This window comes from Luteimonas sp. 100069 (assembly GCF_003813845.1).
Lineage (GTDB): Bacteria > Pseudomonadota > Gammaproteobacteria > Xanthomonadales > Xanthomonadaceae > Luteimonas > Luteimonas chenhongjianii.
In genome coordinates this window covers 1,085,892-1,142,052 of sequence record NZ_RPFN01000001.1, presented here as the reverse complement: position 1 = coordinate 1,142,052, position 56,161 = coordinate 1,085,892, and the positions used below count along the sequence as shown (strand labels likewise).

General features: G+C 68.7%; 54 protein-coding genes and 1 riboswitch (1 of these 55 running past the window's edge). Of the genes, 21 read left to right on the top strand and 33 right to left on the bottom strand.

The genetic code is table 11. From position 1 onward, the window contains the following. The first annotated feature begins 346 nt into the window (after positions 1 to 346). Together EGK76_RS05075 and EGK76_RS05070 are read left to right on the top strand one after the other, a co-directional pair. Positions 347 to 757 (top strand): MliC family protein, encoded by a 411-nt coding sequence (locus EGK76_RS05075; protein WP_123831845.1) that lies wholly within the window; start codon positions 347 to 349, stop codon positions 755 to 757. Between the two features lie 97 nt (positions 758 to 854). Beyond that, positions 855 to 1,256 (top strand): MliC family protein, encoded by a 402-nt coding sequence (locus EGK76_RS05070; RefSeq protein ID WP_123831844.1) that lies wholly within the window; start codon positions 855 to 857, stop codon positions 1,254 to 1,256. Between the two features lie 139 nt (positions 1,257 to 1,395). Here the strand turns inward: EGK76_RS05070 and EGK76_RS05065 are convergent, their stop codons facing one another. The 6 genes from EGK76_RS05065 to EGK76_RS05045 all read right to left on the bottom strand — a co-directional run bounded on the left by EGK76_RS05065 (position 1,396) and on the right by EGK76_RS05045 (position 4,003). Beyond that, entirely contained in the window at positions 1,396 to 1,689 is a 294-nt protein-coding gene (locus EGK76_RS05065; protein ID WP_123831843.1) for an amidohydrolase family protein, read from the bottom strand. Positions 1,690 to 1,771: 82 nt separating this feature from the next. Continuing rightward, positions 1,772 to 1,942: a hypothetical protein gene (locus tag EGK76_RS15365; protein ID WP_158613450.1), complete on the bottom strand. Its 171-nt coding sequence runs from the start codon at positions 1,940 to 1,942 to the stop codon at positions 1,772 to 1,774. A 216-nt stretch (positions 1,943 to 2,158) separates the two neighbouring features. Continuing rightward, positions 2,159 to 2,560, bottom strand: coding sequence for a hypothetical protein (locus EGK76_RS05060; RefSeq protein ID WP_123831842.1), 402 nt, complete (start codon positions 2,558 to 2,560; stop codon positions 2,159 to 2,161). Positions 2,561 to 2,679: 119 nt separating this feature from the next. Further along, entirely contained in the window at positions 2,680 to 2,925 is a 246-nt protein-coding gene (locus EGK76_RS05055; RefSeq protein ID WP_123831841.1) for a DUF2789 domain-containing protein, read from the bottom strand. A 138-nt stretch (positions 2,926 to 3,063) separates the two neighbouring features. Beyond that, entirely contained in the window at positions 3,064 to 3,240 is a 177-nt protein-coding gene (locus EGK76_RS05050; protein WP_096298608.1) for a DUF1328 family protein, read from the bottom strand. 85 nt (positions 3,241 to 3,325) lie between these two features. Further along, entirely contained in the window at positions 3,326 to 4,003 is a 678-nt protein-coding gene (locus tag EGK76_RS05045) for a DUF998 domain-containing protein (protein ID WP_158613449.1), read from the bottom strand. Positions 4,004 to 4,059: 56 nt separating this feature from the next. Here EGK76_RS05045 and EGK76_RS05040 point away from each other — a divergent pair, with 56 nt between their 5' ends. From EGK76_RS05040 to EGK76_RS05020, 5 genes are all read left to right on the top strand, one after another. Beyond that, a complete protein-coding gene (locus EGK76_RS05040; protein ID WP_123831839.1) occupies positions 4,060 to 5,106 on the top strand; it encodes an ROK family protein in 1,047 nt (348 codons plus the stop codon). 550 nt (positions 5,107 to 5,656) lie between these two features. After that, on the top strand, positions 5,657 to 5,962 hold the full coding sequence (locus tag EGK76_RS05035) for a YkgJ family cysteine cluster protein (protein ID WP_096298614.1): 306 nt from the start codon (positions 5,657 to 5,659) through the stop codon (positions 5,960 to 5,962). 13 nt (positions 5,963 to 5,975) lie between these two features. Next, positions 5,976 to 6,254: a hypothetical protein gene (locus EGK76_RS05030; protein ID WP_233580159.1), complete on the top strand. Its 279-nt coding sequence runs from the start codon at positions 5,976 to 5,978 to the stop codon at positions 6,252 to 6,254. A 74-nt stretch (positions 6,255 to 6,328) separates the two neighbouring features. Beyond that, positions 6,329 to 7,129 (top strand): SDR family oxidoreductase, encoded by an 801-nt coding sequence (locus EGK76_RS05025; RefSeq protein ID WP_123831838.1) that lies wholly within the window; start codon positions 6,329 to 6,331, stop codon positions 7,127 to 7,129. Between the two features lie 124 nt (positions 7,130 to 7,253). Further along, positions 7,254 to 7,619 carry a glycine zipper 2TM domain-containing protein gene (locus EGK76_RS05020; protein WP_179948169.1) on the top strand — a complete coding sequence of 122 codons (366 nt, stop codon included), beginning with the start codon at positions 7,254 to 7,256 and terminating at the stop codon, positions 7,617 to 7,619. A gap of 69 nt (positions 7,620 to 7,688) precedes the next feature. Here EGK76_RS05020 and EGK76_RS05015 read toward each other — a convergent pair whose 3' ends face one another. Then, a complete protein-coding gene (locus EGK76_RS05015) occupies positions 7,689 to 8,225 on the bottom strand; it encodes a DUF2058 domain-containing protein (RefSeq protein WP_123831837.1) in 537 nt (178 codons plus the stop codon). 263 nt (positions 8,226 to 8,488) lie between these two features. On the opposite strand from EGK76_RS05015, the gene EGK76_RS05010 reads away from it, so the two are divergent. The 3 genes from EGK76_RS05010 (at position 8,489) to EGK76_RS15745 (ending at position 11,298) form a co-directional block, all read left to right on the top strand. Then, on the top strand, positions 8,489 to 9,088 hold the full coding sequence (locus EGK76_RS05010) for a nitroreductase family protein (protein ID WP_123831836.1): 600 nt from the start codon (positions 8,489 to 8,491) through the stop codon (positions 9,086 to 9,088). A 71-nt stretch (positions 9,089 to 9,159) separates the two neighbouring features. Further along, positions 9,160 to 10,980 (top strand): DUF885 domain-containing protein, encoded by a 1,821-nt coding sequence (locus EGK76_RS05005; RefSeq protein WP_123831835.1) that lies wholly within the window; start codon positions 9,160 to 9,162, stop codon positions 10,978 to 10,980. A gap of 195 nt (positions 10,981 to 11,175) precedes the next feature. Then, positions 11,176 to 11,298 (top strand): hypothetical protein, encoded by a 123-nt coding sequence (locus tag EGK76_RS15745; protein ID WP_305029685.1) that lies wholly within the window; start codon positions 11,176 to 11,178, stop codon positions 11,296 to 11,298. 348 nt (positions 11,299 to 11,646) lie between these two features. On the opposite strand, the gene EGK76_RS04995 is transcribed toward EGK76_RS15745, so the two are convergent. The 3 genes from EGK76_RS04995 to EGK76_RS04985 form a co-directional block, all read right to left on the bottom strand. Continuing rightward, positions 11,647 to 13,779 (bottom strand): M13-type metalloendopeptidase, encoded by a 2,133-nt coding sequence (locus EGK76_RS04995; protein WP_233580158.1) that lies wholly within the window; start codon positions 13,777 to 13,779, stop codon positions 11,647 to 11,649. Positions 13,780 to 13,939: 160 nt separating this feature from the next. Continuing rightward, positions 13,940 to 14,944 carry a D-hexose-6-phosphate mutarotase gene (locus tag EGK76_RS04990; protein ID WP_123831834.1) on the bottom strand — a complete coding sequence of 335 codons (1,005 nt, stop codon included), beginning with the start codon at positions 14,942 to 14,944 and terminating at the stop codon, positions 13,940 to 13,942. A gap of 170 nt (positions 14,945 to 15,114) precedes the next feature. Next, on the bottom strand, positions 15,115 to 16,029 hold the full coding sequence (locus tag EGK76_RS04985; protein ID WP_096298628.1) for a LysR family transcriptional regulator: 915 nt from the start codon (positions 16,027 to 16,029) through the stop codon (positions 15,115 to 15,117). 98 nt (positions 16,030 to 16,127) lie between these two features. On the opposite strand from EGK76_RS04985, the gene EGK76_RS04980 reads away from it, so the two are divergent. Together EGK76_RS04980 and EGK76_RS04975 are read left to right on the top strand one after the other, a co-directional pair. Continuing rightward, entirely contained in the window at positions 16,128 to 16,829 is a 702-nt protein-coding gene (locus tag EGK76_RS04980) for a pirin family protein (protein ID WP_096298630.1), read from the top strand. 227 nt (positions 16,830 to 17,056) lie between these two features. After that, positions 17,057 to 18,418: a glycoside hydrolase family 16 protein gene (locus EGK76_RS04975; RefSeq protein ID WP_123831833.1), complete on the top strand. Its 1,362-nt coding sequence runs from the start codon at positions 17,057 to 17,059 to the stop codon at positions 18,416 to 18,418. Positions 18,419 to 18,450: 32 nt separating this feature from the next. On the opposite strand, the gene EGK76_RS04970 is transcribed toward EGK76_RS04975, so the two are convergent. After that, positions 18,451 to 19,410: a glutaminase gene (locus EGK76_RS04970; protein WP_096298634.1), complete on the bottom strand. Its 960-nt coding sequence runs from the start codon at positions 19,408 to 19,410 to the stop codon at positions 18,451 to 18,453. A gap of 153 nt (positions 19,411 to 19,563) precedes the next feature. Between EGK76_RS04970 and EGK76_RS04965 the strand changes: the two genes are divergently transcribed. Next, positions 19,564 to 20,535: a glutathione S-transferase family protein gene (locus EGK76_RS04965; RefSeq protein WP_123831832.1), complete on the top strand. Its 972-nt coding sequence runs from the start codon at positions 19,564 to 19,566 to the stop codon at positions 20,533 to 20,535. On the opposite strand, the gene EGK76_RS04960 is transcribed toward EGK76_RS04965, so the two are convergent. From EGK76_RS04960 to EGK76_RS04945, 4 genes are all read right to left on the bottom strand, one after another. Beyond that, complete coding sequence (locus tag EGK76_RS04960) at positions 20,532 to 21,092, bottom strand: DUF6151 family protein (RefSeq protein WP_123831831.1); 561 nt, start codon at positions 21,090 to 21,092, stop codon at positions 20,532 to 20,534. The two genes, EGK76_RS04965 and EGK76_RS04960, sit on opposite strands and share 4 nt — an antisense overlap. Positions 21,093 to 21,545: 453 nt before the next feature. Next, on the bottom strand, positions 21,546 to 22,448 hold the full coding sequence (locus tag EGK76_RS04955; RefSeq protein WP_123831830.1) for a dienelactone hydrolase family protein: 903 nt from the start codon (positions 22,446 to 22,448) through the stop codon (positions 21,546 to 21,548). Positions 22,449 to 22,642: 194 nt separating this feature from the next. Further along, positions 22,643 to 23,563: a M14 family metallocarboxypeptidase gene (locus tag EGK76_RS04950; protein WP_123831829.1), complete on the bottom strand. Its 921-nt coding sequence runs from the start codon at positions 23,561 to 23,563 to the stop codon at positions 22,643 to 22,645. A 57-nt stretch (positions 23,564 to 23,620) separates the two neighbouring features. Further along, positions 23,621 to 26,455 carry an EAL domain-containing protein gene (locus EGK76_RS04945; RefSeq protein WP_233580157.1) on the bottom strand — a complete coding sequence of 945 codons (2,835 nt, stop codon included), beginning with the start codon at positions 26,453 to 26,455 and terminating at the stop codon, positions 23,621 to 23,623. Positions 26,456 to 26,656: 201 nt separating this feature from the next. Here EGK76_RS04945 and EGK76_RS04940 point away from each other — a divergent pair, with 201 nt between their 5' ends. From EGK76_RS04940 to EGK76_RS04920, 4 genes are read left to right on the top strand one after another with little or no spacing between them, the layout of a single operon-like run. Then, positions 26,657 to 27,205, top strand: coding sequence for an RNA polymerase subunit sigma (locus tag EGK76_RS04940; protein ID WP_123831828.1), 549 nt, complete (start codon positions 26,657 to 26,659; stop codon positions 27,203 to 27,205). After that, positions 27,202 to 28,098 (top strand): hypothetical protein, encoded by an 897-nt coding sequence (locus tag EGK76_RS15360; protein WP_158613448.1) that lies wholly within the window; start codon positions 27,202 to 27,204, stop codon positions 28,096 to 28,098. Before EGK76_RS04940 ends, EGK76_RS15360 begins: the two co-directional genes overlap by 4 nt. Continuing rightward, positions 28,098 to 28,688, top strand: a complete 591-nt coding sequence (locus tag EGK76_RS04925) for a YigZ family protein (RefSeq protein ID WP_123831825.1) — start codon at positions 28,098 to 28,100, stop codon at positions 28,686 to 28,688. The genes EGK76_RS15360 and EGK76_RS04925 overlap by 1 nt, the downstream gene beginning before the upstream one ends. Continuing rightward, complete coding sequence (locus EGK76_RS04920; protein ID WP_123831824.1) at positions 28,688 to 30,466, top strand: ABC transporter transmembrane domain-containing protein; 1,779 nt, start codon at positions 28,688 to 28,690, stop codon at positions 30,464 to 30,466. Before EGK76_RS04925 ends, EGK76_RS04920 begins: the two co-directional genes overlap by 1 nt. Before the next feature lie 141 nt (positions 30,467 to 30,607). Here EGK76_RS04920 and EGK76_RS04915 read toward each other — a convergent pair whose 3' ends face one another. The 4 genes from EGK76_RS04915 to bioD form a co-directional block, all read right to left on the bottom strand. After that, positions 30,608 to 31,867, bottom strand: coding sequence for an NAD(P)/FAD-dependent oxidoreductase (locus EGK76_RS04915; protein ID WP_123831823.1), 1,260 nt, complete (start codon positions 31,865 to 31,867; stop codon positions 30,608 to 30,610). A gap of 109 nt (positions 31,868 to 31,976) precedes the next feature. Next, positions 31,977 to 35,174, bottom strand: coding sequence for a multidrug efflux RND transporter permease subunit (locus EGK76_RS04910; protein ID WP_123831822.1), 3,198 nt, complete (start codon positions 35,172 to 35,174; stop codon positions 31,977 to 31,979). 6 nt (positions 35,175 to 35,180) lie between these two features. After that, entirely contained in the window at positions 35,181 to 36,428 is a 1,248-nt protein-coding gene (locus EGK76_RS04905; RefSeq protein ID WP_096298656.1) for an efflux RND transporter periplasmic adaptor subunit, read from the bottom strand. Positions 36,429 to 36,763: 335 nt separating this feature from the next. After that, on the bottom strand, positions 36,764 to 37,459 hold the full coding sequence (bioD, locus tag EGK76_RS04900) for a dethiobiotin synthase (RefSeq protein WP_123831821.1): 696 nt from the start codon (positions 37,457 to 37,459) through the stop codon (positions 36,764 to 36,766). 159 nt (positions 37,460 to 37,618) lie between these two features. Here bioD and EGK76_RS04895 point away from each other — a divergent pair, with 159 nt between their 5' ends. From EGK76_RS04895 to EGK76_RS04885, 3 genes are all read left to right on the top strand, one after another. Further along, on the top strand, positions 37,619 to 38,116 hold the full coding sequence (locus EGK76_RS04895; RefSeq protein ID WP_096298660.1) for a GAF domain-containing protein: 498 nt from the start codon (positions 37,619 to 37,621) through the stop codon (positions 38,114 to 38,116). Beyond that, complete coding sequence (locus EGK76_RS04890; RefSeq protein WP_096298661.1) at positions 38,113 to 38,466, top strand: TfoX/Sxy family protein; 354 nt, start codon at positions 38,113 to 38,115, stop codon at positions 38,464 to 38,466. Before EGK76_RS04895 ends, EGK76_RS04890 begins: the two co-directional genes overlap by 4 nt. 33 nt (positions 38,467 to 38,499) lie before the next feature. Further along, a riboswitch (cobalamin riboswitch) is annotated at positions 38,500 to 38,720 on the top strand. 131 nt (positions 38,721 to 38,851) lie between these two features. After that, complete coding sequence (locus tag EGK76_RS04885) at positions 38,852 to 40,735, top strand: TonB-dependent receptor (protein ID WP_123831820.1); 1,884 nt, start codon at positions 38,852 to 38,854, stop codon at positions 40,733 to 40,735. Positions 40,736 to 40,875: 140 nt separating this feature from the next. Here EGK76_RS04885 and EGK76_RS04880 read toward each other — a convergent pair whose 3' ends face one another. From EGK76_RS04880 to EGK76_RS04850, 7 genes are all read right to left on the bottom strand, one after another. Continuing rightward, positions 40,876 to 41,631, bottom strand: coding sequence for an S-methyl-5'-thioinosine phosphorylase (locus EGK76_RS04880; RefSeq protein WP_123831819.1), 756 nt, complete (start codon positions 41,629 to 41,631; stop codon positions 40,876 to 40,878). 188 nt (positions 41,632 to 41,819) lie between these two features. Next, entirely contained in the window at positions 41,820 to 42,380 is a 561-nt protein-coding gene (locus EGK76_RS04875; RefSeq protein WP_096298665.1) for a hypoxanthine-guanine phosphoribosyltransferase, read from the bottom strand. Next, complete coding sequence (gene nagZ, locus EGK76_RS04870; protein ID WP_096300571.1) at positions 42,377 to 43,360, bottom strand: beta-N-acetylhexosaminidase; 984 nt, start codon at positions 43,358 to 43,360, stop codon at positions 42,377 to 42,379. Before nagZ ends, EGK76_RS04875 begins: the two co-directional genes overlap by 4 nt. A 188-nt stretch (positions 43,361 to 43,548) precedes the next feature. Further along, on the bottom strand, positions 43,549 to 44,052 hold the full coding sequence (locus tag EGK76_RS04865; RefSeq protein ID WP_123831818.1) for a CYTH domain-containing protein: 504 nt from the start codon (positions 44,050 to 44,052) through the stop codon (positions 43,549 to 43,551). A 4-nt stretch (positions 44,053 to 44,056) separates the two neighbouring features. Then, on the bottom strand, positions 44,057 to 45,397 hold the full coding sequence (gene rlmD, locus EGK76_RS04860) for a 23S rRNA (uracil(1939)-C(5))-methyltransferase RlmD (protein WP_187346086.1): 1,341 nt from the start codon (positions 45,395 to 45,397) through the stop codon (positions 44,057 to 44,059). A gap of 300 nt (positions 45,398 to 45,697) precedes the next feature. After that, the gene (locus EGK76_RS04855) at positions 45,698 to 46,279 is read right to left on the bottom strand and encodes a YdbL family protein (RefSeq protein ID WP_123831817.1); all 582 of its coding nucleotides are present in this window, start codon (positions 46,277 to 46,279) and stop codon (positions 45,698 to 45,700) included. A 32-nt stretch (positions 46,280 to 46,311) separates the two neighbouring features. Beyond that, a complete protein-coding gene (locus tag EGK76_RS04850; protein WP_123831816.1) occupies positions 46,312 to 48,321 on the bottom strand; it encodes a hypothetical protein in 2,010 nt (669 codons plus the stop codon). A 50-nt stretch (positions 48,322 to 48,371) separates the two neighbouring features. On the opposite strand from EGK76_RS04850, the gene EGK76_RS04845 reads away from it, so the two are divergent. Continuing rightward, entirely contained in the window at positions 48,372 to 49,109 is a 738-nt protein-coding gene (locus EGK76_RS04845) for a response regulator (RefSeq protein ID WP_123831815.1), read from the top strand. 3 nt (positions 49,110 to 49,112) lie between these two features. Here EGK76_RS04845 and recO read toward each other — a convergent pair whose 3' ends face one another. From recO to EGK76_RS04810, 7 genes are all read right to left on the bottom strand, one after another. After that, complete coding sequence (gene recO / locus EGK76_RS04840; protein WP_096298676.1) at positions 49,113 to 49,829, bottom strand: DNA repair protein RecO; 717 nt, start codon at positions 49,827 to 49,829, stop codon at positions 49,113 to 49,115. A gap of 128 nt (positions 49,830 to 49,957) precedes the next feature. Further along, a complete protein-coding gene (era, locus tag EGK76_RS04835) occupies positions 49,958 to 50,863 on the bottom strand; it encodes a GTPase Era (RefSeq protein WP_096298678.1) in 906 nt (301 codons plus the stop codon). A gap of 44 nt (positions 50,864 to 50,907) precedes the next feature. Continuing rightward, positions 50,908 to 51,591, bottom strand: a complete 684-nt coding sequence (rnc, locus tag EGK76_RS04830; protein WP_233580156.1) for a ribonuclease III — start codon at positions 51,589 to 51,591, stop codon at positions 50,908 to 50,910. Beyond that, positions 51,575 to 51,955, bottom strand: coding sequence for a DUF4845 domain-containing protein (locus EGK76_RS04825; RefSeq protein ID WP_096298682.1), 381 nt, complete (start codon positions 51,953 to 51,955; stop codon positions 51,575 to 51,577). Before EGK76_RS04825 ends, rnc begins: the two co-directional genes overlap by 17 nt. Positions 51,956 to 51,980: 25 nt before the next feature. Then, positions 51,981 to 52,775, bottom strand: a complete 795-nt coding sequence (gene lepB / locus EGK76_RS04820; RefSeq protein WP_096298684.1) for a signal peptidase I — start codon at positions 52,773 to 52,775, stop codon at positions 51,981 to 51,983. 60 nt (positions 52,776 to 52,835) lie between these two features. Continuing rightward, complete coding sequence (gene lepA / locus EGK76_RS04815; protein ID WP_199730873.1) at positions 52,836 to 54,632, bottom strand: translation elongation factor 4; 1,797 nt, start codon at positions 54,630 to 54,632, stop codon at positions 52,836 to 52,838. A 184-nt stretch (positions 54,633 to 54,816) separates the two neighbouring features. Further along, positions 54,817 to 56,161, bottom strand: partial view of a Do family serine endopeptidase gene (locus EGK76_RS04810; protein WP_233580197.1) — the 3' portion only. It continues 122 nt past the right edge of the window; 1,345 of the gene's 1,467 nt are visible here — the last part of the coding sequence; its start codon lies beyond the right edge, outside the window; the stop codon is at positions 54,817 to 54,819.

Genomic DNA, 56,161 nt, shown 5'->3' with positions numbered 1-56,161 from the left:
GCAGCCGCCGGCTGCCCCGCTACGATGTCGAGCATTGGGGCCGCGACTTCCTGGATGCGGTGGCCGCAGCGGGAAGCGGCGCCGACCGGCACCGCTATGCGATGCGCGGTCTCGCTGCCTGAGCCGGGACCAGCTTCTCCGGCAGCGGGAAGCGGCGGTCCAGAGTGTCCGGCCAGCCGTCGCACGCGCCGTCGCCAGCCGTGTCGTCCATTTGCACGGCAGCGACGTGGTCAAGCCGGCTGCGCCGGCGCGGGTTCGCGTTGTGGCGATCGTGCGCCGGCTGCGACCCGCTGTTCACGAGCGCCTGCCTAGCCTGCTGCCCGCCCCGCGATCACGAGGATTCCGTATGCGTACCGCACCCGCCGTTCTGCTGCTCGCGCTCACTCTTGTCGCGTGCAGTACCGAATCGGACACGGCGACCGCCGAACTCACGCCAGTGCCCTCGCCCCCCGCTGCCTCGGAAGACGCAGCACCCACGGGCTCGCTGGCCGCGCGCGAGGCCCAGACCACACCGTCGAACACGGTCGAATACGACTGCGAGGGCCTGCGGATCACCCTCGCCGTGGAAGGCGAGGCTGAGGACGCACGTGCCAGGTTCGTCGTCGACGGCGCCACCCTGGAACTGCCCGCAAGCGACGCCTCACAGGGCGATCGTTTCGCCGATGCGGACGGAAACGCCTTCTGGCGCCACGGCGACGACGAGGCCCGCCTGCGCCTGCATGACCAGCACGAGCGCAATTGCGCGCGCGTCTACTGACCAGGCGATTCACTCGGCACGCCGGCACAGGTAAGCTGACCCGGCTCCCCCACTCCCCCCGCGTCGATCCGGTCCATTGAAGGCAAGGAGACGACCCATGCGTGTGTTGTGCCCCGTATTGACCGCGAGCCTGTTCCTCGCGCTCGCAGGCTGTTCCCCGTCGCAGGACGATGCCAGCGCGGCCGACACCGCCGACGCCGGCAGTACGACCCCGCCCGCCTCAGCACCCCCTCCGGCCGAGACCGGACCTTCGCCGCGGATCATGCATTACGACTGCGAGGGCACGCTGGTCGACGCCTCGTTCGATGGCCAGGGCCAGGTCAGCATCGCGGTGGACGGCTCGACGTTCCTCCTGCGCACCGAAGACGGCGCCCAGGGCACGAAGTACGTGGACGAGACCGGGAACCAACTGTGGACACGCAGCCGGGACAGCGCGCTGCTGATGCGGCCCGATCACCCGGATCGCACCTGCGCCGGCAACGAAGCAGCGCCGGCCTGACCGGACCGCGGTGGAACGTCTGCCGCCGCGGAACGCCGCCTGTTCCTGAATCGCCGCGGCCGCCTCGCATCCGACCGACGGTTCGCTGCCGCATCCGTGCCCGGCCATCGCACCATGCGCGATGGCCGGGTGACGTCCCTCATTGCGCTTGACGCGCCTCGATTTCGGCGAGGCGTGCGTCGAGCGCCGCCCGTGGCCACCAGCGCCCGCGGACCATCACACCGAGCGGCCGCTGCGCATGCGCAATGTCCGCGCGCGAATCGGCGGCCAGCAGCGCGAGGTCGGCGCGTCGGCCGACGGCCACGGTGCCGAACGTCTCGGGCGTACCGGGGGCCCGGGCCGCGTTGCGCGTGCCGGTGACCAGCCCTTCGTGGGGCGTCAGGTCGGCCTGCCGCATCGGGTCCTTTTCGCGATGGACCGAGAAGCCGGGCACGTCGAAGAATTGCGCATCGGAGCCGAGTAGATCGGCGCGCCCCCCTCAAGCCGAGCCTTGAGCAGGCTCCGTCGCAGGCCGATCAGGGCCTGCGCCGCTTCGGCTGGAAGGTCTCACGCCTGGCGTAGTCGCGCTTGGCGCGGCGCCCGCGCTCGCGTTCGGTGGCAGGCATGTAACGTATCTCCGGCCAGCGGATCATCGCCTCGGCCGACTCTGGCGAGGCCAAGTGCTCGACCAGGCGCAATGTCGGCACGTGCCGCACCACCCCGCCTCGCGGCCAACGCTCTGGTCTTCAACCGGCACCAGGAATTCGCCGTAGCGATCGAGATGATCGATCGACGCCTGCCCCGCCTCCAGCGCGTCCTCGAGGGTGACGCCTTCCGGGACGTGGCGGCGAACGGGAAGCCAAGCGCATCGGCGGTCAGCGCCATGGCCGGATAGGCGTCGGCCGCGATACTGCCGAGCTTGATCAGGTCGAAGCCGGCCGCGTGATACGCGCGCACCTCGTCGGCGACGGCTGTTGCATCGCGAGCGCGCAACCAAAGGCTGGCAAGTACGAGGGTCGGGCCGTCGAGCTCGCCGGCCTCGATGCGCGCCGGCAGCGCCGATGCGAGGGGTCGCCCGGCATGTTGCGCACGAGGGAGAACCCATTGGCCAGATACAGCGCCAGCGCGTCCTCGACATAGGCCGGGTCGTCATCGCCCGACACGTGGCCGTGCATTTCCACCAGGCCCGGCACCCGCACACGGCCGGCGCCGTCGATCAGCGTCGCATCAGCGGGAACCTCCACGCTGTCCACATCGCCCAACGCCGTGATCCTGCCGTCCTCGACCCGCACGGTCTGGCACTGCAGCCGGACGTCGCGATCCATCGGCAGTACATCGACACCGATGAAGGCGACCGGCGCAGCACCGCGCGGGGCCTACGCGTTCGCCTGCAACCTTGCGCACGCCAGCAGCGCGGCGACGCACGCGCGCCGTGCACGCCGGGTCACGACTGCGGCGTCGCGTGCATCGCGACGTTGAGCTGGTCGATCACCACGATCCAGTCGGCGTCTTCCAGACGCTCCTCACGCAGCAGCTGTGCCTGCGCCGGCGTCCAGAATGGCGCCTCTTCCAGACGCATTCCCTCCGGCAGTGGCGCGTGGGTGGCGATGAAACTGCGGATGGAGGCTTCGTCCTCAGCCAAGCCGAGCTGGGCGAAGAGTTCGGAGAAGGGGTGTACGGGCTGCTCCATGAGTGTCCTTGCATGTGATGGCGGGCGGCCCGAGCGTAGCGCGTGTCGCGCCGGCCCTGGCCCGGCCCACAGGGCGCCACAAATGCGGACCGCCCGACAAGGCGGGCGGTCCGGTAGCGCGGCATGCTCTGCTTGCGGCTATCTGACGACTTTCTTCGCGACCGTCATGCCCAGTACGAACAGCACGATCGCGATGATGATCGCGGCCCAGAACAGGAACTTCGCGATACCCATCGCGCCGCCGGCGATGCCGCCGAAACCGAGAGCACCGGCAATGAGACCAATGACGGCAAAAATGATGGCCCACTTGATCATGTTGCGTTCTCCTTCGAAGCGACGCGCTCGTGCGTCGCCAGTGGCCGGAGTCTCGGATGCCTGTAGTGCGGAAGACGTGAATGGGTCAGTGCAGGCGGCGTCCGCGTCCGCGCCATGAGCGCCCGGGTGGCGCCTGCCAACCAGCCGAGGAGCAAAAGGACCACCGACTTCTGGGCAAGCCCACGCGGGGCATCCCGCCAGAGCGCCAGGATCGAGATCGATGTAAAGCACAGCAGCGCCCACGGAATGGCCCAGCGCGCAGCGCATCGCCACGCCGGATCGTGCAGGAACCCAATGACTGCAGCAGCATTCCCGTCCTGGCGAACAGGAATGCGGCCTGCGCGAAGACGCCGTGGACCAGTCCTTCCAGTGATCGGTCGATACCGGGCAGATCCATCCATGCGGAAGCGGTGACTGACAGCGAGACGCCCGAACGCACGAGCATCAGAAATGCCGCGCTGCTGCGCACCTGCTGCATATGCGCCGCCCGCCGGCCCCAGCCGAACGCGGCCGTGCCCGGCCCCAGCCCGACATACGCCACCTGCAGCAGCGCACCCCGGTCGCCGATCAGATACAGGCTCATCTGGCTCGCGACCGGATCCAGATCCGGGCGCACCCGGTGCAACGCGAGCGCACGCGCGACAAAACCCAGCAGGCCCGCAGCCGCGACGACGGCCGCCAGGCGCTGACATGCGCGGGTGGGAAATGGGGGGTATCCGGGCTGCGCGTGCTGGAACGGCCGCCATGCCAGCGAAACCCTCACGCCCCGCCACGCGTGTAGCACCGACGATGCGCGCGCCACCCTCTCACAGTGCGGTCATGCCACGCGACCCCCGCAACCGCCATGCTGCGCTGCGCCTGCCCGGACTGCGCATCGACAGCAGCAACCTCGCCCTCGGCGATCCCGACGGGGACGGCTTTCTTGGCGACCGGGCCAGCCAGACGGCATTCCGTCGCTATCTCGATGCGCGGCGACGTTACCACTTCACCGGCAAACGGGATCCGTTCGGGCGCACGCCCACCGACGCGATCAGCAAGGCCGACATCGATCTGGTGCTGGTCGGGGGCAACGCCGACGCCGCGCATCTGGTGCACGCGGCGGTCGAAGACCATGCGCATCAGCTCGCGGGCGTCGTGCGCGCCTTCCTCGTCACTGACGAATGGCGCGGCGTGCGCCGGATCGTCATCGGCGGTGGTTTTCCCGGCTGCCGCGCCGGCGCGCTGTCGGTGCGGCGGGCGGCACGCCTGCTCAAGCTCCAGCGCGCCGGAGTCGAGCTCTCGATGCTCCAGCATGATGGTGACGACGCCGGCCTGCTCGGCTGGGTGCCGCTGGCGCCCGCGGCCACCCACAGGTACGAGGCCTTCCTCGCCGTCGACATCGGCGGCACCAACATCCGGTGCGGCATCGTCTCGCCACAGCTCGACATTCGTGCCGATGGCAGCAAGGCGCGGGTGCTCGAACGCAGCCAGTGGCGGCACGCTGTCGAGAGCCCGGATCGCGACGAGGCGGTGACCCGGATGGCGGCGATGCTCAACGGCCTGCTCGCACACGCCCGCACGCTGGGCCTGCGGCTGGCTCCGTTCGTCGGTATCGCGTGCCCGGGGGAGATCGCTGCGGACGGACGCATCCTGCACGGTGCCCAGAACCTGCCCGGCGACTGGCAGGCCGACGGGTTCGACCTTGCCACCGAGGTGCGGCAATGCCTGGACCGTGTCGGCAGGCAGATTCCGCGCGTCCTGCTGCACAACGATGCCGTGGTCCAGGGGCTCAGCGAGGCTGCACGCATGGCCGGTGTGGAACGCTGGGGCGTCCTGACCATCGGGACCGGGCTCGGCAACGCCAGCTATACCAACCTGCCCAGCTGAACCGCGCCACGGCGGCGCCGGAGCCGCGGGGCCGCCGGATGCTATGCTCGCCTATCGGGCCCGCGCCCGTTTCGTGCGCTCCGCGCGACCTGAGCCGTCGCCCGCCTCGCTTCCTCTCCCGCGTGACCGCCCCGCCCGGGGCTCCGCTCACAGGAAGCATCGTGCCCGGTTATTCCCCACGTGTCGTAACCGTCGAAGTCGGTGGCCCTGCCGACCGGCCTCGCGTGCTCGGCGATCTGCAGCAGTGCGGGTACGCCGATGCCCACGGCCATGGTCCTGGGCCACAGCTGGCGATCCCGTCGCTGCGCTGGTCCTTGTCCAGCCGCCCCTGGCCGTCCCGTCGCCTGCCCGCGCTGGCGATGGAACAGGTGCAGGTGGCAGGCAGACGCCTATTGGGCGTCTTGACCTGCGATCCTTGTCGCCGCCCCCCGGCGGACCGCCTATCGGTCGCACAGGAGTTGCACGGATCGCGCGAAGGCATTGAGATCGACACCTCGGCGCTGCCACCCGGCCGCGCGCCGCATTCTCGCCGCGCACTCGGGCGGCTGCAGTGAGTGGCGGTCCCAGCGACTGCAACCGCTGCGACGCAGTCTGCTGCCGCCTGACGGTGGTCCTGCAGTCCGGTGACGACGTCCCCGCGCGCTTCACCGACGTCACCGAGGCCGGGCTGTCGGTCATGGCCCGCGATGACGAAGGCTGGTGTGTGGCAATCGATGCCGGCCGCATGTGTTGTTCGATCTACGAGAGCCGTCCCGACGTCTGCCGACGTTTTGCCATGGACGGTCCCTATTGCCGCGAGATCCGCGCCGATTACCTCGACCGTGGTGGTCGTGGAATTCCGCTGGTCATGTATTGAAGGAGACCACGGGATGACCCGTGCCAAGAACCCACCCGCCCCATCCGCGCCCCAGGCGTCCCAGCCCCCGCCTTCGCAGTCCAACACGCGCCATCTGTTCGCCGGCGGCCGCAAGCCCAACGAGCGTGGCGCGTCGATGACCAGCGAGCGCATCGCCAGCGATCTCGCCCAGTTCCGCAAATCCGGCGGGCGGATCGAAGTGCTCGGCACCACGCGCACCCTGACCAAGGTCGACGCCCCACCTGCGCCGCCAGCGCCGGAAGCGGCACCGCGGAAGCGCCGCTCCAGCTGAGCCGCGTCCGGCGTTGACCGCAGGTCGATGCCGGTATTGCCAGACTCGATGCCGTCTTTTCCGAAGGCATCGAGATGAGCCTGCTTCCTCCGATCGAACCCTGCGATCCCGCCCCGTTGCGCGACCGCGTGGTGCTGGTCACCGGCGGTGCGCAGGGCATCGGCCGCGGCATTGCCCAGGCGGTGCTGGGCGCCGGTGGGCGCCTGGTGATCGGAGACCTCGACCGCGACGCAGGCCGCGCCTGTCTCAGCGAGTGGGCCGTGGGCGAGCGTGCCCGCTTCCTGCCGCTGGATGTCGCCCGCGAGCCCTCGGTCCGCGGCTTCGTGGCCAGGGCGTTGATCGCATTCGGGCGCATCGACGGCCTCGTCAACAACGCCGGCCCCGCCTCGCCGGAGATCGCCACGCTGTCCGAGCTGCCGCTCGCCGACTGGCGGCGTTTTATCGACGGCCACCTGACGGGCACGTTCCTGTGCAGCAAGCACGCCCTGCCGGAACTTCGAAAGGCAGGCGGCGCGATCATCAACATCGCCTCGAGCCGGGTGCTGCAGTCCGAGCCGCACACCGAGGCCTACGCCGCCGCCAAGGGCGGCATCGTGGCGTTCACCCATGCGCTGGCAGTCAGCGAAGGTCCGGACGTCCGCGTCAATGCGATCAGCCCGGGCTGGATCGCGACCGAAGGCTGGCGGAAACCTACTGCGCGCAGGGCGCCGAAGCTCTCGCGCCGGGACCATGCGCAGCATCCGGCAGGACGCGTGGGCCAGCCGCCGGACATCGGCGCGCTTGCGGTCTTCCTGCTGTCGGACGCGGCCGGCTTCATCACCGGGCAGAACATCGTCGTCGATGGCGGAATGACGCGGAAGATGCAGTACGTATGACGTGGGCGCGGAGCCCTCGCTTTCGATCCCCTGGCTGAACCACAGCCGCGACCGGTCGCGCATTTCACCTGCCGCAAAGAAGCGCCCTGCAAGCATCGGCCCGGTCATTTGCCCGGAGAACCCCATGAAATCCATCCGCATGCTTGCCGCCATCGGTGCCCTGGCGCTGGCCGGTACCACCCTGGCCCACGCGCAGAATTACGGACCCGAGGATGAAGGCCGCCGTTTCAACGACGGCAGCCGCGTGGTCTGCGAAGACGTGGAGGTGCGGCGCAGCACCTCGGATCCCAATCGCGTGGGCGGTACCGCGGCCGGCGCCGTGATCGGCGGCCTGGTCGGTAACCAGATCGGCAGCGGCAACGGTCGCAAGCTCGCAACCGTGGGCGGCGCTGTCGCCGGTGGCGCGATCGGCCGCAACGTCCAGGGCAACCGCCAAGAAGCCAGCGGCGACCGTGTCATCGAGACCCGTTGTCAGCGCGTCCAGCGCTGACCGCTGCACTCCAAGCGACACCGACGGGCCGGCCTTGCGCCGGCCCGTTTGCGCCGGCAAGCCGCAGGACTACCAGACGAGGTCGTCGGGCACCGCGAATCTGGGATCCTCGTAGTCATCGGTGCCGGGAGGGGCAGCCGGAGAGCCGCCATGATCGACGACGATGGACCCGGGATCGCGTTCGCGCACCCGTTGCGCCAGCGCCCGCGGCAACAGCACGTGGCCCGCGTCGAGACGGGCGATGACCAGCATCCCGCTCCCCAGTTCGCGCGCCTGCGCATCGTCCACCAGCAGCGTCCGGATTGCCCCGTCCGCTTCGAACCGGTACGCGCGCTCGCCACGTGCTGCAATCTGGCCGTCCGCGATCAACTGGCGCGCCTGCACGCGCAGTTCGCGCTGACGCGCTTCGGCATTGCGTGACTGCGCAAGCTCCCGATCGCGCTCCGCCTTTTCCTGGCGGCCGCGTTCGGCGTCCCGTTGCGACTCGGTGGGCTTGGCCGGCTGCTTCCCATGCCGGGCGCGGGTCTGCTCGCGCGCCACTTCCGCCAGCTTGCCCTTCTTGACCAGGCCTGCCTTCAACAGCTGTTCCTGCAGCGGATTGCGCATGCATCTCTCTTCCACGGTGTCCGGGGTCGATGATACCGGCTGGGACCCGCGTGCCTCGGGTACAGGCTGAACATCCGCCGCGAGGGCTCGGCTCTTGCCACCGCTCGGAAGTCCGAGGTGACCTGGGCGGAGCTTGGATTCGATAATGTCGATTAACGCAACGATGCTTCCTGATCTACCAGGTCGTTCTATTTTCGTGCGTGGTTCACCATGCGGCTCTGTCGCCCCCCTGGCGCCATTCCCTTCCGCACCGAGACGTCCCCATGTCCAATGCCTTCCTCGACGCTGCGACACGCCGCCGCACCCAGTACAGCCTGGCATCGGAGCTGCCGATCCCGCAGGCCGATGTCACCGCCCTGATCAAGGAGGCCGTGCGCCAGAGCCCCTCGTCGTTCAATTCCCAGAGCTCGCGTGCGGTGATCCTGTTCGGTGCCGAGAGCCGCAAGTTCTGGGACCTGGTCAAGGACGCTCTCCGTCCGCTCGTACCGGCGGATGGATTCGGCGCCACGGAGGCGAAGATCGACAGCTTCGCGGCCGGCGCCGGCACAGTGCTGTTCTACGAGGACAGCGCGCCGATCCGCGCCCTGCAGGAGCAGTTCCCGCTCTATGCCGACAACTTCCCGGTGTGGTCCGAACATTCCACCGGCATCGCCCAGTACGCGGTATGGACGGCGCTGGCCGAGGCGGGAATCGGCGCGAGCCTGCAGCACTACAACCCGCTCGTCGATGCCGCCGCCGCCGCGCAGTGGGACATCCCGTCGAGCTGGACACTGCGGGCGCAGATGCCCTTCGGCGCGCATGCCGGGCCGATCGGCGAGAAGACCTTCATCGACGACGCGCTCCGGTTCCGCGTACACGGCTGATCGCATCGGGCTTCGGGCGCAGTCGGGGTCGTGCGTAGAATCGCAGGCTCTTTATCCGCTCGAGGTGCTCCATGCGCGTAGTCCGCCGTCCCGTCCCGCTTGCGCTCGCCCTGGCCTGCGCGAGCCTGCTCGGCGCGTGCGCCTCCCCGTCCGGTACTGCGCCGATGCAGGCGGTACAGGCACCGGTGGCGCACGACGACAGCGCGGCGGCGCAGTTCTTCGCACGCTTCACCGACGAGTGGATGCGGCGCCAGCCGTCGGCATCCACCGCCAGCCGCTACTTCGACGATGCCGAACAGGCGCGCATGGATCGCGAGCTCACGCCGCAGACGGAGGCCTATCGCGCCGAGACGCTCGCCCTGGCCCGACGCGGGCTCGCCGAGCTGGCGACGCTGGACCGGTCCACGATGACCGACACCGATCGCGTCTCGGCCGAACTGATGGACTGGCAGCTGCGCCAGATCATCGAAGGCGACCGTTTCGACGATTTCAGTTTCCCGCTGCAGCAGTTCGGCGGCGCGAACGTCTCGCTGCCCAACCTGATGACCGTCGTGCATCCGGTGCGCAGCGCGGCCGATGCCGACAGCTATCTCGCCCGGCTCGCGCAGTTCGAGACGCGCATGGACGAGGCCACTGCGCGCGCATCGGCACTGGCCGCGCGGGGCGTCCTGCCGCCGCGCTTCATCGTCGAGGCCACGATCGCGCAGATGCGCCGTTTCATCAGCGATGCGCCGGCGCGCAATCCGCTGGTGGCGACGCTCGATACCCGCCTGCAGGCGGTCGAGGCGATCGACAGCAAGGCCCGGGCTGCGATCCTGGCCGAGGCCACGCGACTGGTCGAGACCGGCGTCTACCCGGCCTGGTCGCGCGCGATCGCGGAACTGGAAGCCCAGCTGCCGCGGACCACGGCCGACGCCGGCCTGTGGCGCCTGCCGGGCGGCGACGAGGCCTACGCCTATCAGCTGCGCCGTTTCACTTCGACCTCGCTCGGCGCCGAGGAGATCCATGCCATCGGCCTGCGCGAAGTCGCGCGCATCGAAGCGGAGATGGACAGCATCCTGCGTGGGCTGGGGCGCACCGACGGCAGCGTCGAAGCGCGCGTGCGCCAGCTGCGCCAGGATCTCGCGTACTCCAACGACGAGGCCGGTCGCGCCGCGATCATGGCCGACATCGACACGATGATGCGCGACGCCGAACGGCGCAGCGATGCGCTGTTCGACATCCGCCCGCGTTCGCAGGTGATCGCCCAGCCCTACCCCGAGTACCGCTGGGAGAGTGCTGCCGCCAGCTACACGGCGCCGCCGCTCGACGGCTCGCGGCCTGGCGTCTACCAGATGCCCCTGCGGCAGGACCGGCTGACCAACTTCGGCCTGCGCACGCTCGTCTATCACGAGACCGTGCCGGGGCATCACTTCCAGGTCGCGTTGTCGGTCGAGAACGCCGCGCTGCCGAAGTTCCGCCAGGTGCGCGCACTGGGCGGCATCTCAGCCTTCAGCGAAGGCTGGGCGCTCTACGCCGAACGCGTGGCGGCCGAGGAAGGCTGGTACGAGGGCGATCCTGAAGGTCGTCTGGGTCAGCTCGACGCCGAGCTGTTCCGCGCCCGCCGCCTGGTGGTCGACACCGGCCTGCATGCGATGCGTTGGACCCGCGAGCAGGCGATCGACTACGGCATTCCGGCCTCGGAAGTGGAGCGTTACGTGGTCATGCCCGGCCAGGCCACGTCCTACATGATCGGCCAGCTCGAGATCATCCGCCTGCGCGACAAGGCCCGCGATGCGCTCGGCGACCGTTTCGATCCTCGCGCCTTCCACAACCGCGTGCTGCTGACCGGCGTGGTGCCACTGGAACTGCTGGAGCGGGAGGTCGACGCGTTCATTGCCGCGGCCGCGTGACAGGCCGCCGGTCCCGGCACCTCGCCGGTGCCGCGATCGCGCAGCTCGGCGCGATCGCGGCAGGGATCCCGGCAGGCCTCCGATCCGACGGCGGACGCGCTGCCGGCGACGGAGATCGACCGCATCCGGCAGACGTTCTCCCCCCCGATGCCGGCACCTGAGGCCGGGACAGGAAGCGAGGCCGATCCATGGCGGATGTCGCGCCAAGACGTGGCCGCGCGGTACACATCGGCGGCGGACGCGGGAGACTTCGCGCCGATGCTGATGCTGGTCGGCTACAGCCCCGAGGTCATCCAGGTCGGCCTACCGCATCGGTGATTCGGTGACTAACCTGATCACGCCGATGATGAGTTACTTCGGCCTGATCCTGGCATTTGCCGCGCGTTATCAAGGCGATATCGGCGTGGGCACGCTGATCGCGATGATGCTGCCCTATACGGTGGTGTTCTTCATCGGCTGGACGATGCTGTTCTTCGTCTGGTGTTCGGCCTGGGGCTGCCGGTGGGACCGGGCGCGCCCACGTACGACCCCGCGGGCTGATCGCGCGCGCTGCCTGCGGTTCGGTCACCATGATCGCCTCGCCCGGCGCCTGGGCCCGTACACCCGCTGTGACGTGAAAAGAAAAAGGCCGGGGCATGCCCGGCCTTTTCCATACAGCGTCCCGGATCACCAGATCCTGACGCGGTCCTCCGGGGCGATCCACAGCGCGTCCTGCGCGGTGACGTTGAACGCGTCATACCAGGCATCGACATTGCGCAGCGGCGCGAACGCGCGGATATGTCCGGGCGAATGCGTGCCGTTGACCAGCTGCTGGCGCAGCGCATCGTCGCGCCACAGCGTGCGCCAGACCTGCGCCCAGCCCATGAACAGACGCTGCTCGCCGCTGAAGCCGTCGAGCACCGGCGCAGGCTTGCCGTCGAGCGAGCGGCGGTAAGCCTCGAGCGCGATGGTGATGCCGCCGAGATCGCCGATGTTCTCGCCCATCGCGACCTTGCCGTTGATGTGCATGCCCGGCAGCTGCGGGAACGCGTAGGCCTCGTACTGGGCGCCCAGCTTGGCCGCCTGCGCCTCGAACTTCGCCGCGTCGTCGGCCGTCCACCAGTCGCGCAGCACGCCCTCACCGTCGGACTTGCGGCCCTGGTCGTCGAAGCCGTGGATGATCTCGTGGCCGATCACGCCGCCGATGGCGCCGTAGTTCACCGCCGGATCGGCATCGGGATCGAAGAACGGCGGCTGCAGGATCGCGGCCGGGAACACGATCTCGTTCTTGACCGAGTTGTAGTAGGCGTTGACGGTCTGCGGGGTCATGCCCCACTCGGCCTTGTCGACCTGCTTGCCGATGCGGTTGCGGCGGTAATCCCACTCGAAGGCCATCGAACGCGCGGCGTTGCCGAACACGTCGCCGCGGGCAATCTGCAGGCCGCTGTAGTCGCGCCAGGTGTCGGGATGACCGATCTTCAGCCCGAAGCCTTCGAGCTTCTTGCGCGCCTCGGCCTTGGTCTCGGCGCCCATCCAGTCGAGCTGGTCGAGACGCGCGCCCATCGCGACCTTCACGTTGGCGACGAGCTCGTCCATCTTGGCCTTCGCATCGGCCGGGAAGTAGAGCTGCACGTAGTCGCGGCCGATCGCCTCGCCCATCGTGTTCTCCGCGAACGACACGCCCCGCTTCCAGCGCTCCTGCTGCTCGGGCTGGCCCGACAGGAACTTGTTGCGGAACTCGAAGTGCGCATCGGCGAAGGCCTTCGACAGCAGCGGCGCTGCGGCGTCGGTGGTGCTGAAGGCCTGCCAGGCCTGCAGCGTGGCGACATCGGTGTCGGCGAAGATCGCGGCGATCTTCGGGATCGCGGTGTCCTGGCGCACGACCGCGCGCGGCGCCTGGGTCACGCCAGCGGCGTGGAAATACGCCTCCCAGTCGAAGCCCGGCGCGGTGGTCGCGAATGCCGACAGCTCGACCGGGTTGTAGGTCTTGTTGCGGTCACGGCTTTCGGCGCGGGTCCAGTGCGCGTCGGCAATGCGGGTTTCCATCGCCAGGATGGCTTCCGCGTTCTGCTGCGGGTTGTCCCAGCCGGCGAGCTCCAGCATCTGCGCGATATAGGCCTGGTAGCGCTCGCGCTGCGGCGCGAAATTCTCGCGCAGGTACATTTCGCGGTCGCCCAGTCCCAGCCCCGACTGGCTCATGTACAGCGTGTAGCGGTCCGGATCGCGCTGGTCGTCGGAGACGCCCAGGCCGAAGAAGCTGCGGCCGAAGTCGCCCTGCTGCGCGCCCATCAGCGTGGCGAGCTTGGACTTGTCGTTCGCGGCGCGGATGGCGGCGAGCTTCGGCGCGAGCGGCTTGGCGCCCAGTGCCTCGACGGCGGCCTCATCCATGAATCCCGCGTACAGGGCCGCGACCTTGGCCTGGTCGCCATCGGTCGCCGGATTCCCGGCGGGATAGCCTTCCACCAGCTGGCGCACGCGCGCCTCCGACAGGTCACGCAGCACCAGGAAGGCGCCATAGCTCGACTTGTCCGACGGGATCTGGGTGTTCTGCGCCCAGGTGCCGCTCACGTAACGGAAGAAATCCTCGCCCGGTCGCACACCGGATTCCATGCCGGCCGTGTCGATGCCCCAGGTGCCCATGCGCTTGGCCTCGACAGTGGCTTCCGCGCTTCCGCCCGCTGCGCCTGATTCGGCCTGGAACAGGGTTTGCAGCTGGCACAGCGTGTCCAGGCAGGCGTGGTCGTGGTCTTGGGCGGCAGCGGTCGAGGCCGCCATCGTCAGTGCGAGCGCCGTGGCCGCGGACAGCAGGGTCTTCTTCAAAAGGTATCTCCAGATGGCAATTCGGGCCGGCTCACGGTTGCGCGCGTAACCGGTCCCCCAGCATACCGGGACGCGCGCGCCTGCTGTCCCGGTTGCCGACCCAACCAATGGCACTCGCGCGCAGGCGCGGAGCCGCGGGGATCGAACGGACCGGGCATGCTTACCGTGCGGCAAGGCCTCCGTCCCGGGCGAGCACCCGCACGCGCTGGGTCAGCGCGTGACTTTCACCCGGCGCGAGCTGCACGACATCCGGGCCGGCATTGGCCGCCTCGATGCAGAGGAAGCCGCGCCATGCGCCCTGGTCCATGTCCTGGCTGCGTTCGGCGGCAGCCTCGCCGGGATTCCAGACGACCACCGAGCGACTGCCCGTCGTGGTGAGTTCGATGCGTCGGCCCAGGCCCGGGTCGTCCAGCCGGTAGCGACCCCCTGCCTCGGCGTAGATGTAATCGCTGCGGCCCGGGTCGCGGGCATCGTCGAGCACCCAGTCGCCGGTCTGGGTGTGGCGCGCGTACTCGTCGTTCTTGTCGAGGAATTCCAGCCCGTCCAGACCCTCGACCCGCACCGCGGCGACATCGGACACGCGGAAATAGCTGTGCAGCGCCTGGGTGAACGCAATGGCGGTCTCGCCGGTATTGGTTGTCTCGAGCGTCTGCTCCAGCGCAGGGCCGATCCTGACGTGCATGCGCAGTGCCAGGCCGAGATCGGCGTGCTGCGGCGGCGCCAGGGTCAGCGACACCGTTCCGTCCTCGTCGCGAACGACAGACGTCACGCGCCACTGCACCGTGCGGGCGAACCCGTGCGACGGCACGTCGCCGGCCTGCCCCTGGCGACCGAAATACGGCCAGATGACCGGCACCCCGCCACGGATCGCCGCAGGCAACTGCGCCTGGCGGGGCGACATCCACAACACGTCCTGCTGTCCGCTCGGCACGTAGGACAGCAGATGCCCACCGTGCAGCGCGATCGCGGCCTGTGCATGCGGCGTCTCGATCAGCACGGCCGGGTAGCCTGCGAACAGTCCGGCCCGCACGCCCGGCACATCGAAATCCGCCAGCTCGTCCGCGTCGACCGCCCCGGCCCGGGCCGCGTTGGCGACCTGCGCAGCGAAATCACGGGGCACGGCAAAACGCGTTTCGACGGACGGCGCGGCGGGGGCGACGTGCATGGGGGCTCCGGATTCAGTGGGAAGAACGGATCGCGCGCCTGGCGCGCAGGCCAACAGGGCGGGCAGGCACACGGACAGCAGCGTTGCGCGCATGGACATCGTGTTCGCGAAAAGGTCGGCCAGTCTACGATCCGCCCCGCACATCGGGGCGCACGCCACGCGAGCATCGCTCAGGCTTCGGCCGCCCAGGGCGCCTGCGCCAGGCGGCGGGCGAGATGGTCGATCAGTGCCTGGACCCGCGCCGGGCGCCCGCGCCCCGGCGGCATGACGACATGCACGGCGATCTCCGGCGGCTGCCAGCCCGGAAGCGCGACTTCCAGTGCGCCGCGACGCAGTTCCCGCCAGACCAGGAACTCGGGTTGCAACGCCAACCCCATGCCCGCGAGCAGCGCCGGGGTCAACGCTTCGGCATTGTTTGCGCGCAGTACCGAGGGCACCCCGACCGAGTAGTCGCCCTGCCGCGGATGATGGAAACGCCAGGCCGCGCCCGGTTTCGCGTAGGCATAGGTCAGGCCGCGGTGCGTGGCCAGCTCGCGCGGATGCTTCGGCCTGCCCATGCGCTCGAAATACGCAGGTGCGCCGACCAGCAGGATGCGCACGCCGCACAGCCGCCGGGCAATGAGGCTGGAATCATCGAGATTGCCGATACGCACCGCGAGATCGAAACCGCCGCCGACGAGGTCGACGGTCTCGTCGCTGAGCGCCAGTTCCAGGGTCACATCGGGGAATCTGCTCATGAAGGTCGGCAGCAGCGGCGCCAGATGCGCCACGCCGAAGGACATCGGCGCGGCCATGCGTACATGCCCGCGTGGACTCACCGCCTGCGCGGTGATCGCGGCTTCCACCGCCTCGCCCTCCGCCAGCAGCCGGGTCGCACGTTCGACTGCGGCCTCGCCCGCTGCAGTCAGCGACATGCGGCGGGACGTGCGATGCAGCAGCGGCGTGCCCATGCGGCGCTCCAGCCTGGCGATGGCCTTCGACACCGTCGGCTGGGTGATGCCCAGCGCCTCGGCCGCGGCGGCGAAGGAACCGAGTTCGGCGACCCGGGCGAAGATCGCCCAGGCTTCCAGGTCCGGTAGCTGCATGTCATCACAAATGGAATTGATGGAGTTCCATTCTTTCCATTCCTGGCATGCCGTGCAAGGCGTAACGTGGCGTCATTCCCAACGCACTGGAGTACGACATGATCGAACGCCGTCCTTTCGACAGCCTCGGCGCCGCCAACCACGGCTGGCTCGACGCCCACCATCATTTTTCGTTCGCCAGCTATCACGATGCAGAGCGCATGGGCTGGGGTGCGCTGCGGGTCTGGAACGACGATCTGATCGCGCCACGCACCGGCTTTCCGCCGCACCCGCATTCCGACATGGAGATCATCACCTATGTGCGCGAGGGGGCGATCAGCCACAAGGACAACCTCGGCAACGCCGGCCGGACCGGCGCCGGCGATGTCCAGGTGATGAGTGCGGGCACTGGCATCCAGCACGCCGAATACAACATGGAAGGCGAGCAGACGCGCATCTTCCAGATCTGGATCATTCCCGATGCGCGCGGTGGCGCGCCGACCTGGGGCACCAAGCCGTTTCCCAAGGACGCGCGCAGTGGTGATTTCGTCGCGCTGGCCAGCGGCTTCGAACAGGACGACGATGCGCTGCCGATCCGCGCCGCGGCGCGCGTGCTCGGGGCGACACTCAAGGCGGGCGACACCGCCGAGTACCGCTTCGGGACAGGTCGCCTGGGTTACCTGGTGCCGTCGTCGGGCGCAGTCGAGATCAACGGCACGCGCATCGATGCCCGCGACGGCGCCGCGATCCGGGATGAAGCGGTGATCCGGGTGACCGCGCTGGAAGACGCCGAGCTGGTGCTGGTCGACACCGCGCCTTGAGATCTCCGCGCAGGACCGCTGCGACAAACCACCGCCCACCGATGCTGCGGACGCAGCATCGATGGCGCGTGACTGCATGCGATTTCACGCGTACTGACGGGATTCCGTGACGACGTACGCCAAACACCGAATTGGCGACGCGTGGTTTTTGACAGCGTTGTCAACACGCGGCAGCGTGGCCCCTGGTCCACGCGAGGATGGGCCATCACCCAGCCGCAGGAGGCCACATGGACCGCATGATCCGCATCGCCCTTCCTCTCGTCGCCTGTGTCGGCCTGGCAGCACTCGCGACACCCGCTGCAGCGCAGGCGCAGACGCCGGTCTGGGAAGAAAACTTCGAAGGCACGTCGATCGACGGCAACACGTGGACCTACGATGTCGGCACCGGCTGTCAGATCGGCATCTGTGGCTGGGGCAACAGCGAGCTGCAGTACTACACCAGCCGCCCGGAGAACGCGCGGATCGAGAACGGCAATCTCGTGATCGAGGCACGTCGGGAGAATTTCGAAGGCAGCCCCTTCACTTCGGCGCGCCTGAAGACCGAAGGTCGGGTGCATTTCAAGTACGGCACGCTGGAAGCACGCATCAAGACGCCCGAGGCCGGCAACGGCGTCTGGCCGGCCTACTGGCTGCTTGGCGCGGTCGGTGTCTGGCCCGATCGCGGCGAGATCGACATCATGGAAATCGGCAACGTCGACGGTATCGCTGCGGGCATGGCGAACCGCCTGGTCGGCGGCGCCGTGCACTGGAACTACGGCGGCGGCCACGCCAGTCATGCCGACTACGCGGATTTCCCGAGCGATCTGCACGACGACTACCGCACTTACCGGATGACCTGGGACCCGCAGTTCATCCGGGTCAGCGTCGATGGCCTCCAGTACTTCGAGATGGCGATCTCGGACATCGAAGGCGCCTCGCTGCACGAATTCCATGCGCCGCACTTCCTGCTGCTCAACCTTGCGGTCGGTGGCAGCTACACCGGCATCTTCGACCCCAATGGCATCACCGCGCCGCTGCCGGGCAGGATGCTCGTCGACTGGATCCGTCTGTATCAGGACCATCCGGACAGCGAACTGCACATCGGCGGCAACAACGCGACGCCGCCGGGGCGCTTTGGCATCTATTCCGAGCAGAGCGGGCTGGCAGGTGCGCTGGATTTCGGCAGCAATGCGGACCTGTTCGTCTGGAACAATCTCAGCCCGATCGCGGGCGCGCCGTTCGAAGGCAACGAGGCGATGGCGTTCCGGGCGAGCGCCGGACAGTGGTTCGGGCTGGGCATCCTCACCGACTACCGCAACATGAGCGCGTATGCCGGCGGCGCCTTGAAGTTCCACATGCGCACGACGACACCTGCCACGTTCAAGATCGGTATCAACACCTCGTTCGGCGACAGTTGGGTCGACTTCACCGCCAACGGCCCGAATTACGGCCTGGTGCGGGACGGCCAGTGGCACGAGGTCACGATCCCCTTCAGTGCGTTCTACGACCTCGACCTGCACGCGGTAAAACAGATGTTCATGGTGGTCGCCGATCCGCCGGCGCAGGACGTCGAGTTCTTCATCGACAACGTCTACTACCAGAGCCCCTGAACACCCGTCGGGCGTGGCGCGGCGCGCCCGGCTCAGAACACCGACAGGCCCGTCATGCGGGTGAAACGGTGCAGGGCATAGCCGCCGAGCAGCGAGTTGCCCTTCTGGTCGAGACCCGGTGACCACACGCACAGGTTCATGACGTGTGGCACCACGGCGACGATGCCGCCGCCGACACCGCTCTTGGCCGGCAGGCCGACATGGAACGCGAATTCGCCTGCGGCGTCATAGGTGCCGCAGGTCATCATCACCGCGTTGATGCGCCTGGCGCGCTCGATGCTGGTCACCTGCTCCCCCGACGACGGGCATTTCCCGCGGCAGGCGAGGAACTGCAGGCTGCGCGCGAGATCGATGCAGTTCATCTTCAGCGCGCACTGGAAGTAATAGAAATCCAGAACCGCCTGCACATCGTTCTCGATGTTGTCGAAGCTGCGGATGAAGTTGGCCAATGCCACGTTGCGATAGCCGCTCTTGCGCTCCGACTCCCAGATCTCGTCGTCGCGGCCGATGTCCGGGTTGCCCGAGCGTTCGCGCAAAAAGGCCAGCAGGGCGGCTTCGGGATCGTCGTAGTGGGACAGGATCACGTCCGCCACGACGATCGCGCCGGCATTGATGAAGGGATTCCGGGGTATGCCGTTCTCGTGCTCGAGCTGGATCAGCGAGTTGAACGGGTCACCCGAGGGCTCGCGACCGACCCGCTTCCACAGATCGTCGCCGGCCTTGTCGAGCGCCAGGGTCAGGGTATGCACCTTGGAGATGCTCTGGATCGAGAACGGCGCATGCGCCTCGCCGACGGTATGCACGTCGCCGTCGAGCGTGACCACGGCCATGCCGAACGCATCGGGGGATGCCTGGGCGAGCGCGGGAATGTAGTCGGCAACCTTGCCGGCGTGCTGGCCGAACCGCTCGCGCACCTCCGCGTGGATCGTCTTGAGAATGTCCGGAATGTCATGGCGGCTGAGGTCGTGGGGGTTCTGGGGCGGACTGCGCATGAGGTCGGGCTCGGCTGGGGCCGTGCAGTCTGGGCGTGGCCGCGTGACCGGCAGGTCCACGGCACTGCCAGGTGATACCGCCAGTAACACGGGAACGGGCCGTTCACCGCGCGCCCGGGATGCTGGCAACACCTGCGCACACGAGGACATACGATGGGCATGCTGGTCGACGGCATCTGGCACGACGACGATTCCAGACTGGTCGACGAGACCGGCAGACTGCGGCGCCCCCAGTCGGCGTTCCGCAACTGGATCACGCCCGACGGTTCCGCCGGCCCCACCGGCGAAGACGGCTTCAGGGCCGAGCCCGGCCGCTACCACCTGTACATCGCCCGCGCCTGTCCATGGGCACACCGGGCCACCCTGCTGCGCGAGTTGAAGGGTCTGCAGCAGATCGTCGGTCTTTCGGTCACCCACTGGCTGATGGCGGACAAGGGCTGGACCTTCGAACCCGGACCGGGCGTGATTCCGGACCCGCACTACGGGGTGCAAACCCTTTGGCAGCTTTACGTGCGCGCCGACCCGACGTACACCGGCCGGGTCACCGTCCCCGTGCTGTGGGACAGGCAGCGCGAGACCATCGTCAGCAACGAGTCGGCAGACATCATCCGCATGTTCAACAGCGCCTTCGACGAGGTCGGCGCCCTGCCCGGCGACTACACGCCGCGCGCGCTGCTCGGCGAGATCGATGTCCTCAACGATCGCATCTACGACGGCCTCAACAACGGCGTCTACAAGGCCGGCTTCGCGACCAGGCAGAGCGCATACGAGGCTGCGGCAGTCGCTGTGTTCGACACCCTCGACTGGCTGGAAGCACATCTGTCCACGCGCACATGGCTGTGCGGCGACACCCTGACGGAGGCGGACTGGCGACTGTTCACGACCCTGCTGCGCTTCGACGCCGTCTACCACGGACACTTCAAGTGCAATATGCGGCGCCTGGTCGACTATCCGGAGCTGTCGGACTACGCCGCGCGCCTGTATGCGGATCCGGCCGTGGCGCCGACGGTCGATTTCGACCATATCCGCCGGCACTACTACCAGAGCCATCGCCAGATCAATCCGACCGGCATCGTGCCGATCGGGCCGCAACCGCCGTTCGGTGTTGTCGACCGGACGGACTAGTCGCGCGGCGCGTCGACGACATGGGGGACACGCATGGGTGCGCCGTCGGCCCGGAAGAACACCCCATTGCGCACGCCGCGCAGTCGCGCGGCGATGACACCGACCCCGATGCGGGCTGCCGTCAACGTGGTCGCCACCGGCGTGGACCGCACGGGTCCCGTGGCGGAGCCTGCATTGACCACGCAGTGCGGCGCACCGAATGCGGCCTCCCGCGCATCGGCCTGCATCGACCCGGACATCAGGCTCACGTAGGCCATCTGGCTGTCACGCGTGGTATTGGCGAGCGGCATGCCGCAGCAGTCCGCATACCAGCGCAGCAGGCCGTTTTCGCTGAGCGACAGGCAGGTCAGGGCGTCGAGTCCGGCGGTGAAACGCAGCGCCTGCGGCGGCGTCGCGACCAGGGCGGTGCCCCCCTGGGCATCGAGGATGTCGTCGGCGCCAAGCCACAGCGCGTAGGCCCGGCAATCCTTGCAGTAGCAACGCGCGTGGGCGTAGGCGCGATCGCTGTCCAGCCGGGCCCGCAGCTGGCCGCAGCGGCATTGCAGCTCGATTTGCACAGGCGCACTCCCGGGGGGGACAGAATGCCCGCAAGGCTGCGCCGAGGCCGCGGGTAACGCTGTGAATCGCGGCTGGCGAGGTGATTCATGGCGTGCCGGCGGCAGCCGGTCGGTACTGCTGAATGGCCCCAAGCGCCGATCGGCGGGGCATCGACCCTAGCTGTTCGGGCACAACCTCCGGTGCGATCGGGCGCGCGCATGCCTGTCGAAACGTGCATTGCGAAAGCGGAATGGCGTAGGCCCCACACGCCCTCGCACCAGGATGGTCGCCGACCTGCGTCGGGCAACGCGACTGGTCGATCCGCTGCCGTCTGCCAAGTCGAGCCTGCACGCACCTCGGGAATGGCGGCCCTGCCGGTAACCAACCGCAGGTCCACGCCGTCGAGCCGGCGCGCATTCGACGTCGCCAGGCTGCTGTAGCCCACCGCAAGGAGTGCGGACGCCGGGGATCCGTCAGGCAGGCGACTTCAAAGTGCGGGCGAACAGAGCGAGCATCCTCGACCAGGCGTCGGCTGCTGCGGCCTCGTCGTACCGCGGGGTGGTGTCGTTGTTGAAGCCATGCTCGGTATCGGCCGGCTGGAACAGTGCGTAGGTGGTGCCGGCCGCCTGCAGTGCGGCCTCGTAGGCAGGCCATAGCGCATTGACCCGGGCGTCGTTGGATGCAAGCACGACAAGCAGCTCCGCCTTGATCCCGGGTACGTTCTCGAGCGGAGGTGCCGGGCCGTAGAACGGCACTGCGGCGCGCAGGTCGGGCAACTGCGTGGCGAGCCAGTTCGCCATGCCGCCGCCATAACAGAATCCGACCACACCGGTCCGGCCATTGCCGCCTTCGAGCCCGTGCAGCCAGCGCGCCGCCGCCAGGAAATCCTGGCGCGCATCGTCCTGGTCGAGGGTCGCGAACAGCGCACGTGCGGCGTCCTCGTCCCCGGGATAGCCGCCTTTCGGGAACAACGCATCGGGGGCGAAGGCGATATAGCCTTCGAGCGCGATGCGCCGCGCGACGTCCTCGATATGCGGATTGAGACCGCGGTTCTCGTGCACGACGAGCACCAGCGGCAACGCAGCGGTCGTATCGCTTGGCCGGACCAGATAGCCGCGCCCACGCCCGCTTCCCAGCGGCGCGTCGAACTCACGGTAGGTCGCCAGCAGACGCTGATCGTCGGGCGCCACCTGCTGGGCGCGCGCGAACTGCGGACTCAGGGCAGCCAGCACCCCCACCGCCCCGGCCGCGCCGACGATCCTTCCGGCGCCCGACAGGAACCCGCGCCGGTCGATGCCGCCATGCACGTAACGGTCGAACAGCTCGAGGACATCCGGATCGAAATCGCGTGCTGTCTGGCGCGGCGGCTTGTGCATGGCGTGGTCTCGAAGGACGAGCCGTCATCGTAAACCGCCGGCGCCGCACGTGCGGCGGGGCTCCGTCGGCTGCAGAAGCGCCGCGCGCAGGCCGACGTGCGCTGAACTCCCTCTTTGAACCCCGACGCCCGGCCCCGCGCGCGATGGCTTCGCTGTGCTGCCGACGGCGCGCGGCCGAGCTGCGGCCGTGCGCGTCAGCGGTGCGCCAGCGCGTAATCGAGTGCCGCGACGATCGACGCGACCTGCGCGGCATTGCACTCTGCCGGCGTCGTCTGCGGACTGTCTGGATAGACCTCGGTCGTGGTCACGTAACGGGCGCCGGTGATGCCCGCGCACAGGCCCAGTTCGGCGAGCGGGTACTCGATGACCCCGGGAGCCACGACTTTCGCGCCGATCATCTCGCCGTTCTCGTCGGCAGGCGCGATATGGGTCACGCGCGCGACCGCCTCGATGATCGCCTGCTGGAATGCCGGCTGCGGACGGACGCTGTCGTCGACCAGGTAGAACCCGTCAGGGATGCCGCCCGGCTCGAAGGGCCTGCCGTCGCGCGCCGCGAGCGCGGGACGGAATTCGGATTCGTCGGTGTCGGTGGTTTCGTGCAGATCCACATGCACCAGGACCGCCCCGCGCAGCGGCGCGAGCAGGCCCACCAGCGCCGCCGATTCCGGCGCAGGGCTGTTGTCGCGGAACGCGCGGTTCGGGTCGATCGCGTCCGCATTCCAGCGTTGCACGTGTTCGTAGCCCCAGGGGCTCACGCAGGGCACGACCAGCAGGTTGATGCGACCGGCATAGCCCTCGCCCGCCTGCTCGGCGAACTCCAGTGCACCGAGCACGCCACTGGTCTCGTAGCCGTGCACGCCGCCGGTGACCACCGCGACGGGAAGCGCCGGGTTCCAGTCGCGGCTGCGGATCGCCAGCAGCGGGTAGCTGCGGTCGCCATGGTCGAGGCTGCCATAGGCCTGGACATCGAAGCGGTCACGCAAGGCATCGATCCGCGCCACCACATCGTCCGCGTGGCTGCGCTGGCGGCGCTGAGCTGCACGCCACGCGGCGCGTTCCGCATCGCCCCAGGGCGCGCCGGGCGTGCCGATCGGATAGGTTCGGGTGTGCTGCATGGCGATACCTCGGTGCGAAAACGCCGGCACTCTAGCATCGCGCCGGATGCGTCCTGCTCAGGGCGGCGCCGGTCGACCGTACAGATAGCCCTGGCCGTACTGGCAACCGAGTTCACCGAGCATGTCGCGCTGCGCCTGGGTCTCGATGCCCTCCGCCACTGCATCGATGCCCAGGGTGGCGGCGAGCGCGAGGATGGCACGGACCAGCGCGAGGCTCTCGGCATGCAGATCGCTGCCCAGGCCCTGCACGAAGCTCTGGTCGATCTTGAGCGCCCGGATCGGGAACCGGTGCAGATACGACAGGGCCGAAAAGCCGGTCCCGAAATCGTCGAGCATCGCCAGCACGCCGCGCTCGCGCAGCGTATTGAGCATGCGCAGTGCCCGGGGTGCGTCGTCGAGCAGGGCGACTTCGGTGATCTCGATCCGCAGCCGCGTGGCGTCGGCGCCCGCGTCGTCGACCAGCTGCAGCAGCCGCTCGGCGAAATCGCCGGCACGGAAATGGCGTGGAGAGACGTTGATCGAGACGTAGCCGGTGGGATAACGCGACGCCATCATGCCGATGACCTTGCGGTACATCAGCCAGTCGACCTGTTCGATCAGTCCGGTGTCCTCGCCCACCCCGATGAACTCCGATGGGTGCAACATGCCGTGCAGCTCGTGGCGCCAGCGCAGCAGCGCCTCGTGGCCGATCACCACGCCGTCGGCGAGCCGCACGATCGGCTGGAAGTAGGGTTCGAACGCGTCCTGCAGGATCGCCCGGCGCAGGTCGGCCTCCAGGTCGAGCAGGCGGGTCGCCTCGGCGCGCATCGCTTCGTCGAAACGCTCGCTGCGGTCGCGGCCGCAGGCCTTGGCACGGTACATCGCCGCGTCCGCGTCGCGCAGCAGCCCGCCGGCGTCGGCACCGGGATGCGACAGCGCGATTCCGATGCTGGCCGAGGGATAGAGTTCACGCCCCGCCACCCACATCGGCCGCGACAGCGTCTCCAGCAGCGCCGCCGCCATCGCGTCGGCGTCGCCGGGGTCGTCGACACCGCCCAGCACCACCGCGAACTCGTCGCCGCCCAGCCGCGCGGCCATGTCCTGCGGTCCGAGCAGGGCCGAGATGCGCTGCGCGATCTCGACGAGCATCGCGTCGCCGGCCGTGTGCCCGGCGCTGTCATTGACCAGCTTGAAGCGGTCAAGATCCAGGAACAGCACCGCGAAGGGTTCCTGACGGCTCTCCGAGGATGCGAGCGCCGTATTGAGCCGTTCCAGCAGCTGCACCCGGTTCGGCAATCCCGTCAGCGGGTCGTGGCGTGCCTGGTGCACCAGGCGCTGCTGCGCGCGCACCCGCTCGCCGATCTGTGCGCGCAGTTCGCGGTTGGCCTCTTCCAGCTCCCGCGTACGTGCATCGACGCGGAACTCGAGCTCGGTATGCGCGGCCTTGAGCGCCTCCTGCGCGCGCTTGCGTTCCAGCGCGATGTCGATGTGGTGGGCCACGAAGGTCAGCAGGGTCTGGTCGCTCGGGGCGAAACCGATCTGCTCGGCGTAGCTCTGCACCGCGATCGCGCCGACCGTGCGGCCATCGCGGTGCAGCGGCACGCCGAGCCACGATTGCGCGTGCGTACCCCGGCTCTGCAGCCGACCGCTGGCCTCGAGTTTCTCGATGTTCGCGCGGCGCGCCAGCAGTGGTGCGCCGCTTTCAATGACGTACTCGGTCAGGCCGTTCGCGCGCGCCCGCGGCCGCCGTGGCGCGTCGCGCTCGTCCACCGAGTAGGGAAACTCGAGGCGCTGCCCGTCCGGACTGAGCATGGCGATATAGAAGTTCGCCGCGTACAGCAGCTCGCCGACGATGCCGTGCACATCGGCATAGAACCGTTCGATGCTGCCGGCGGCAACAGAGAGTTCGCTGATCCTGTACAGCGCCCGCTGCAGGCGCTCGGCGCGACCGCGCTCGGCGATCTGCGCCTGCAGGCCGATGTTGGCTTCCTGCAGCTCCAGTGTGCGCGAATCCACCCGGCGCTCGAGCTCGGCTTGCGCCTGCTTGCGATCGAGCGCGGTGAGGATGTGCTGGGCGACGAATTCCAGCAGCGCCCGGTCTTCCTGGCTGTAGCGCTGCGGCACGTCGTAGCTCTGCACCACGATCGCGCCGCAGACCCGCCCGTCCCGCCGCAACGGCACCCCAAGCCAGTCTGCGCTTTCCGGGCCGTGCCGCACGTCGCCTTCTTTGACGTCGTGCAGGGCCCTCAGTTGCGCCGACGACCCCATCATCGGCACGCCCGCGCGCAGCAGGGCGATCGTCAGGCTGTTGGGCAGATCGCTGACATGCAGCAACTGCTCCGGGTCGGCCGTCCACGGATCGCGTTCGTCGGCGAAATACAGGAAGCGCAGCGTCTCGCCCAGATCGTCGTAGCTGACGATGTAGAAGTTCTCGGCGGTCGTCAGGCCGCCGACGACGGCGTGGATGCGCGCCAGTACTTCATGCATTTCCAGCGAGGAACCCGCCAGGTCGGCAATCTCGTAGAGCGCCTGCTGCAGGCGCTCGGAGCGACGCAATGCCGAGATATCGCCTTCGGTGGCGAGGGCATCGATCGCGGTCAACAGGCTGTCGGCTGCCAGGCGCGACCATGAGACATGCAGCGGGGCTGGCTCGCCCCCCGTGCCCGAGGCGACCGCGATACGGACGTCACCGCGCAGGGCGCGTTGCACGCAGGCACCCGACTGGCGATCCGGCGGCACATCGCGCAGTGCCTGCCACGCCGCCGCAAGCAGATCCTCGTCGGCACCGGCTGCACAGACACTGCCCTCACCTGCATGGGGATGCCGCCATGCGATCGCCACCGGCATGTCCGCCGGCGCGGTCGCGAGGATGTCACGCGCGCGCGACGCCGCCGCCGCGCGGGACGGCTGCATGCCAATGTCGGCAGGATACGGAAGCGGGGACACATGAACTCGAGTACTGCAGCGGGAGGCAGAATAAACAAACAAAGGAGCTGCGGCACATCGCCGGCCCCTTTTCACCCACGTACCCGTGACGCAACGCACATCGGTAACGCCTCGATGCCGCCCCCGCCAGTCTTTCCGACCTTGCCTGCAGCACGTACCCTGCGGGCCATGCCCGAGATCGCCAGCCAGCAGGACGCGAGCGGCGACGATGCGCTGATGCAGGCCCGGGTCGAGGGCGATGTGCTGGCCTTCGAAACCACCTGCCGTCGCCACCGCGACAAGCGCCATCCGCGCAGCGGCAGGCTGGTCGACGAAGTGCCCCGCGACGTCCCGCAGCGCGGCCCGACCCTCCGCGCCTGCTGGCGGCCGGAGCCGCTGTTCTCGGCACGGCCCTGCCGGATTGTCCACACTCGCCTTGCCGGTTACCGGGGCGCAACGCAGGAGCGCCCGCCGCCGCCGGAAGACGCGGGGCTGCGCACCACGCGGCTCGTCGATCCCGGTTCGGCCGGGCGCCGGCTCTCGGAGTCGGGGCCAGATCGGCAGTTGCAGCTTGCGCTGGAGAGTTTGCCGGCCGCGCCGCGCGTGGTGGAGGAGGTGCGGCTCCTAGCGGGGTCCGCGCTCGAGGAGATCGGCGTGGTTACCGGCGCCGGGCGCGAACCCTTGAAAGCGCGCCCGCGCCACGCGGTGGAAAAGCTGCGCATGCTGCTCACCCCATGAACCGTCCCGACCGCGAACCGCTGACCGACGAGGAACGCCTGCAGGCCGAGCGCCCGGGCGCCGAGGGCCACGGCCCGTCGCCCTCGCCGGGCCTCGGTCCGCTCCTCGCTGAGGGTCGCGAAGTGGCCGCAGAAGCGTCTCCCACCGACACTGCCATCGGCGCGCGCGCGCGGCGCCGCTTGCCGTGGGCAATGGGCATCGCCGCGTCGCTGGCGCTCGCGCTCGGCATCGCCTGGCAATTGCGGCCCGCACCGGCGACCGTGGCGCCGCGCGCCTTGCCGGAGATTTCCGGGGCGGCACCGGCATCGAAAGCGTCGCCCGCGCCTCGCGGGCAGCGCGATGCCGCCCGCTCCCCGCGCGCGCCCGCGCCACCCGCGGCGCCCGCTCCAGCCTCACAGCACCGGACATTCGCGATCCCCGGCGAAGTTCCGGCTGCCGGCGACACGAACGCGCAGGCGGCACAGGCGCGCGCTCCCGCAGCGCCGCGCCTCGATGGGACAGCGCTGGGCGCTGACGTTTCCTCGGCGCCTGCATCGGCGTCGGTCGCGACCGCGCTGCTGGCGCTGACGTCGCTCCCTGCCACGCCCCTGCCCTCGGCGGCGGCACCTGTCGCTGCGCCCGGGGACGCGCCGGCGCGCATCCTGCTGCCGACCGTTGACACAGGTCCACGTGCCTCGTCGACCGCGTGGGTGGACATGATCGACGACGTACCCGAAGACAGCGATCCGCCGGCGACCGCCGATGCCCCGGAGGTCCGCGCCGCGTGGCTGGTCCGCGTCCGCGAGCTGCTCGACGCCGGCCGCATCGCCGAGGCGAGAGCAAGCCTGGTGGAGTTCCACCGCCGACATCCGCAGTCCGAGCTTCCGCCGGACCTGCGCGCGTTGCTGGAGTGATGGCGCTCGACACCCTGGCCGCACCGGCCAGCCACACACTCGAGGTCAAGCACAGCCGCTTCGTGGCGCACGCGGCGCCGGTGGACGATGCCGATGGCGCCGCCGCCTTCATGCAGCGCGTGCACGTGGCCGATGCCACCCACAACTGCTGGGCCTGGCGCGTCGGCGATCAGTACCGCTCCAGCGATGACGGCGAACCGGCCGGCACTGCGGGTCGCCCGATCCTGGCCGCGATCGACGGCCAGGGCTTCGATCGCGTTGCGGTCGTCGTCGTGCGCTGGTACGGCGGCATCAAGCTCGGTGCGGGCGGTCTGGTGCGCGCCTACGGCGGCTGCGCCGCGGAATGCCTGCGCACCGCGCCACGCCTGCGGCTGGTCGAACTGGCGACCCTGCAGCTGCACGCGCCCTTCGATGCGCTCGGCAGCGTGCATGCGGCGCTGCCGGGTGCGCATGCGGTCAAGCTCGAGGAGCGCTTCGACGCGCACGGCGTCACCCTGCGGTTGCAGCTGCCTGCCAACCGCGTGGACGACTTGAGAATCCGTCTGCGCGACGCCACCCGGAACCGGGTCCGCATCGACGACAATGGCTGATGGCATTTCGATCCCCCCGCGCCGCGCCTGACGCCGGCCAACCGAAGGCGCGTATCGGCGCGCTCAAGACCCTGTGGCCGTTCGTGATGCGCCAGCGCGGCCTGTTCGCCGCGTGGCTGGTCGCACTGGCGCTGTCGTCCGCAGCGACGTTGAGCCTGCCGTTGGCGGTGCGGAAGATGATCGATCACGGCTTCACCGGCGGTGACCAGATCGACGCCGCGTTCGCCCTTCTTCTGGCGGTCGCGATCGCCCTGGCGCTCTTTACCGCGGCGCGCTTCTTCTTCGTCTCCCTGCTCGGGGAGCGCGTGGTCGCCGATCTGCGCAGCCGCCTTTACGGCCACCTGCTCGAACTCGACCAGGCGTTCTTCGAACAGACCCGCAGTGGAGATCTGGTCTCGCGGCTGAGCGCGGACACCGAGCTGCTGCGCTCGGTGGTCGGCTCGACGATGTCGGTTGCGCTGCGCAGCACGGTGATGGTGCTCGGCAGCGTGGCGATGCTGGTCATCACCAGCCCGCGGCTTGCGGCCTTCACCCTGATCGGCATTCCGCTGTTCGTCCTGCCCCTGGTGCTGGGCGGTCGCAGGCTCGAGAAGATCTCGCGGCAGAGCCAGGATCGCGTGGCCGATGCGAACGCACTGGCCAACGAGACGCTCGGCGCGATCCGCACCGTCCAGGCGCACGCGCGCGAGCCATGGGAGCGTGGCCGCTTCGGCGATGCCGTCGCGCAGTCGGTCGCCACCGCACGTCGCCGCATCGGCTTGCAATCGATCATCACCGCAGTCGCGATCACGCTGATCTTCGGTGCAGTGACCGTGGTGCTGTGGTCCGGCGCGCACGACGTCATCGAAGGTCGCATGACCGCCGGGACGCTGGGGCAGTTCGTGCTCTACGCGCTGTTCGGCGCCGGCTCCGTCGGAGCGCTGGCCGAAGTCTGGAACGAGCTGCAACGCGCCGCAGGCGGCATGGGCCGCATCGGCGAACTGCTGGTCGAGCGGCCGGGCATCCGCGCGCCAGAGGCCCCGGCTTCACTGCCCCGCCCGGTGCGCGGCGCGCTGCGTTTCGACGACGTGGTCTTCCATTATCCCTCTCGCCCGGATGCACCGGCGCTGGAACACTTCAGCCTCGATGTCGCGCCGGGCGAAACCGTCGCCCTGGTCGGTCCGTCGGGTGCCGGCAAGAGCACCGTGCTGTCGCTGTTGCTCCGCTTCCATGACCCGGCCAGCGGCACGATCTCGATCGATGGCGTCGATATCCGCAGTCTCGATCCGGCCGCGCTACGCGAACAGCTCGCCCTGGTCCCGCAGACGCCAACGATCTTCGCCGCGAGCGCACGGGAGAACATCCGTTACGGTCGGCTCGACGCGACCGATGCGGAGATCGAAGCGGCTGCCCGCGCCGCCGAAGCAGACGCTTTCATCCGGGAACTGCCCGATGGCTACGATGCGCAGCTGGGCGAGCGCGGTGCCCGGCTCTCCGGTGGCCAGCAGCAGCGCATCGCGATCGCCCGCGCCCTGCTGCGCGACGCCCCGGTGCTGCTGCTCGACGAGGCGACGTCTGCGCTCGACGCACAGAGCGAACACGCGGTGCAGGAAGCCTTGGCGCGCCTGATGGAGGGGCGTACCACCGTGGTCATCGCGCACCGCCTGGCAACGATCCTCAAAGCCGACCGCATCGTCGTCATGGACCGGGGCCGCATCGTTGCCCAGGGCACGCACGCCGCGCTGCTGGCGCAGGGTGGCCTGTATGCGGAGCTGGCGCGACTGCAGTTCATCGAGTGACCCGCATGGCGTAGCGCCGGGATGATCTGGACATCCGGATCCAGCGGTAGCTTGCCGACGTCAGTCAGGCCGTGCCGCTGCAACCTGGTACACGCTGCACTTGGCACGCGTGGTCGAGCGCGAAACTGCCGCAAGCAGATCTTAGGCTTTCGAAAAGTCCAAAGCCGGCGCCGGCTCGACGCCCTCAAGTGCATCGACAAAATCCGGCGCCAGCATCAACGACCCGAATGCACCCCGCTGCGTCCCGCTGAGGACACGCAACATGTGCCCGCGGCCGCCGGGCATCCGGCCCATCGGCAGAAACGCCAGATCCCGTGCGCGCGCGATGGTGTCGCGGTCCGACTGGAAGACCGGCGTCAGCCACCGGCTCCAGAACTGGTAGATGCCGACGTGGCGTTGCCGCGTCCGGGCATAGGCCGCCAGCGCGTCCGTCATCGCAGCTTCGGTGCGCAAGGCGTCGCGCAGGGCTTCTGCATCGAGCAGTGCCATGTTGACGCCCTGCCCCAGCTGCGGGCTCATCGCATGCGCGGCATCGCCGAGCAGCACCCAGCGGCCACGATGCCATCGGCTCAGCGTGACGTCGCGATAGGTCGCGCGTGCCAGCTGGGCGTGCGTCGTCGTGGATTCGAGCAGCTGCGCGGCTTCGGGCCAGATCTCGCTCACTGCGCCGCGCCAGTCGTCGAGGGTGGCTGCCTGCCATCCGTCGAAAGCGGCCACGGGCAGACTCCAGAAGAAGCTGATCCGCGGTACCGCATCGCCCGGGCGCGTGCCCACCGGCAACATGCCGATCATCCGGCGCGCGGCGACATAACGCTGGCGGAGTTCCTGCCGGTGCGGCCAGTCGCGTGCGTCCAGCAGGCACCACAGCGCCCCCCACGGATAGACCTGGTCGCGGCGCACGCCGCCCACGTGCCGGCGCAGGCGCGATGCCGCGCCATCGCAGGCCAGCACCAGATCGAAGGGGCCATGACGACTGCCGCCGGCATCGAGCAGGTAGCGATCGTCGTCGGGGTCCGGGCCCTCCACCGTCACCCCCGCACGCAGGACGGCGTCGCTGCCGCGTGCATGGTCCAGCAGGGCGAAAAGCGCGCCACGTTGCATGCCCACGCCGCACAGTCGCGTATCGAGCCCTGCATATCGCATATCCATCACCGCGCGGCCGCACGGCGTTTCGCCGAACAGGCGATTGACGCGCGCGCCATGCCCGAGCACCCCAGCGAGCAGGCCCATTCGCCACAGCACCTGCAGACCGCTGGGTTGCAGCAGGAACCCGGCGCCCACCGGCCCTGGCGCGGGTGCGCGCTCGAAGATCTCGACCCGGTGGCCATCGCGCGCCAGCAGCACCGATGCTGCCTGGCCCGCAGTGCCGTAACCGACGATTGCGATGCGCAGTGCTGGCATGGGGACTCCGGGCGGGGTCCCAGCATACCGGTCGGCCTACGGCCCCGGCGCTCCAAAGCAAAAGGCCGCCCCGTTGCCGGGACGGCCTTTGCGTTCAAAACCCTGGGCGTCAGTGCGCCGGGCGATCCACGCCGTCGGGATCAAGCGGACGCGCGTCGCTCGAGTCCACGAGGCGCGGATCGGGCTTGTCGAGCTTGTCCCCCAGCACGCGGCGCACGGTCACGAAGAACACCGGGATCAGCAGCAGGCCCAGGAAGGTCGCGAACAGCATGCCGCCGATGACGCCCGTCGCAAGCGCGTGGCGGGCGTTGGCGCCTGCACCGGTCGACAGCGCCATCGGGGTCACACCCATGATGAAGGCGAACGACGTCATCATGATCGGGCGGAAGCGCAGTTCCGCGCCTTCCACCGTCGCATCGAACAGGGTCTTGCCTTCCTTGTACTGCAGTACTGCGAACTCGACGATCAGGATCGCATTCTTAGCAGCCAGGCCGATCACCGTGACCATGCCGATCTTGAAGAAGATGTCGTTCGACAAGCCGGGACGCAGCATCGTGAAGACCACCGCGCCAAGGATGCCAAGCGGCACCACCAGCAGCACCGCGACCGGGATCGACCAACTCTCGTACAGCGCCGCCAGGCACAGGAACACCACGATCACCGACAGCAGCAACAGCAGGGTCGCCGTGTTGCCGGCAATGATCTCCTGGTAGGACAGGCCCGCCCAGTCGTAACCGAAGCCCGCCGGCAGATCGTTCTCGACGATCTGCTCCATCGCGGTCATCGCTTCGCCCGAACTGCGCCCGGGCGCCTGCGAACCGACAACGTTGATCGCCGAGTAGCCGTTGTAACGCGTCAACGAAGGCGAGCTGACCCCCCACTTGGGCCTGACCACGGTGTCGAGCGGGATCATCGTCGGCGTCCCGTTGGGATTGGTCGCGATGGCGCTCGGCGTATAGAAACGGTTGATCGAACCCGGCGCGTCCCGGAACTGCGCGTCGGCCTGCATGGTTACGCGCTTGATGCGACCTTCCGAGATGTAGTCGTTGACGTAGACAGGCGCCAGCATCAGCTGGATCGCACTGTAGATGTCGTTGATCGACAGCCCCATCGACCCGGCCTGCACGCGATCGACGTCGAGCTGCAACTGCGGCGCGGCCTCGAGCGTGTTCGGACGGACGCCCTGCAGCAGGTCCGTCTCCTGCGCTGCTGCACCAATCAGCTGGTTGAGCGCCTGCTGCAGGGCTTCCCTGCCAGCGCCGCTGCGGTCCTGCAGGTACATGTCGAACCCGCCGAACTGGCCCAGGCCCTGCACGGTCGGCAGGTTCACCACGAAGATCGTCGCGTCCTGTACGCCCTGCAACGCACCATTGACCTGACCGAGGAACCCGTTGATGTCGACGTCGCGCTCGCTCCAGTCCTTGAGCTTGATGAAGCCCATGCCGACGTTTTCGCCCTGACCGACGAAGCTGAAGCCCGCGACCTGCAGCATGCTCTCGTACGAGGGGTTCTGCTCCAGTCGCGCGCGCACGTCCTCGAACACCGCGTTGGTCCGCTGCAGGGTCGCACCCGGCGGCAGCTGCACGATCGCCAGCGCATAGCCCTGGTCCTCTTCAGGCAGGAAGCTGCTGGGCAGTTTCATGTAGAGGAAGCCGCACATCACCGACAACGCGACGAACACCATCATCCAGCGCGGCGCATGACGGATTGCGCTGCCGACGTGGCCGACATACGTGCGGTTCACGCGGTCGTAGTACTTGTTGAAGGTCCGAACGAAGGCATTGTCCCTGCGCTCGCCAGGCGGGGCGTGCTGCTTGAGGAAGCTCGCGCACAGCGCCGGCGTGAACCCCAATGCGAGAAACGCCGAGAATCCCATCGCCACTGCGATCGTGATCGCGAACTGCTTGTAGATCTCGCCCGAGGCGCCGCCCTGCAGGGCGCTGGGAATGAACACCGCGGCCAGCACAACGGTGATCGCGACGACGGCGCCGGTGATCTGCTCCATCGCCTTGATTGTCGCTTCGCGAGGTGGCAGGTGCTCCTCCGACATGATGCGTTCGACGTTTTCGATCACCACGATCGCATCGTCGACCACGATGCCGATCGCCAGCACCATCGCGAACAGGGTGAGCTGGTTGACCGTAAAGCCCAGCAGGCTCAGGCCGAGGAACGTACCGAGCAGTGCGATCGGGATGACCAGCGTCGGGATGATCGTCGCACGCAGGTTCTGCAGGAACAGCAGCATCACCAGGAACACCAGCACCAACGCCTCGATCAGGGTCATGACGACTTCCTTGATCGACAGCGTCACGAACGTCGTGGTGTCGTAGGGCTTGAACCACTCGATGCCCGGCGGGAACGAGGGCGCCAGTTCGTCCATGCGCGCCGACACGGCTTCAGCCACCGTCAGCGCGTTCGCACCCGGCAGCAGCTGGATCGCGAATGCGCCCGTCGCCTGGCCGTTGTACTTGGTGTCGAAGCCGTAACCCGACGCACCGATCGCCACGCGCGCGACGTCTTTCAGGCGCACCGTAGCGCCTTCGTTGTCAGCACGCAGGATGATGTTCTCGAACTGCTCGGGCGTGCTGAAGCGCCCTTCCGCCGAAACCGTGGCGGTGAAGCCCTGGCCGGGCGGCGCGGGATCGGAACCGATCGAACCGGCGGCGAACTGGACGTTCTGGCCGCGCACCGCGGCCAGAACCTCGGACGCGGACATGCCGTAGCCCTGCAGCTTCTCCGGATTGAGCCAGATGTTCATGGCGTACTCGGCGCCGAACTGCTGGGTGCTGCCGACACCGGGCACGCGTGCGATCTGGTCGAGCACGCGCGAACCGATGATGTCGTTGAGCTGGTTGCGGGTCACCGTCGGGTCCGAGGCGCGCAGGCCCACGACCATCAGGAAGCCCGCGTTGGCCTTCGCGACCACGACGCCCTGCTGGACGACCTCGGTGGGCAGACGCGGTGTCGCCAGTGACACCTTGTTCTGCACCTGCACCTGCGCGATGTCCGCGTCGGTGCCGGTCTCGAAGGTCAGGGTGACGGAGGCCCTGCCGGAAGAGCTCGACGTCGAGCTGAAATACAGCAGGTTGTCGATACCGGTGAGCTGCTGCTCGATGACCTGCGTGACGGCGCGCTCGGTGGTGTCGGCGCTGGCGCCGGGATAGGTCGCCGAGACCGTGACCTGCGGCGGTGCGACGCTCGGGTACGACTCCACGCCCATGTTCAGCAGCGAGATCACGCCGGCGAGCGAGATCAGAATGGAGACGACCCAGGCGAAGACCGGGTGGTTGATGAAGAACTTGGGCATGGGGGATCAGTCCTGCGCGTCGTTCGCTGCGGGCGCCTGACCGGCCGCTTCTTCAGCCGGCGCCGCGGATGCGTCTTCCGACGTCGCCGCACCGCTCGTCTCGCCTGCAGGTGGCGCACCTGCACCGGCTGCGGGCGCAGACTGGGCCTGATTGGGGGTCCACGGAACGGGCTTGACCACTGCGTCCGGCCGCGCCTTCGGCACGCCGCTGACGATCACACGGTCACCTGCCACCAGACCTTCGCTGATGACCCACTGGCCATCCTGCGCGCGCTCGGTACGCACCGGCTTGCGGACCACCTTGTCCCCCTCGCCGGCCACGAGTACGTAGGCGGTGCTGGCGTCGCGCAGCACCGCAGCCTGCGGCACCAGGAACACGCCGCTCTGCAGGCCCATGTTGGCGCGCAGCGTCACGTAGACACCCGGCAACAGGCTGCGGTCGGGATTGGGCACGATCGCGCGCAGCTGGAGTGCGCCCGAGGCCGGATCCACCACGTCGCCTGAAAAGTCCAGCGTCGCCTTCTGGTCATGGACGTTGCCGTCGGCCAGCAGAATCTCGACCTCGCCACCGCCGGCGGAGCGATCGAGCTGCATGCTGCGGATGCGTTCGAACTCGCCCGCGCTCATCGAGAAGTTGATGTACAGCGGATCGATCTGGTCCACGGTCGTCAGCAGGGTCGCCTCGCCCTGCCCGACCAGCGCACCTTCCGTGACCTGCGCCTTGCCGGCGCGGCCGGAAATCGGCGCCCGCACCGTGGCGTAGCCCAGGTTGATCTGCGCGGACCGCGTGGAGGCACGCGCTGCCTGCAGCGCAGCGTCGGCGCTGCGTTCGGCGGCCAGCGCGTTGTCCAGATCGGACTTGGAAATGAAATTGGTCGGCGCAAGCCGGCGGGCCCGGTCGGCGGCGCTCTTCGCGTTGCTTGCATTCGCACGCGCCTGGGCCTCGGCGCCCTGCGCCGTGCCGAGCGCGGCCTGCAACTGGGCCGGGTCGATGCGGAACAGCACATCGCCTTCCTTGACGTCGCTGCCTTCCTGGTAGACCCGGCGCTCGAGCACGCCAGGCACGCGGGCCCGGACATCGGCGCTCCGATATGGCGCGAGACGGCCGACCAGATCCTCCTGCAGGGGAACGGTTGTCGGCTGGACGGTCATCACACCCACTTCGGGCGGCGGCGGGGGCGCGGCCGGATCCTGTTTATTGCCACAGGCGGAAAGCGCCGCGGCGAGCATGGCGATGGAGAGGATTCGGCGCATTGGGGGACCTGGGGAAGATTGAACGGGATTTACTATACCGGCCAGTATAGCTAATTCGAATCGCAGATCGCACCGTGCAACAAGTCACTCGCCGCGCTTGAGGCTGCCTGGCATGCGCGCCGCTCGATTGCCATGTGAAGGATCCTACGCCCGCAATCATCATCTCCGTGTGCGGATACGGTGAACCTGTTCACGTCCGCTCGCCCGCGTCAATGCGCCCGTAGAGATCTTGGCGATGCGCCCGGCGCGTGGGTCACGGAGCTCGCTCGCGGGGGGAACACTCGAGGCGATCGGCCGACCGGATCACGCGTTGATCGGCAGGAAAAGCGAACCGCCTAAGGCGAGGACGAGCGCTCGGCCAGCACGGCGTCGACGACAAGGTGCCCGGCGGCGCGGACCGGATCCACACCGAATGGAAGTATTCCCAGGCATGGCGCAGGAAGCGCCTGATCCAGCAGCTCCACGTAATCGTCCGCGCGCGCGAAATCCGGGTCGATGCGGTTACCGATCCATCCGATGAGACGACAGCCGTCGGCAGCGACCGCGCGCGCGGTCAGTCGTGCGTGGCTCAGGCAGCCAAGCCTGAGCCCGACCACCATCACCACCGCGCCTCCCAGGTGGCGGGCGAGGTCGCGATGCTCCAGTCCCTCGGCCAGCGGCGCATCCCAGCCGCCGGCGCCTTCGACGACGACCAGATCGGCAGTGTCCGCGAGCCGCGCATAAGCGGCGTACAACATGGGCACATCGACGTGCACGCCCGCCGCGCGGGCCGCCAGCGTCGGCGCCGTGGACTCGGGCAAGGCGAAAGGATTGACGTCGGCATAGTCCGGACGCGGATCGCTGGCGGCCTGCAGGGCCAATGCGTCGTCGTTGCGCCAGCCACCGTCGCGCCAGTCGCAGCCGCTCGCGACAGGCTTCATGCCCACCGCACGCAACCCGTTGCCGCGCAAGGCATGCAACAGGGCGACGCTGCTGTGGGTCTTGCCGATACCGGTATCGGTGCCGGTGACCAGCAGGCTGCGCGACGTCATCGCACAGACCGTCGTGCGAATGTCAGGAGTGGCGTCCGGCGCGCCTGCGGCAACACCGGAAAGGCTGCGCGCGGATGCATGCGATGCAGGTGATGCGTCCCCCGCAGCCACGCGTTGCGCGTGCCTGGCGCCTGCAGGGCCGCTGCTACACTGCGCGACATGTTCACATCTTCACCCGTCACCGGCTCCAAGGCCGAGCAGTATGCCGCGCTTGCAGCGCAGGCCCGGGCACTCCTGCACGGCGAACGCGACTCGATCGCCAACGCCGCGAATCTCTCGGCCCTGGTCTATCACGCCCTGCCCGATCTCAACTGGGTCGGCTTCTATCTGTTCGACGGCAAGGAACTCGTGGTCGGTCCGTTCCAGGGGCTGCCGGCCTGCGTGCGCATTCCGCTCGACAAGGGGGTCTGCGGTGCCGCGGCGCGCACGCGCACGACCCAGCGCGTCGACGACGTACACGCGTTTCCCGGGCACATCGCCTGCGACAGCGCCTCGCGTTCCGAACTCGTCGTGCCGCTTTATGACGGCGAGCGCCTGATCGGGGTCTTCGACCTCGACAGTCCGCTGCCGGCACGCTTCGATGCCGACGACCAGGCCGGCCTGGAAACGCTGGCGGCGATCTTCGTGGACAGCGCACGCGAGGGCGGCGCGGGGTGACCATGCCGAAGCTGCGCAACATCGGCCCCAAGTCCGCAGCGTGGCTGCGCCAGGTGGGCCTGCGAACGCGTGAGGATCTCGAGGCCGCGGGCGCGGTCGAGGCCTTCGTTCGGGTGCGACGCGCGGGCTTCAAACCGAGTCTCAACCTGCTCTATTCGCTCGAAGGCGCGCTGCTCGACTGCCATTGGCAGGACCTGCCCGAGCCGCGCCGCCAGCAGCTCGTCCAGGCGGCCGAGGCTGCGACCGCACAATTGCCCGATCCGCGCGCCCGCATGGCCGCCGGTCCGGTCACGACGACCGTCAACGAAACCGCGTCCGCGGAATCACCGGGCGGGGATCGCGGCGACTGATCGCGCACCGCGCGAGTGGTTCCCGCTCACGTACAATCCGCGCAGCTTCATGGTGACCCGCCGGCGTTCTGCCGCCCGGGTTGAAACGGGAAGCCGGTGACGCGCCTCGAGCGCCAGTCCGGCACTGCCCCCGCAACGGTAAGCGTGTCCAAGGCGTCGCATCCGCCACTGTGCCCGAGCACGGGAAGGCGCGACGCCCGGGAGTCCACTCCCACGCGCAAGTCCGGAGACCGGCCACGAAGCCTCTTCGATTGCGATGCGGCGGGCATCGCGGCGGCGTTCCGGGCGCGCATGCGTGCCCGACCGGCAGCCTGTCCGTCGTCCTGCGATCCTCATGACCGAAACGCGGTTCGTGCGCGGGTGCGCGTGCCGCAAGGAGACCGCAATGCCGTTCCGTACCCTGAGCGTGGCGATCTTCACCGCCCTCGCCTCGCCCCTTGCCCAGGCAGCGCCCGCTGCCGGCGCCAGCGATCTGGACACCGTGTTCGTCACCGCCTCGCGTATGCACAGCAGCCTGCGCGAGACGCTGGTACCCGCCCAGGTCATCGACCGCGCCGAGATCGAGCGCAGCCAGGCCCGCGACCTGCCCGGGCTGCTGCAAGGCCGCGCCGGCATCCAGATCAGCAACCAGGGCGGTCCCGGCAAGGTCAGCACCATCTTCATGCGCGGCGCCGAGTCCGATCACGTCCTGGTACTGCTCGACGGCATCCGCATCGGCACCGCAACCGCCGGCTTCGCCGCCATCCAGGACATCCCGGTGGACCAGATCGAACGCATCGAGATCGTGCGCGGTCCGCGATCGAGCCTGTACGGCTCGGAAGCCATCGGCGGCGTGATCCAGATCTTCACCCGGCGCAGCGATGGCGCGATCACGCCACGCGCGCGGCTCGGCGTCGGCAGTCACGCGCTGCGCGAATCCAGCGCCGGCATCGGAGGCCGCAGCGGACATGCCTGGTTCGGCGTCGACGCCGCGTTCCAGCGCACCGACGGCATCGACGCCTGTCGGGGTTCGGGCACGCTGCTGGAGGGCTGCTTCGTCGACGAGCCCGACCGCGACGGTTACCGCAACCGTTCGCTCAATCTGCGCGGTGGCCTGGACCTGGCGGACGGGCTCACGCTCGAGGCCAACGCCCTGCATGCCGATGCCCTCAACGAATACGACGGCAGCATCTTCGGTGGCAACGAGTCCCACAACGTGCAGCAGGTCACGGGGGCCACACTGGGCTATGCACCATCGGAGGTCGTGCGCCTCACGGCGCAGGCCGGCCGCGCGTACGACAAGTCGACGACCTATTTCTACGACGAAGGCAACGGCACGCGCAGCGACGTGGGCCGGTTCGACACCCGCCGCGATACCGCAGCACTGCAGGCGGGCTTCGACCTCGCGCCGACGCAGGCCTTGAGCCTGGGGTTCGACTGGCAGTCCGACAACGTCGAAAGCATGACCGCCTACGCGGTCACCCGGCGCGACACCTTTGCCACCTTCGCCGAATACCAGGCCCGTTTCGGCGCACATCGCCTGCAGGCAAGCGCGCGCCATGACGACAACGAACAGTTCGGCGGCCACGGCACCGGCAGCCTCGGCTGGGGCATGGACCTGTCCCGCGGCATCCGTCTTCGCGCGACCGCCGGCACCGGCTTCAAGGCCCCGACGTTCAACGACCTGTACTACCCCGGCTCGGAAAGCCCCGACCTCAGGCCCGAGCGCTCGAGGAGCGTGAATCTCGGCGTCTCGCAGGACGGCGAGGGCTGGAACTGGACGTTCGACGTGTTCGAAAGCCGCATCGACGACCTGATCGTGCTGCTCTACCCGCCGCCGGACTACCTCGGCACCGGCCTGAACATCGAACAGGCGCGCATCCGCGGCGCTGAACTGACCTTTGCGGTCGCTGCCGCTGGCTGGGACCTCAGGGGAGAGCTGGGTCATGTGGATCCCCGCGACCGCAGCGAAGGCGTGAACCACGACAACCTGCTGGCACGCCGTGCGCGCAACACGGCGCGTCTGGACATCGACCGCGACTTCGGCGAGCTGCGCATCGGCAGCACATTGCGCGCTGCCAGCGGCCGGTTCGACAACCTGGCGAACACCGTGCGCGTGGCCGGCTACGGCACGCTGGACCTGCGTGTGGCCTGGGCGTTCGACCCCGACTGGACGCTGGAAGCACGCGCGAGCAATCTCCTGGACAAGGCCTACGAAACCATCGCCTGGTACAACCAGCCGGGCCGCGAGTACGGGCTGGCGCTGCGCTGGGCACCGGTCGCCCGCTGAAGCGGAAAAGCCCCGCAATGCGGGGCTTTCATTCCTGCAGGGCGTGGCGTGACACGTGCGGATGCGCAACCTGCCGACGCATCCGCCTCCGCTGTCGGCATCCCGCGGGCAGGCCCACGCAGGCCACCGCAGGCCACCGCTCAGGCGGCCAGCAGCGCCCGGAGCAGCGGCGGAATGCCCGACGACGCGGCAGCGACGTTGTCGAGCACGTGCTGGAACGTGATCACTTCGTCGACTTGCGGGCCTGCGCCCGCCGCCCAGTTGGCGACGATCGCCAGGCATGCGTAATCGAGCCCGAGTTCGCGGGCCAGGCTCGCCTCCGGCATCCCGGTCATGCCGACCAGGTCGCAGCCGTCACGACGCAGGCGCACGATCTCCGCGCGCGTCTCCAGCCGCGGGCCCTGTGTGGCGCCATAGCAGCCGCCGTCGACCAGCGTCACGCCCGCGGCCGCCGCTGCATCGAGTACGCGCCGGCGCAGCGCCGGCGTATAGGGATCGCCGAAATCGATGTGCAGCAAGTCGCTGCCCTCCTCCTCGGAGAACGTCGACACCCGGCCCCATGTGTAGTCGATCAGCTGGTCCGGGCACGCCAGCACGCGTGGACCGAAGCGTTCGGTGATGCCGCCGACGGTATTGAGCGCCAGGACCTGCCTGGCCCCCAGCGCCTGCAGCGCGGCGAGATTGGCGCGGTAGTTCACCCGGTGCGGCGGCACCGAGTGCCCTTCGCCGTGCCGGGCAAGGAATGCCACGCGGCGGCCGTCCAGGGTGCCGACCCGTACCGGGCCCGACAGCGCGCCATAGCGCGTGACCGGCTGATGCGGTTCGACATCCTCGAGTTCGGCCAGCTGGTAGAGGCCGGTGCCGCCGATGACGGCGAGGTCGATGCCAAGGTCCATGAAGTTCTCGCGATGTGGGACGGAAGCGGAGGCGGACATTGTCCGCTGACGCGGTGTGAACGAAAACGGTTCTGGGACGGCTCGAGGCCGCGCGCAGCACCCGGGGAACGCTCGCGCCGAGAATGCGGCCTGCGGCTACGCCCGTTCGGCGCCGCACTCGCCCAGCGACACTGCAGCGCGCATGCGGATCACTCCGCGAGTGCGTAAATCCCGGGGAGATTGCGCCCCTGCTCGTGGAAATCCATGCCGTAGCCGAAGACGTACCGGTCCGGCACCTCGACGCCGACGTAATCGGCTTCGACGTCGGCGATGCCGCGATCGTGGAGTTTGACCGCGAGCACCGCGACCCGCACGTCGGCCGCGCCCTGGTCCTCGACCCACTGGCGTACCGCCTTGAGCGTATGGCCCTCGTCGAGAATGTCGTCGACCAGCAGCACGCGACGCCCCTGCAGCGGAGTCGCAGGACGATGCAGCCAGGCCAGGCCGGATCCGGTCGTGGCGCCGCGGTAGCGCGTGGCATGCAGATAGTCGAATTCGAGATCGACCTCGTTCTCGCCGATCGCAAAGGCCAGCTGCGCGGCGAACGGCATGCCGCCGTGCATGATGGTGATGAACACCGGCGGCTGGTCGTCGTCGCCGTAGTCGTCGGCGATCTCCTCGGCCATGGTCTCGATGACCTCTTCCAACGTGTCGCGGTCGAACAGCAGGTCGGCGGTGTCGAGTACGTCGTCGAGGCGGGGCACGTTCATGCGATATCTCCGGTGCGGCCGGCGGGAGCGCCGGCCAGTGCGCCATCCCAGCCGAGCGGGCCACGCCCGATCAGTCCGGTCAGGGCCATGGTGTTGAGCGCGCGGCCTTCGACGGCGGCCAGCGACTCGGCGACGAGTTCGGGGTGACAGACCAGCACGACATCGCAGCCTGCATCGAGGTGCGCATCGACGCGCGCCTTGATGCCACCGGCCGAGAACGCAGCGGCCATGCCGATGTCGTCGGAGAACACCACGCCACGGAAGCCCATTTCCTCGCGCAGGATCGTGTTGATCCAAACCGGCGAGTAGCCGGCGGGCTCCGGCGCGACCTGCGGGTACACCACGTGCGCGAGCATCACCGCGTCGGCGCCCGCGTCGATTCCGGCGACGAACGGCACCAGGTCGTGGGCGCGGATGTCGTCGAGGCTGCGGCGATCGACCGCGTCGTCGAAATGCGTGTCTTCGCGCACCGAACCGTGGCCGGGGAAGTGCTTGAGGGTCGCCGCCATGCCGGCCTCGTGCATGCCTTCGACATAGGCGCGGGTCAGTGCCGCGACGACGTGCGGATCGTCGGAGAACGCGCGGTCCCCGATCGCCAGATTGCCATGGCCGACATCGACCACCGGCGCGAAGCTCAGGTCGACACCGCTGGCACGGATTTCCTGCGCCATCAGCCGCGCATGCGCGCGCGCGGCAGCGGTCGCTGCTGCGGGATCGGCGAGGTACTGCACGCCGAAGCCGGCCAGCGACGGCAGCTCGCTGTAGCCCTCCTGGAAGCGCTGCACGCGGCCGCCCTCCTGGTCCACGCAGACAAGCTGCGGACGCGGCGCGGCCTCCCGGATCGCGGCGGAAAGTTCACGGATCTGCGCGCGCGAGGCGAAGTTGCGCTTGAACAGGATCACGCCGGCGCAGGCGTCGTGCTGCAGCCAGTCACGCTCCTGCGCGGTGAGTTCGGTGCCGGCCACGCCGATCACAAGCATTGCTGACATCTCCATCGAGCGCGCCGGACGACGCGGACCGGCATTGTCGCAGATGCCGGCGTGTATGCCGTTGCCGTGTGGAGCGCCGGCCGTGCCGAGGCGTCTCGGCCCAAGCGCTGACGCCGGCGCCTGCGGGCCGCGCAGATGAAAACGCGGGTCCTGGGGCGCAGCCCCGGCAGGCTACAGCTTCAGCCGCGTTCGGCGGCATCCCAGCTGGAGAACGGGCGCGCGGCGAGCGCGAGATTGAAGTAACGCGTCTGCGCGGTCACTTCCGCGCCCAGCCAGTCAGGGTGGGCGAAGGTCTCGTCGGGATCGTCCAGCTCGATCTCGGCGACCACCAGGCCGGCGTTGTCGCCGAGGAATTCGTCCACCTCCCACAGATGCCCGGCGTGGCGCACGAGGTGACGGCGCTTCTCCACACGCCCGCCGACACAGAGCTCCAGCAATGCCTTCGCGTCGTCCATCGACAGGGGCAGCTCGAACTCCTGGCGGGTGGTACCCGCATCGCGCGACTTGATGTTGAGAAACGCGGCCTCGCCCTCGATGCGTACCCGCACCGACGCCTTCTGCGCGCCGGTTTCAATCGACGCGGCGTCGTTGAGATAGCCCTGCGCCATCGGCACGACCGCATGCGCGGCCGCGCGCCAGCCATCGCCGGTCACCAGGAACTTGCGCTCGATCTCGATGCCCATGGGTTCAGCGCTTCTCGAACAGGGCGATGGACTCGACGTGCGCGGTCTGCGGAAACATGTCCATGACGCCAGCCTCGGACAGCGTCCATCCGCGCTCGTTGACCAGATACCCGGCATCGCGCGCCAGCGATGCCGGGTGGCAGCTCACATAGACGATTCGGCCGAAGCGTTCGAGCGGCAGCTGGCGCAGCACGTCGATCGCGCCCGAGCGCGGCGGATCGAGCAGCAGCTTGTCGAAGCCCTGCCGCATCCATGGCGCGCCGCGCTGATCCTGGGTCAGATCGGCGGCATGGAACTGCGCGTTCGCCAGGCCGTTGCGCAGGGCATTCTCTTTCGCGCGAGCGACGAGCCCGGCCTCGCCTTCGACGCCGACGACCTCGCGCACGCGACGCGCCAGCGGCAGGGTGAAATTACCGAGTCCGCAGAACAGATCGAGCACCCGGTCCTCGGGCTGGACGTCAAGCAGCTCCAGGGTGCGGGCGATCATCGTGCGGTTGAGGCCGGCGTTGACCTGGATGAAGTCCAGGGGCCGGAACCCCAGTTCGACGTCCCAGTCCTCGAGGCGGAACGAAAGCGCCGGCGCGGCCGGCCAAAGCGCATGCACGCTGTCGACGCCGCCCGGCTGCAGGAAGATCGCCATCCGCTGCGCCTGGCCGAACGCGAGCAGTGCGGACGCGTCGGTGTCACTGAGCGGTTGCAGATGCCGGAAGACCAGCGCGATGCCGTCGAACTCGGGGCGCGGATCGCCGGCGATGAATTCGATCTGCGGAATCGTCGCGCGCGCTTCCAGTCCGTCGATCAGGCCCGACAGCAACGGAATGATCGCCGCGATCGGTTCGATCACCGTATGGCACTCGCGCAGGTCGGCGACGAAGCGCGGATCGCGCTCGCGAAAGCCCACCAGCGTCCTGTCCTTCTTGTCCACCCGCTTGACCGAGAACCTGCCCTTGCGGCGGTAGTTCCAGGCGCGGTCGACGATCGGTTCCATCCAGCGCTGCGGCGTCACATGGCCGATGCGCTCGAAGTTTTCCCGCAGCACGCGCGCCTTGGCGAGGATCTGCTGGTCGGCGTCGAGATGCTGCAGCACGCAGCCTCCACACACGCCGAAATGCGGGCATCGGGGTATCACCCGATGCGGCGAGGCGGAAACGACCTCGAGTGTCGTCGCCTCGTCGAAATGGCGCGAACGCGCCGTCCGCATCGCCATGACCTGCTCGCCGGGCAGCGCGCCGGCGACGAACACGGCCTTGCCATCGGGCAGGCGCGCGACGCCGCGACCGTCATGGGTCAGATCGACGATATCGGCGGAGAATGGGGTCTGGTCGAGGCGGCGGGATCTGGCCACGTGGCGAAGGCTGCTGGGCAAAAGGGCCGCGTATTGTCGCAGATGCGTGCAGCGCATCTGGGCTTGGGATCTCTCAGCGCCGCCTGGAAGCACTCGCTGCAGCGCCGCCCCGCGGATGAGCGTCCGATGGACCCGCGTGCGAGGGAGACTGAAACTCGCGGCCCGGTGCGCGACGTCAGGCGCGCGTCACCTGCGCCGGCGCAACCCCCCGCTACCGCCGTCGACCGCAGTCCCACCCACCGCCAGTCACATCGGCTGCGCAGCGGCATCCATCGGATGCCGCCACAGAAAGATCCGGCGCTACTTCTGCATCCAGCTGCCGCCCTGCTGGTACCACCAGCCAGGCCGGGCACTGGCGATCCACTGGCGCGCGAACACGTCGCGGATCTGCGATTCCCATTCCGGATGACCGTTGGCGACGGCGATCTCGCGATACACCGCCTGGCGGTCGCGGTTGTCGTCGGCGACTGCGGCATTGACGGCCACCCGGTCCTTGATCGGCAACTGCGAAGCGTCGCGCACGACGATCATGCCGTTACCGCCGAAGCCGAGCGCGCCGGAGTCGAAATGCCGCCGCAGCGTGCTGTTGAAACGCTGCTCCATCCGTGACTGGATCGCCAGGATCGCCGGCGTGCGGATGTTGATGTCGGGCGTCTGCGCGTGCGCGCTGCCGATACCGAGCAGCATCCACGGATCGAAGCGCGGCGCCGTCACAGCCATGCCACCACCAGGCACCGTCGCCGGCGGCTCGTCGCCGATCACCTTCTCGACGAACTCGCGCGCCGCTTCACGGGCTTCGGCTGCGGGAAAATAGACATTGATCGTCACGCAGGCGGTCAACGCCAATGCGGCCACGGCCGGCAAACCCATCCAACGCGCCATTTGCTTGTCTCCTCTGATTGATCGGGCGCCGCTCATTCGATGACCGGCGCAACATCGCCACCCGCGGCGGCAGCGAGGCGCTCGACCAGCGTCGGCCAGTCGACATCACGATTGAACCCCACGACGTCCAGCCGCGGCAGGCCTGCGCCGCGCACGATAGTAAAGGCGTTGCCCTCTGAACGCAGGCCGCCCATCCTGCAGACTTCGTTGCGCAACCGGCACGAGATCCCGATGCCGCGATAGCCGAAATCGTCGAACAGCGCGATTGCCCTGCCCTGCAGCGTCGTCACGAACGAAGCGTCGCCGACGCTCGAGATGTCCTGCACCGCGCGCTGGCTGATGCGCTGGCGTACGCCGGGCGCAGGTTCCGTGTGCAGTTCGGCGACGAACGCGGTCGCGTTCCAGTCGACGAGGCGCAGCCCGTCGATACGTCCGTGCAGGCGGCCCTCGATGCTGCCGAAGCCGAATACACCGGTCAGCGCGTGCAGGTCGAGTCCGGTCAGGACCAGATCGCTGGTGACGGTGGGCAGTACACCGAACGGACGTTCGACCGCGAGCGATGAGACATCCACGCGGCCATCGAACAGACCGATCGAAAGACCACCATCGAAATCGATGCGGTTGTCGGCATAGCGCACCGTTGGAATGTGGCCGGTCAGCGTGCCCTCGAAGGCCGGCCAGTCCAGGGAACGGGCCAGCGCGCCGACATCGATCGCATCGAGCCGCAGTGCCGTTGCCATACGCAGCCCCGACTGCGCCGACGGCAGCTGCACCTCCAGAGAGTCGAAGCCGACCTGCCCGCCGAGGAATGGCACTTCGACCAGCTCACGGAGTCGCAGCAGGCCGTCCCGGCTCTCCAGGTGCCAGTCCGCAGCGTCGAAGGACATGCCGTAGAGCGCGCCACCCTGCCAGCCGACGCTGCCGCGCACCGGCGCCGCGGACGAGTAGCGCACTGCACCGTCGAGCCGGTCGAAACGGAACCGCCCGTCGCTATCGCCGACGTCCAGCCCGGTCAACGACAGCTCCGCGCTGCGCAGCGCAGCGTCGTCCAGCTCGAGGCCGGCGCGGAAACCGCCACTCAGGGTCAGCCCCTGGATACCGGCCTGGCCGAGCCAGCCGGAGAGGTAACGTCCAGGCACCGCGGCGGCATCGTGGCTGGCAAGGCTGAGACCGAGCGAGGCGATCCCGAGATCCGGACGCAATCGCGCCTGGCCATCGACCTGCAGCGTGGCCCCGTCACGCCACTTCAGCCGAGGCAGAGCCCAGTCCCCGGCACCCGCGCGCGCGAGGTCCACGCCGAACGTGACCGGCGATTCCGGCAGGACGACATAGGCGTTGCCCACCAGCAGTTCGCCACCGCGCAGGCGACCGTCGACCGTTGCCGTGAGCGCGTCATCGGGCAGCAGGAAGCGGATCGCGAGGTCGCCTGTCAGCCCGTCGGCAGCCGCGCTCGCGTCGTCGGTCTCCAGCGCGAGCGCGGTGACTGCGAGGTCGGCGTCCACGCCCAGGGGCCGCGCGCTGTGTGCGTTGATGCGAACCTTGCCGTCCAGTCTGCCGCGCGGCAGCCGCGCCACCGACCAGGCCTCGCGTACCAGCGCCTCGACCCACGCCGCCGGCACCTGGCGGAGATCGATGCGGGTGATCTCGGGCGTCGCGCTGTCGCGGATCAGGCCGACCCGCGTGTCACCGGAGACCAGCGTCGCGGCGGTCGCGGCCGCGTCGAGCACCAGCGCGAGGTGCAGCGCCCGCCCGTCGCCACTGCGCACGGGGCCGGCACAACGCCAGCGCGGCGTCACGCCGGTGGTCTCGCGCTGCAGCGGGCATTGCCAGTCCAGTTCGCGGAAGCGCCAGCCCAGTGCGCCCGCGTCGAGATCGCCCGCCTGCAGCCGCAGGCGCCCCTCGGGGGCGTCGGCAGGCCAATCCAGGCGGACGCGGACGTCGCGCAGGGTCGTACCGGCGGCCTCGACCCGCTGGATCCGCGCCTGCATCGACTGCGCCTGCAAGAGCAACGGCACACAGGCCAGAAACAGGGTTAGGATCATCGGAACGGGGCGCGGCATCGCCGCAGGATACCCGTCACATCGAGGATGCGATGAACCGATTGCTGCTGGTCGAGGACGACCCTACAAGCCGCAGTTTCCTGCACGCCGCAAGTGCGGCGCTTCCGGCCGAAGTCGACATTGCCGACTCGGTCGAGACCGGCTTCGCGCTGGCGTCGCGCAATACCTACGACGCGTGGCTGATCGACGCCAATCTCCCCGACGGCACCGGCGCAGCCCTGCTCGCCAGGCTCCGCGCGGATGGTCGCGACACGCCCGCCATCGCACACACCGCTGCGCGCGAGCGGCGCGCGCTCGATGCACTGTGCGCGGAGGGCTTCGCGATCGCGCTCAGCAAACCGGTCTCGACCCACGACTGGCAGGGCGCCCTGCGCCGGGTGCTCGCGCGCCACCCGGTCAACCGCGTCCCTGCGGCGCCGCCAATGCCCGATGCGCGCCGCAGTGGCGAAGCGCCGTTATGGAACCAGCAGTCCGCGCTGGCCGCGGTTGGCGGTCAGATGCACAACGTCCGCGGCCTGCGCGAACTGTTCATCGGCGAACTCGACGGCACCCGCGAGCAGATCGAAACCGCGGCTGCGGATGGCGATGCCGCTGCATTGCTGGGCGCCCTGCACCGCTTGCGCGCCAGTTGCGGCTTCGTCGGTGCCGAACGGCTGGGACTGGCATCACGTCTGCTCAGTGCGGAACCGGACTCGGCGCCCGCGCTGCAGTCGTTCCTTCATGCGCTCGCCGAGACGCGGGCCAGCGCGCACGCCCCCGGGGGCAGCTGAGGATCAACGCCGCGCCAGGTCCGCGGCCAGTTCCCAGGACTTCAACGGGCGCGGCCCCAGATGGTGGCGCAGCACGTCGCGGAACGCGCGTCGCAGGCTGGCCATGTCGGCAGCCGCCGGCGCGATATCGGCGCCGATCGCCAGCAGCGCCGCGCCCGTCGGGGCGGTAGTACGGTCGGCGGAACCTCCATCGAGATGCAGCCGGCGCGGGCCGTGCTCGGGGTCGAGCCGGTAGCGGGCCGCGGGGTCGATCTGCTCGCCGTCACCATCGGTGTCGTAGGCGAACCCCAGGCCGATCGCGTCGAGCAGGTCGCGCTCGAACCTGCGCAGCGTCCATGCCAGGCCCGGCTGCGGTAGACGCTGGCGCACCTGGTCGAACGCTTCATACAACGCTGGCGATGGGTCCTGCCTGGGCGCGAGCCGCAGCACCAGCTCGCTGACGTAGAAGCCGGCCAGCATCGCATCGCCGGTCAAGCGGGGCGCCGCGTCGAGCGCTTCGGCCCCGCGCAGCTGCGCAAGTTCGCCCAGAAGCACCGCACTGAGCCGGATGTGCTGCAACGGCTGCAACGCAGCCCGCAGCACATGCTTCTTCGGGCCCTGCACGCCGCGCGCGACCAGACCCAGACGTCCGTGATCGCGGCTCAGGACCTCGACCAGCAGGCTGGTCTCCCGCCATGGCCGCGCATGCAGTACGAACGCGGACTCGTCTTCGATACGCACGGTTGCTCCGCGGGTCCGCTCAGCCGAGGCTGACAGGATGGGCGACGCCGGATGGCTGGAGCGAGGAGGCGCGAACGGCGCGAGGATCCAGTCCGTCCGACATCAGGCGCATGCCCACGCGGCGAGCGTCAGTCGCCGTAGCCCAGCGCCTTGAGCGCGGCCTCGTCGTCGGACCAGCCCTCGCGCACGCGGACCCAGGTTTCCAGGAATACCTTGGCGTCGAACAGCCGTTCCATGCCCATGCGGGCCTTGGTGCTGATCTCCTTCAGGCGGGTGCCGGCCTTGCCGATCACGATCGCTTTCTGGCCTTCGCGTTCGACCCAGATCACCGCGCCGATGCGCAGCATCCTGCCATCGAGTGAAAAACTCTCGATCTCCACCGTCGTCGCATACGGCAGCTCGTTGCCGAGCTGGCGCATCAGCTGCTCGCGCACGAGTTCGCCGGCCAGAAATCGTTGGCTCTTGTCGGTGATCTCGTCTTCGCCGTAGAGGGCGCCCTGTTCGGGCAGCAGCGGCAGTACGGTCGAGACCAGCTGCTCGAGACCCTTGCGCTTGAGCGCGGACAAGGGCACGACGCCGGCGAAGTCGCGCCCTTCGGTCACCTTCTGCAGGTACGGCAGCAACTGGGTCTTGTCCTTGATGCGGTCTACCTGGTTGACGACCAGCACGACCGGCACGCCGGCCTCGTGCAGCGTGTCGAACGCCAGCGTGTCCTCGTCGTCCCAGCGTCCGGCCACGACTACCAGCAGCGCGGCGTCCACGCCTTCCAGCGCGCCGCGCGCGGCCCGGTTCATGATCCGGTTCATCGCCCGCTTCTGCTCGTGGTGGATGCCGGGCGTGTCGACCAGCAGCAACTGGCCCTCCGGGAAGGACGCGATGCCGAGCAGGCGGTGCCGGGTGGTCTGCGGTCGGTTGGAGACGATGCTCACCTTGGCGCCTACGAGGGCATTGACCAGGGTGGACTTGCCGACATTGGGTCGGCCGATGACGGCAACGGAGCCGGCGCGATGGGGCGTGGTGTGGGGTTCGGTCATACCGGCATTCTACGGCGTGCCGGCGCCCCGCTGTGCTCCGGCTGTCAGTGCGCGGCTTCGAGCTGGGCAATCAGGGCTTCGGCCGCCTGCTGTTCAGCGGCCCGGCGCGACGTGCCCTGCCCATCGGCCGCGAGCCCGGCATCGGCCAGCACGCAGCGCACGAGGAAGGTCTTGGCATGTTCCTCGCCGCTTTCGGCGAGCAGTTCATAGACCGGCAACGCCTTCTGCCGGCCCTGCAGCCACTCCTGCAGGCGGGTTTTGGCGTCCTTGGCGACACGGCCGCCGGCCAGCGCCACGAAGGTCTTCTCGAACAGCGGCAGCACCACGGCGCGGCAGGTTTCCAGGCCGGCGTCGAGGTAGATGGCGGCGATCACCGCCTCGAGTGCGTCCGACAGGATGGAATCGCGTCGATGCCCGCCGGACTTCAGTTCACCCGGCCCCAGCACCAGTCGCGCGCCAAGATCGAGCTCTCGCGCCACTGCGGCCAGTGAGGACTCGCGTACCAGTTCGGCCCGCGCGCGGGTCAGGGTGCCTTCGTCGGCATTGGGCCAGCGCGCATACAGCGCCTCGGCGATGAACGCGCCGAGGATCGCATCGCCGAGGAACTCGAGGCGCTCGTTGTGCGGGGCGCCGGCACTGCGGTGCGTCAGCGCCTGGGTCAGGAGCTCGGGCTGGCGGAACACATGCCCCGCGAACCGGCCCTGCTGGCGATCAAACTCCGTTGCCACCGCGCACCAGCGCCTGGGTCGCGTGGAACTTGCCCACGACATCGAGATTGAAAACAAGCGGCACACGGACCTCGTACTGCACGTCCATCAGCCAGCCGTTGTCGGCGCGACGGATCTTGACGTTCTGCGGTTTCACGTTTTCCGAGTAGCTGATGTACAGGCGGCGGAAGAACAGGTCCTGGATGCGCGCGGGATCCGACGATGCGGTGCCCGGCTCGCTGGCCAGGCCCTTGAGCGCAGCCTTGACGCTGTAGTACTCCGAATACATCGGGAAGAGCTTCATGCCCACATAGGCGAAGAAGCCGACGACTGCCAGGACGATGATGAATCCCAGCAGGGTGATGCCGCGTTGCGTGCGCTTCATTGAGGTCCCCTGGAGCCGATGGTGGTTACTTGATGCCCTGGCCGATTCTTCCCCAATCGACCCAACCCGGCGCAGTGGTGTCGACGTTCATCCAGATCAGGAACGCCTTGCCACGCAGCTGCGTTTCGGGAAGCGTACCCCAGAAGCGGCCGTCATCACTGCGGTCGCGGTTGTCGCCCATGACGAAATAATGCCCCTGCGGCACATGGAAGGTGCCCTCGCCCAGGTGGAAGGGCGCGGCCTGGTCTATCTGCAGGATCTCGTGGCGGCGATCGGGCATCTGCTCGACATAAAGCGATGCGCCGGTCATCTCCGCGCCGCGGCCGACACCCTCGTAGGTCCCCACGCGCTCATAGGAGAACGGAGTGCCGTTGACGTACACCTGGTTGTCGCGGAATTCGATGGTGTCGCCGGGCAGTCCGATGACGCGCTTGATCCAGTCCTGATCGGGATGCTGCGGCGGCCGGAACACCACCACGTCTCCCCGCGCCGGCTCGCCGATGTCGATGATCTTCTTGTTGGTGATCGGCAGGCGGATGCCGTAGCTGAACTTGTTGACCAGGATGAAATCGCCGATCAGCAGCGTCGGCATCATCGAACTCGACGGAATGCGGAACGGCTCGGCGACGAAGCTGCGCAGGATCAGCACGACGATCAGGACCGGGAAGAACGCCTTCGCGTAGTCGACGACGACCGGCTCCTTCTCCTCGAGCAGTCCGGCACGGCGCGCACGCGCCTTCGCCAGCACCAGCTTGTCGAGCAGCCAGATAACGCCGGTCAGCAACGTCAGCACGACCAGTGCGGTCTCGAACCATTTCATGCGGAATCCTCGGATAACTCGGACGGGCCGGCGCGCGCGCCGGCGATATCAAACCACGGATCAGGACTCGCGCGACGTGCTCAGCACAGCGAGGAAGGCTTCCTGCGGGATCTCGACGCGGCCTACCTGCTTCATGCGCTTCTTGCCTTCCTTCTGCTTCTCCAGAAGCTTCTTCTTGCGCGAGATATCGCCGCCATAGCACTTGGCCAGCACGTTCTTGCGCAGCGCCTTGACCGTGGTCCGGGCGATGATCTGCGCGCCGATCGCAGCCTGGATCGCCACGTCGAACTGCTGACGGGGGATCAGTTCCTTCATCTTCTCGGTCAGCTCGCGACCCCGCCGGTCGGCGTGGCTGCGATGGACGATGAGCGAGAGCGCATCCACCTTGTCGCCGTTGATCAGCGTATCCACGCGCACGAACGGACCGGCCTGGAAGCGCAGGAAGTGATAGTCGAGCGACGCGTAGCCGCGGCTGACCGACTTGAGCTTGTCGAAGAAATCCAGCACCACTTCGGCCATCGGCAGCTCGTAGCTGATCTGCACCTGGCTGGCCATGTACTGGATGCCGATCTGCACGCCGCGCTTGTCCTCGCACAGCTTGATGATCGCGCCGATGTAGGCCTCGGGGGTGAGGATGTTGGCGCGGATGATCGGCTCGCGCACTTCCTCGATCAGGTTCGACTGCGGCAGCTTGGCCGGATTGTCGAGCGAGATCACTTCACCGTCGGTCTTGAGCACCTCGTAGATCACCGTCGGCGCGGTGCTGATCAGGTCGAGGTCGTACTCGCGCTCCAGGCGCTCCTGCACGATCTCCATGTGCAGCATGCCGAGGAAGCCGCAGCGGAAGCCGAAGCCCATCGCCTCGGAGCTTTCGGGCTCGAAGCGAAGCGCGGCGTCGTTGAGGCGCAGCTTGTCCAGCGCCTCGCGCAGGTCCGGGTAGTCCTCGGCGTTGACCGGGAACAGGCCCGCGAAAACGCGCGGCTGCATTTCCTGGAACCCCGGGAGCGCCTTGTCGGCGGGCTTCGCGGCCAGGGTCAGCGTGTCGCCGACCGGCGCACCGTGCACGTCCTTGATCGACGCGGTGATCCAGCCCACTTCGCCTGCACGCAGGGCCGGCAGTTCCTTGCGCTTCGGGGTGAACACGCCGACCTTGTCGACGTCGTGCGTGCGCCCGGTCGACATCACCAGGATCTTGCTCTTGGGCGTGATCTCGCCCTGCATCACGCGCACCAGCGACACCACGCCGAGGTAGTTGTCGAACCAGGAGTCGATGATCAGCGCCTGCAGCCGGTCGGTATCGCGCGGCTTCGGCGGCGGAATGCGGTGCACGATCGCCTCGAGCACCTCTTCGACATTGAGCCCCGTCTTCGCGCTGACCGCGACGGCATCCTCGGCGTCGATGCCGATCACCGCTTCGATCTCGGCCTTGGCCTTCTCGATGTCGGCCGTGGGCAGGTCGATCTTGTTGAGCACCGGAATCACTTCCAGGCCCTGCTCCACCGCCGTGTAGCAGTTGGCGACCGACTGCGCCTCGACGCCCTGCGCCGCGTCCACCACCAGCAGCGCGCCTTCGCACGCGGCCAGCGAGCGGCTGACTTCATAGGAGAAGTCCACGTGGCCGGGCGTGTCGATGAAGTTCAGGTGGTAGATCTGCCCGTCGCGCGCCTTGTAAGGCAGCGAGACCGATTGCGCCTTGATCGTGATGCCGCGCTCGCGCTCGATCGGATTCGAGTCGAGCACCTGCGCCTCCATCTCGCGCGCCTGCAGGCCGCCACAGAGCTGGATGATGCGATCGGCAAGCGTCGACTTGCCATGGTCGACGTGGGCAATGATGGAGAAGTTGCGGATGTTCCGCATCGGATCGTGGGTCATTGGGCGGCGGCCGGGCCGTCGTCGAAAAGGTAACGGGCGATTATCGCACAGCGCCCGCACCGCACGCGGCCGGGTCGTGACCGGCCAGGCGCGCGCGCCAATGAGGGCCGGAAAAGGAACGGCCCGCTGCGCGAGCGGGCCGTTCCATGGCTGCCGGGACTGTTGCCGTTCAGCGCTCGGCGGCGCCGGGCACCGGCACGGCCCGGTACTGGGTGCCGCCGCTGCGTCCGCGGACCAGCAGCATCACGGTATCGCCCGGCTTGATCTCGCGCAGCGCGCGGTCGAGCGCCGCCGCGCTGGCGACCGGCGTGCGGCCGACCCGCAGGATGACGTCGCCCGGCGCGATACCGGCCCTGGCCGCGGCGCCCGTCCCGGCATTGGCCACCAGCACGCCCTCATCGTTGCCGAGCCCGTACTGCCGACGCTGGGCCGCGTCGAGATCGCGGCCAACCAGGCCGAGCGCATTGCCACCCGTCGCGGCGGCCGGCGCCTGCGACTGCGTACCCGCCGCGGCGGAAGTCGCTGCCCCCTCGAGCGCCGACAGGGTGACGTCGAACTCGCGGGTACGACCTTCGCGGAAGATCCCGACCCGCACCCGGGTGCCCGGCGTCTTGCTGCCAACAAGCGGCGGCAACTCGCTGGACGACACGATTTCGGTGCCGTCGACCGAACGGATCACGTCCCCCGGCTCGATGCCGGCCTTCTGCGCGGGGCTGCCGGGCAGGACCTCCTGGACCAGGGCGCCCTTGGTGTCGGGCAGCTTGAAGCCGGCCATGTCCTGCGGCGTGATCGCCGAGACCTGCACGCCCAGCGAACCGCGCTGCACGCTGCCGGTCTTCTTGATCTGCTCGGCCACGTTCGCGGCCACGTCGATCGGGATCGCGAAGCTGACGCCCATGTAGCCGCCGGAGTTGCTGAAGATCTGCGAGTTGATGCCGATCACCTCGCCCGCGACGTTGAGCAGCGGGCCACCGGAGTTGCCGCGGTTGATCGGCACATCGGTCTGGATGAACGGCACGTAGCGCTGGTTGGCGTAGGGGTTGGAGCGCTGCACCGCGCTGACGATGCCGGCGGTGACCGACTGCTCGAACCCGAACGGCGAGCCGATCGCGACCGCCCACTGGCCCGGCCTGACGCTCGCGCCGTTGCCGAAACGCAGCGTCGGCAGCCCCGTCGCGTCGATCTTGAGCACCGCGACATCGGACTCCGCGTCGCTGCCGACCACCTTGGCGACGAATTCGCGACGGTCGGACAGCCGCACCTTCACCTCGTCGGCGCCGTCCACCACGTGATGGTTGGTCAGCAGGTAGCCGTCGGAAGAGATGATGAAGCCGGTGCCCATCGAGGTGCCCCGCGGCGCGCTGCCACGGCCGCCCGGACCGCCGGGCATCTCGAAGCCCGGACCGAAGAAGCGGCGGAAGATCTCCGGGATCTGCGCATCGTCCGGCATCTGCTGTCCGCTCGCCTGACGCGCGCCGATCGTCGACTCGATACTCACGACCGCAGGGGTGACG

What these genes read in the sequence shown, in the direction of transcription:
- EGK76_RS04985 (WP_096298628.1), bottom strand. Translation starts at nt 16,029, where the DNA reads ATGCAGCTACCGGACCTGGAAGCCTGGGCGATCTTCGCCCGGGTCGCC.
- nagZ (WP_096300571.1), bottom strand. Translation starts at nt 43,360, where the DNA reads ATGCTTGTGATCGGCGTGGCCGGCACCGAACTCACCGCGCAGGAGCGT.
- EGK76_RS04850 (WP_123831816.1), bottom strand. Translation starts at nt 48,321, where the DNA reads ATGATCCTAACCCTGTTTCTGGCCTGTGTGCCGTTGCTCTTGCAGGCG.
- EGK76_RS04970 (WP_096298634.1), bottom strand. Translation starts at nt 19,410, where the DNA reads ATGCGCAGTCCGCCCCAGAACCCCCACGACCTCAGCCGCCATGACATT.
- EGK76_RS04855 (WP_123831817.1), bottom strand. Translation starts at nt 46,279, where the DNA reads ATGGCGCGTTGGATGGGTTTGCCGGCCGTGGCCGCATTGGCGTTGACC.
- EGK76_RS04895 (WP_096298660.1), top strand. Translation starts at nt 37,619, where the DNA reads ATGTTCACATCTTCACCCGTCACCGGCTCCAAGGCCGAGCAGTATGCC.
- EGK76_RS05040 (WP_123831839.1), top strand. Translation starts at nt 4,060, where the DNA reads ATGCCACGCGACCCCCGCAACCGCCATGCTGCGCTGCGCCTGCCCGGA.
- EGK76_RS04940 (WP_123831828.1), top strand. Translation starts at nt 26,657, where the DNA reads ATGCCCGAGATCGCCAGCCAGCAGGACGCGAGCGGCGACGATGCGCTG.
- EGK76_RS04880 (WP_123831819.1), bottom strand. Translation starts at nt 41,631, where the DNA reads ATGGACCTTGGCATCGACCTCGCCGTCATCGGCGGCACCGGCCTCTAC.
- EGK76_RS05070 (WP_123831844.1), top strand. Translation starts at nt 855, where the DNA reads ATGCGTGTGTTGTGCCCCGTATTGACCGCGAGCCTGTTCCTCGCGCTC.
- EGK76_RS04975 (WP_123831833.1), top strand. Translation starts at nt 17,057, where the DNA reads ATGGACCGCATGATCCGCATCGCCCTTCCTCTCGTCGCCTGTGTCGGC.
- EGK76_RS04865 (WP_123831818.1), bottom strand. Translation starts at nt 44,052, where the DNA reads ATGGGCATCGAGATCGAGCGCAAGTTCCTGGTGACCGGCGATGGCTGG.
- EGK76_RS05030 (WP_233580159.1), top strand. Translation starts at nt 5,976, where the DNA reads ATGACCCGTGCCAAGAACCCACCCGCCCCATCCGCGCCCCAGGCGTCC.
- EGK76_RS04910 (WP_123831822.1), bottom strand. Translation starts at nt 35,174, where the DNA reads ATGCCCAAGTTCTTCATCAACCACCCGGTCTTCGCCTGGGTCGTCTCC.
- era (WP_096298678.1), bottom strand. Translation starts at nt 50,863, where the DNA reads ATGACCGAACCCCACACCACGCCCCATCGCGCCGGCTCCGTTGCCGTC.
- EGK76_RS15745 (WP_305029685.1), top strand. Translation starts at nt 11,176, where the DNA reads ATGTCGCGCCAAGACGTGGCCGCGCGGTACACATCGGCGGCGGACGCG.
- EGK76_RS04885 (WP_123831820.1), top strand. Translation starts at nt 38,852, where the DNA reads ATGCCGTTCCGTACCCTGAGCGTGGCGATCTTCACCGCCCTCGCCTCG.
- EGK76_RS04955 (WP_123831830.1), bottom strand. Translation starts at nt 22,448, where the DNA reads ATGCACAAGCCGCCGCGCCAGACAGCACGCGATTTCGATCCGGATGTC.
- EGK76_RS04925 (WP_123831825.1), top strand. Translation starts at nt 28,098, where the DNA reads ATGGCGCTCGACACCCTGGCCGCACCGGCCAGCCACACACTCGAGGTC.
- bioD (WP_123831821.1), bottom strand. Translation starts at nt 37,459, where the DNA reads ATGACGTCGCGCAGCCTGCTGGTCACCGGCACCGATACCGGTATCGGC.
- EGK76_RS05055 (WP_123831841.1), bottom strand. Translation starts at nt 2,925, where the DNA reads ATGGAGCAGCCCGTACACCCCTTCTCCGAACTCTTCGCCCAGCTCGGC.
- EGK76_RS15360 (WP_158613448.1), top strand. Translation starts at nt 27,202, where the DNA reads ATGAACCGTCCCGACCGCGAACCGCTGACCGACGAGGAACGCCTGCAG.
- EGK76_RS04950 (WP_123831829.1), bottom strand. Translation starts at nt 23,563, where the DNA reads ATGCAGCACACCCGAACCTATCCGATCGGCACGCCCGGCGCGCCCTGG.
- EGK76_RS05050 (WP_096298608.1), bottom strand. Translation starts at nt 3,240, where the DNA reads ATGATCAAGTGGGCCATCATTTTTGCCGTCATTGGTCTCATTGCCGGT.
- EGK76_RS04945 (WP_233580157.1), bottom strand. Translation starts at nt 26,455, where the DNA reads ATGCAGCCGTCCCGCGCGGCGGCGGCGTCGCGCGCGCGTGACATCCTC.
- EGK76_RS04990 (WP_123831834.1), bottom strand. Translation starts at nt 14,944, where the DNA reads ATGCACGTCGCCCCCGCCGCGCCGTCCGTCGAAACGCGTTTTGCCGTG.
- EGK76_RS05010 (WP_123831836.1), top strand. Translation starts at nt 8,489, where the DNA reads ATGTCCAATGCCTTCCTCGACGCTGCGACACGCCGCCGCACCCAGTAC.
- EGK76_RS04965 (WP_123831832.1), top strand. Translation starts at nt 19,564, where the DNA reads ATGGGCATGCTGGTCGACGGCATCTGGCACGACGACGATTCCAGACTG.
- EGK76_RS05005 (WP_123831835.1), top strand. Translation starts at nt 9,160, where the DNA reads ATGCGCGTAGTCCGCCGTCCCGTCCCGCTTGCGCTCGCCCTGGCCTGC.
- EGK76_RS05025 (WP_123831838.1), top strand. Translation starts at nt 6,329, where the DNA reads ATGAGCCTGCTTCCTCCGATCGAACCCTGCGATCCCGCCCCGTTGCGC.
- lepB (WP_096298684.1), bottom strand. Translation starts at nt 52,775, where the DNA reads ATGAAATGGTTCGAGACCGCACTGGTCGTGCTGACGTTGCTGACCGGC.
- EGK76_RS05060 (WP_123831842.1), bottom strand. Translation starts at nt 2,560, where the DNA reads ATGGATCGCGACGTCCGGCTGCAGTGCCAGACCGTGCGGGTCGAGGAC.
- EGK76_RS04875 (WP_096298665.1), bottom strand. Translation starts at nt 42,380, where the DNA reads ATGAACGTGCCCCGCCTCGACGACGTACTCGACACCGCCGACCTGCTG.
- EGK76_RS05075 (WP_123831845.1), top strand. Translation starts at nt 347, where the DNA reads ATGCGTACCGCACCCGCCGTTCTGCTGCTCGCGCTCACTCTTGTCGCG.
- EGK76_RS05020 (WP_179948169.1), top strand. Translation starts at nt 7,254, where the DNA reads ATGAAATCCATCCGCATGCTTGCCGCCATCGGTGCCCTGGCGCTGGCC.
- lepA (WP_199730873.1), bottom strand. Translation starts at nt 54,632, where the DNA reads ATGCGGAACATCCGCAACTTCTCCATCATTGCCCACGTCGACCATGGC.
- EGK76_RS04980 (WP_096298630.1), top strand. Translation starts at nt 16,128, where the DNA reads ATGATCGAACGCCGTCCTTTCGACAGCCTCGGCGCCGCCAACCACGGC.
- EGK76_RS05015 (WP_123831837.1), bottom strand. Translation starts at nt 8,225, where the DNA reads ATGCGCAATCCGCTGCAGGAACAGCTGTTGAAGGCAGGCCTGGTCAAG.
- EGK76_RS04825 (WP_096298682.1), bottom strand. Translation starts at nt 51,955, where the DNA reads ATGAAGCGCACGCAACGCGGCATCACCCTGCTGGGATTCATCATCGTC.
- EGK76_RS04915 (WP_123831823.1), bottom strand. Translation starts at nt 31,867, where the DNA reads ATGCCAGCACTGCGCATCGCAATCGTCGGTTACGGCACTGCGGGCCAG.
- EGK76_RS04845 (WP_123831815.1), top strand. Translation starts at nt 48,372, where the DNA reads ATGAACCGATTGCTGCTGGTCGAGGACGACCCTACAAGCCGCAGTTTC.
- EGK76_RS04905 (WP_096298656.1), bottom strand. Translation starts at nt 36,428, where the DNA reads ATGCGCCGAATCCTCTCCATCGCCATGCTCGCCGCGGCGCTTTCCGCC.
- EGK76_RS04920 (WP_123831824.1), top strand. Translation starts at nt 28,688, where the DNA reads ATGGCATTTCGATCCCCCCGCGCCGCGCCTGACGCCGGCCAACCGAAG.